We start from the raw sequence: 57671 nt of genomic DNA on the forward strand, positions 1-57671 counted from the left end.
GTGTTTCGTTCACTAGCAAAACTAGCTACTTAAAACTTTATTGATTACGTTTTGCTTGTTCAGTTTTCAAGGTTCATTTACTAGTTACACTAAGTAACTTTTTATAATTTAACATAATGTTAACTCACTGTCAACTGTTTATGTTAATATTTTTTAAGTTGTCCGTTTGTTTCGTAACAACGTGTTTAAATATATCATCTTAAATTTAAGTTTGCAAGTGTTTCATTAAAGTAAAACTATTCACATTATTTAAAACCGAGTTCCTTCTATATAACTGTTAAAATAATAACTTCTTTTATTTTGAATCAACTCAATAAAAAACACCTCTAATTGTTAGCAACTTACTAACAATTAAAGGTGTCTGTTTAACTAACGTACCCAAATGAAGTATGCAAGGAAAACAAAGAATAGACCGTACATCATTGGGTGAATTTCTTTTTTACGACCGGCTAATAACATTGTAATTGGATAGAATACAAAGCCGATTGCAATACCAGTAGCAATTGAATAACCAAGTGGCATCATTAACACTGTAAAGAATGCAGGTACTGCTATTTCGAATTTGTCCCAATCAATTAAACGTAAGGACGATACCATTAGTACCCCTACGATTACTAAAGCTGGGGCAGTAACTGCTGGTGTTACCACTGCTAGTAATGGTGAGAAGAATAATGCAACTAAGAACAGTACTGCTGTTACGACTGCTGAAAATCCTGAACGAGCGCCTGCAGCAACTCCAGAAGTTGACTCTACATACGCTGTTGTTGTTGACGTACCAAATAAAGAACCGATAGTTGTTGCTAGTGCATCTGCCATTAAGGCACGTCCTGCACGCGGTAATTTATTATCTTTTACTAAGCCTGCTTGTGTCGCAACAGCCATTAAAGTACCAGCTGTATCAAAGAAATCAACAAACAAGAATGTTAACACTACTACTAAAAACTTCACGTTAAATAATGTACCGAAGTCACCAAGTGGTTCTAGTGCTACCATGAATGTAGAATCTACACTTGGAATAGCTGATACAACTGCTGTTGGAGGATCAATGATACCTGTGATCATCCCAATAATTGCAGTAATCACCATTCCTAAGAAAATACCGATACTGCGCAATTTAATAATAAGAATAACTGAAAGAATAATTCCGAATACCGCTAATAAAGTAGCGCCTGTGAAACTTCCTAAAGTGACTAAAGTCGCTGGGCTATCGACAATGATCCCTGCTCCTTGTAAACCAACAAAAGTAATAAATAAACCAATACCTGCAGAAACTGCATACTTAAGTTGTACTGGAATAGCATTAATAACAGTTTCGCGGATACCAGTTAAAGATAAAATAATAAAGATAATCCCTGAGAAAAACACGCCTGTTAAACCAGTTTGCCACGGAATACCGTATGCTCCGACTACAGTAAATGCAAAGAATGCATTTAACCCCATCCCAGGAGCAAGTGAAATCGGAAACTTAGCGAAAATCCCCATAATCAAAGAACCGACTGCTGCTGCTAATGCTGTTGCTACGAAAACAGCACCTTTATCCATCCCTGCATTTTCTAGAATACCTGGGTTAACAGCTAGAATATATGCCATTGCAAGGAAGGTTGTAATACCGCCTATTATTTCGCGGCGATAATTAGTTCCTAATTCATCGAACATGAAATATTTTTTCATTATCAAAAAATCCTCCGTGTGGTCGTCTTCAATATCGAAAACAAAAAAGACACGCTGACTACTCTACTAGTCGCATGTCTACGATATATTTCATCACAATTAGTGTGTGAAACAAATTAGTGTTTATACGTTTATGTATAAACCTAAATCGTAGTCAAGTTATTTACGGTAACTTGGTAGAAACTCACGGGCCTTATCCCCGACATTATACGACGACGTATTTAATTTACATTCGTAATATATCATTTCGTTTTTTAGATTTCAACCCTATTTCCGAACATTTTTCTAAAAAGAAATACGAAAGTTCGTGTAAAATTCTTATTTAATGTTCAGGTTCTATTAAATACATTACTAAAGAGGCTTTGTACTGAACATTCCACCAATCAGTTTAAAGAAAAAATCCCCTAGAAATTCTAGAGGATCCTTCTTTTGAGCTTATGTTTTAACTCATCACTTTACTTTGCAAGATTTGAATTCTTTTTTCTAATTTTTCTTTCCAATCTTCTGCTAATGCATCTACTGCTTGTATTTGTTTCATAGCGATTGCATCATTGTTTTTGAAGTACACTTCATTGCAATACAAAACAAAGATACGTGCAGGATGCTTTTCTACAAGCTCAATTGTTGAATCTGCACAGATTGTCCCTTCTTCAAGTACACGCGCAAGGAAACCTGTATAGCCTGTTTCGATTAAACGTTTGAGTAATGTGTTTGCCTCGGTATATCTATCAATCGTACTACATGGAATACGTCCCTGTGTAATTTGAATGACAGCATCTCCAATTTTATAAATATCACCAATACACACATCTGCTTCTAACATATTTGTTACGGTTAAATTTTCGCCAAATGCAGCAATAGGTAACGTTTTTCCAAGTTCCTGTTCCCATTGTATGTAATGCTCCGCAGGATATAAACAAACTGCTCGATCAGGGCCACCGTGATGTTTTTTATCTGCCACATCATCCCCTTCAAAGCCTTGAGAGGACAAATAAACTTCTTGCACTCGTTGCTTTTCAATCCCTGTAATCATTGAACGTCCTTTACTATCAACCAATTCTTTTGGCATCCCAACCGTTAATGTATGAATCATTGGTTTATTTTTCTCCATTTAAATCCCCCCTAATCTGAATAGTATAATTTCTTGTGCATTCATTTAGTTTACTACATACAACACTTTACCAGCAATTTTTGCAGTTGAGATACTTCATTAAGCCATAAATTCAGAAGGAATTAAATCAAAAAGGCCCTAAAAACCTCTCAGGGCTTTTAGGGCTTTTGCTATTATTCCCACTCAATTGTTGCTGGTGGCTTAGAAGTAATATCATACAGCACGCGGTTCACGTGTTTTACTTCGTTTACAAGGCGGACAGAGATTTTCTCTAGTACATCCCAAGGAATACGTGCCCAGTCAGAGGTCATACCGTCGATAGATGTTACGGCACGGATACCTATTGCATAGTCATACGTACGAGCATCGCCCATTACACCAACTGAACGGATATCAGGTAATACCGTAAAGTACTGCCAAATGTCACGCTCAAGACCAGCTTTTGCGATTTCTTCACGTAGAATGAAATCAGATTCACGAACGATTTCTAATTTTTCTTCTGTTACTTCACCAAGCACACGGATACCTAATCCAGGACCTGGGAATGGTTGACGCCAAACGATTTTTTCGTCAAGTCCAAGCTCTAAGCCTAGCGCACGTACTTCATCTTTAAATAAAGTTTTCAGTGGCTCGATTAGTTGGAATTGCATATCTTCAGGAAGACCACCAACGTTATGGTGTGATTTGATTGTTTGTGCAGTTGAAGTACCAGATTCAATAATATCTGTGTAAAGAGTTCCTTGTGCTAAGAAATCCATACCCTCAAGCTTAGATGCCTCTTCATCAAATACATAAATGAATTCATTACCGATAATTTTACGTTTTTTCTCTGGATCAGAAACGCCAGCGAGTTTGTCCATGAATCGTTTACGTGCATCGATTTTAATAAGATTCATGTCAAAGTCTTCTGTGAATGTTTTCATTACTTGTTCAACTTCACCTTTACGGTTTAAGTTGTGGTCTACGAACATACAAGTTAATTGATCGCCAATTGCTTTATGGATTAACACCGCTACAACTGATGAGTCTACACCACCAGAAAGTGCACATAATACTTTTTTATCGCCAACGATTTCACGAATTTTTGCAATTTCAAGCTCAATGAAGTTTGCCATTGACCAATCGCCCTTCGCTTCACAGATGTCGAATACGAATTGACGTAATAGATCATTACCATATACAGAGTGACGTACTTCTGGATGGAATTGTACAGCATATAGTTTACGTTCAACGTTTGCCATTGCAGCAATCGGACAAGATGCGCTAGTTGCGATGACTTCAAATCCAGCTGGAACTTCTGTTACATGGTCACCATGGCTCATCCAAACGATTTGTTCTGTAGGTAACTCACCAAATAATTTGTTTGGTGTTGTTACTTGAATTTCGGCTTTACCATACTCACGTGTTTCAGCACCTTCAACTTTACCGCCGTTTGTATGTGCCATTAATTGCATACCATAACAAATACCTAAAATCGGTAAACCTAATTCGAAAATAGCTGGATCCACATGAAAGGCATTTTCATCATAAACAGAGTTTGGACCACCTGAGAAAATAATACCTGTTGCGTTCATATCTTTAATTTCTTCTGCAGTTACCGTATGTGGATGTAGTTCACTAAAAACACCAAATTCACGAATACGACGTGTAATTAATTGGTTAAATTGGCTACCGAAGTCTAATACAACGATTTTTTCTTGCTCTTTTAATAAAGGGCTAGCTGTCAAAATTTCCACCTCTTCTATTATTTTTAAAGGATATTTTTCATGTGTTCAAAGAAAAACGCGAAGAAAGTAAAAAAACTTTCTACGCGTCCATAAGCTCTAGAATATTGATAAAGGCGAATGCGTAGCAAAGTAAAGTGATTTACTATACTTTTCACCTAACGAAAACATCCGCCTTCATAGAGAAATCATTTAAGGTGATTTCGTAGAAACATCCGAACCCTATTATCGAACTTATATGAAAGCAATCCTTGCATTTAATTTTTTTCATTTTACTCTTTGTCTACGTTAAAATCAACTGATAGTGCGATTGATTAAATATTCCCAACTTTCTTTCAGCTTCATGAAATCAACATCTTCTTTGTCTTTTCCATAAATATGTTGCTCGTAGACTACCGTCAGCTTTTGCATTTCATCTGTTTCTAATGCTGCATCTACACGCTCTGCGAATGCACTTAACGTTTCTCCATCTTTTCTGCGCAAACCAATGCGAGATAATTGCTTCAGTAAAACATGGTAAGAAGAATCGAAATTTGACCAATCCGCTACTTTTTTACGGTATGCTCGAACATGCATCTTAGGAATCCACGTTTTACGCTGTAAGAATAAAGAAATACCCGTGATTATGAATAATACAACAATTATTACCCAAACATAGGCAAACTTTTTCATCCATAACCACATTGCATCAAAGCTAAATGTTGATTTCATCTGTTCCTTCTCGGTTACCTGTTCTTGCGGTTGTGGCTGCTCGGGTTTTGATTCTGGCTGCACCACTTCCTCCTCATCAGACGTATCTAATGGGATATCATAATCGATATTGACATTTCCAGAAAAGCCGATTGTCGGTTCAAACTCCATCCATCCCGTTCCAGGTATAAATGCTTCTACCCATGAGTGCGCATTGTCATTCGTGATGCGATATTCACGTAACCCATCTGACACAGGGCCTGCAGTTCCAGGCGCAAAACCTTTCACCCATCGAGCTGGGATCCCTACTGAGCGTAAAAGTACCACCATTGAAGTGGAGAAATTATCACAATACCCTACTTTTGTATCGAACAAAAATTGATCGACATAGTCTTGATTTTCACCAGGAATAGCAGCTTGCGTTTTATCGTATTTAAAACCATTTGTTCTAAAATAACTTTCTACAGCCTTAATTTGTTCATAAACCGTATCTTTCTTTTGCGTTATTTCAGACGCTAAGTCCCTTACACGTTGAGGAAGTTGGTTTGGTAACTGTAAAAATCGATCAAAGGAAGAATCCATTGTTTCAAGTGTTGCTGGATATGACAATTGGAGCTGCTCCATACTATAAACAGGCTCACTATAAGACAATGAATAGTTTGATAATGATTTCGATTCCCCCACCTGTTGTTCTATATTCATTCTTTCAGTCTGCTCATCTTGAATAAATAAAGTGGAATCTTGAGCCGAAACAGAAAGCATACCATATGTTTGAATTAAAAATGGCATTGGAACAGCAATGTCTAATTGAATCTGACGTTCATTTTCAGGTGGCCCGACTTGTAAAGAAGTCAGAATGGGTGTATTTGACTCATAAACATTTTTCCCAAAGTTCCCCTCTGAAACAATCCAACCTTTCGACGTATACGTATCTTTTGTTTCAATGCGCCAGTAATGGCGATCACGAGAAGAGGCAGTGAAAATTAACGTATTATCTCCTTGGAAAGGACCACCTAACTGACTATCATCTTGGCTATAACCAACTGATTTTTGACCATTTCCATTTCCATCTTGTCCAGTAACACCTTGGATAAAGGGCACAGGATCTGCCCATGTTGGTCCAGTCTTTGGTAAAAAGAATGCTACAGAACTAATGAGCAATACAGCTACTAGCATGGGAATCACAATTTTCCATTTTTCCATTGCCGTACTTGTAGTTTCCACTTGAAGCCATAGACGCTTGACAAAAAGAACACCTGTCATGATTAATCCTAAAACAACAACTTTTACAATTGCCGCTTTACCATCATAGTCACTAAATGTATCCAAAGTAGCAATAAAAAATACGGTCATGGCAAAGAAGTAGAATATATTTTTTCGCACCGAAACCCAATGGTGAATTAAATAAACTAGCATCCAAATTAACACAAGAAATAATACTGTTCTGAAAACATCTGAAACCCGTCCAAAGTCACCTGTTAGAATCGTGGTTATGTTCCCTTTCCCTTCAGCCAATAAAAAAGGCAATGTATTACCAGATAATACAGGACTAGGGCTATAGATAAAAACGATAAACCAGGTAATATAACCAAACTTCACTAACCCTGATAGCAAAGGATGTACGCGGAAAAGACTTAGCGCTAAAGACATACCGATAAAGACTAAGAAAAGATGCATCCCACCTGTATTCGTTAATTGCATAATGGGAATAAGCCATTCACGCAAAATGAAAAATACAATAACATAAGCTATGGCTAATTCTAAAAATTCTCCTAATGTTTGCTTCACGGTCTCATCACCTCCGTGAATAAATGATAGAAATCTGCTGGATTTACATAAATAACTTGAATATGTTTATACCGCATCGCCAGCTCAGATTGCACTGGTGGCTGCTTGGCCACTACAAAACAAATACAGCTTTTCACAATATTTGCAAGAGTATGTAGTAATTCATCTGAAACATCACTTGTCACATAAAGCAGTGTTGCAACTTGCTTAAAGGCTTGTTGGTCATGAAATCGAAACTTGACATTCTCCGTAGGTTTTATCGCAGCTAAATAATACATGACCTGATCTAAATGCTTGTCCCCCTGTATAGCAGGGAATACTTTCGTCATTTCTCCAGCAGAAATAAAGGATAAATCTCCTCGTTCCTGAACGATCATCTGTAGCATTGAAGCCACTAACTCCACTTTTTCTTCAAACATTGTGGATTTTGTTGCGTCTAGCACTAACATTAGTTCTGATGATTGTCGATCCTCAAATTCCTTAGACTGCAACTTTTGTGTACGTGCAAATGATTTCCAATGAATCCATGAAAAACGATCTCCAGGAACGTACTCTCTTAATCCAACAGCCATCGATGTGTCCTTCACAATAGAGTATGGTGACATCATCGGGCCAACATCATATTTTGTTTGAAGCGCAGCATATTTCATCTCTTGTATTCTTGGGTAAACTAAAATAGTTTGGTCCTTTTCTGCTACGACAACCTTTTTAGCCCAGCCAAAAAAATCGTAGAAAATAATTGTAACACCTAGGTAGCGATGTTCACCACGTGGCATATTCTCCAATTCATATTGCCAGCTAAAGTCTTTTTTAAATCCAACGAACTTAATGGCATTCGCATTTTGTATTTTAGCTTGCACTAATCCCTCACTATCCACAAGTTCCTCCATTACGATATAGGCAAACGGAAAACGTGTTTTACGTTCTATCGTAATAAGCACCTTCGCTGATTGACCGCGTTCTATATGAATCGGGTCAATCTTACGTTCGATTAGTAAAATATCCTCTCTAACGATAAAGAACATACATGCATACACTAAAAACGGACTAACCGTAAAAAATACAAACCAGCTCACAAATCCACCTTGGAACATTGCATAACAAAATGTTACGATCATCAAGAAAGCGATTAATAGGAAATGTTTACTTTTTTCTACAAAAGCTTTCCATCGCCTCATTGTTCTGCAAACCTCTTTGTCGGAACTGGTGTTTTAGCAATGATACGCTGGATAATTTCGTCTGCCGTCACATTATCATAGCGTGCATCTGGTTTTAAAACTAAACGATGACTAAAAACAAATGGCACTAAATATTGAACATCATCAGGGGTAACATAGCTTCGCCCTTTCAAAAATGCGTAAGCTTGAGAAGCTTTCATTAGTGCTATTGTGGCACGAGGACTCACACCTAAATAGACATAATTATTTTCCCTTGTTAGGGTAGCAAGCTCCACCATATAATTTTTAACAGAATCTTCTACATACACACCTTGAACAAGTTCCTGTAATTCGATTAATTGCGCTACCGATAATACCGCTTCGATTTTTTCAATGGCTTTACCATTCTCAGCTCTTCGTAAAATTTCAACTTCCTGCCCCCTAGATGGATAGCCCATTTTTATCTTTAAGAGAAATCGATCTAGTTGTGCTTCAGGTAAAGGATAGGTACCTTCATGCTCAATGGGATTTTGTGTAGCCATAACAAAAAATGGCTGATTGATTATCAACGTTTTCCCATCAATAGTAACAGAAGCCTCTTCCATTCCCTCTAACAAGGCTGATTGAGTTTTCGGAGACGTTCGGTTAATTTCATCGGCTAGTACAACATCCCCCATGATTGGACCAGGACGAAATTCAAACTCCATTGTCTTTGGATTATAAATAGAAATACCGACTACATCTGATGGCAATAGATCTGGCGTAAATTGAATACGCTTAAATTGTGCATCAAAAGATTTTGCAAGTGCTCGCACCATCATTGTCTTTCCTACTCCAGGTACATCCTCCAACAAAACATGCCCTCTTGCCAATAATGCGACAATACTGAGCTCGGCAATTTCTCTTTTACCAATCATTACTTTTTCTATATTTTCTAAAACATTCTGTATTTGAGCATTCATTAATCGAAAAGCCTCCCATTCCATCAAGCAATTGTGTGAATTGCAAGCAAACTTAATCTAAGCATAGCGAAATCTGTCCTGTAAAACAATTATCTGAAACTTCTACTTCCTATGAACATTCATAAAAAAGGCTTGTTTGATAATACCCAAACAAGCCTAACCCTTATTATATAACGTCATTAATCATTAGAATGTTACAAATTCAATCTTTTTAACCATATTTCTTCTAAAGATGTAGAATTTTCTTGTAAGAAAATTTCAGTTATCGCCCCAGAAATGATAATTTCCCCTTCATGTAAAACTAATAGATCATCCGCTATTTCTTCCGCAAAAGACAGCAAATGAGTAGAGAAGATAACGGTATTGCCTTTTTCCTTCTCCTCCAACATCATGTTTTTCAACTGTGCTATCCAAAAGGGATCTAGACCATTCGTTGGCTCATCTAAAATTAGCAATGACCCGTTACCAAGTAGGCTTTGAGCTAGGTTTAGGCGCTGGAGCATCCCTTTAGAAAAGTGTTTAGCTCTTTGCTTCCGAACATCCCACAAGGAAACACGCTTCAGAACATTCTCTTGCTCATAACTATCTACTTCTTTTAAAGATGCCAACAGCTCTAATACTTCAGATGCAGTTAGCATAGTTGGAAAGTTTACATCATCAGGCATAAAACGTATTGTTTGTGGTTGATGCCATATTATTTCACCAGATTGCGCTTTCTCTTGACCCGTTAACAAACGAATCAAAGTACTCTTTCCTGCCCCGTTTCCTCCAACCAACGCTAGAATTCGACCAGCTTGCAGCAGAAAGGAGGCTTCTTTTAATCCCCTATCATTTTCATAAACCTTGACTACATTTTTTCCCTCTAACAGAATCATCGCCGCTCCCCCTCCTTTAACAGCTTCGTAGCAAGCATTAACGGTAGTACAATCCAGAGTATTGTTATTATTCCATACACCACCTGACCAAGCGGTGATAAGTAAAACCTCGTAACATCATAAAAGGCTGGACCAAGCACACTAGCTTGATTACTAAATATAAAATAGCCGAAGCGCAGCCATTCAACTGGATTAATATGTATCGTTATGATGATAAACTTTTGTAAAAGATGCCCAGGAACAACTGCGCCTATAGCCATTAATGCATACGATATGAGCAATAAAAGTAAGGACCATACTACAAGTGATAATGCAAGTGCAAATAATCTTGTTTTTGCAAATACCCCTAGCAAGATTCCTAAAGACACAAAGATAATAATACATAATAGTGTAAGCATAACTAAAACAATTGGTAACCGTACCCCACCTAGTAACCCACCTACGGCTAATACAAAACCAAATGCCACTACTATTACTAATAAAAACGCAAGTGCTGTCGCTACATATTTGCCTGTAATATATTGCATCCGTTTCATAGGATATGTTTTTAATAACGATAACCAACCTGACTCTATGTCACCAGCTACACTCATACTACCAATGGTGAGGATAAATAGCGGCAGCAGAAATAACAACACACTTAAAAACGATGCAGTTTGCCGTGTAAAGCCTTCAATATCTGGCAAAGCCATCTGTTGAATGACGATAATGGCAACGAAAACAAACGTAAAAAGAAAGGCTACAAGTTGCATCCATCGACTTCTTAAAATCTGCTTCAGCTCTATTTTTACAAACATCACTCATGAATCCCCCAATTCAATGTCAACAAATCACGATAGACTAATAGTTGACCTTCTCCTTCATCATTCATCCATTCTCGCGCTTCGTCTTTTGTAGCAAATGCAATAACGCCATAGTTCATAGGCGTCCAATAATTTTTGTTGTATACATAAATCGCTTTATAAACATCAATCCATTCATTCGTTGCTTTATTTTTAATATAGGCTGCCCCAACTTCATCATCGCCATTTAGCTCAAGGTAATCCATCAAGCATCCAATATCATCAAAAATCTCATCGTCTCCATTTTTCAAAACAATCTGCCCTGCGTATTCATTATGAACAATACTCATATTACAAACTTTACAAACATCTGTTTCACTATTAATTTCACGTGGATGGTATGCTTTTTCACCACAGCCCACTAAAATAACGCCACATATAATTAGTATCATTATCCATCTAGTCATACTCGTCCCCCCCTTTTCCAAAGCCACAAACTTCCCATAAACACGATAAAACCAATCATTATTTGTAGGATATCTAATGAAAACTCTATCTCTTTCCTATTGCTCAGTAATTTTGGCTCATTATCTACCAGTAGATTTCGTTCTGTTTTATTAATCTGTTGATCTAGTGACGTCAGGATAACAACGCTGGGTGATGCCACAAAAAATTGATAAACTGGCTGTCTCACCATCCATTGTCCAAAACTCGACACAGCCACATATGGAACATCTCCAAAACCATCACCTGTAACATCTAGCCCTGTATAATCATCATAAAAATTATGAATTAAACGTAATCCCTGATTGTCTGACCTTGCTGTTAATATATTGCCTGTAAACTGATTATCCATAATGGTTGAACGCGCATCGACTTTTGTACCTTCTAATGCAGTTTGATTCATCTGAAAGCGATTTTCATGTATTTGAATCACTGAACTCTTCTGCAACGCTACCCCTACACGATTATGTAGAAAGCTATTTTCTCTTATCATTGCCTCCTGTGTGTCATACATCATAAGTCCATAACTATTGAAGCCATTATGAGTACTGATTGTATTACTACTTATTTCTAAATTAGTAGTCATCATCACCATAAGACCTGTAACATTGTGTGAATACGTATTGAACAACACCTTCACACCACTTGAATACATAAAATGTGTTCCATATCGACTATTTGTTACTTTATTTCGCTTTACATCCATTCGCGTCACTTCTTCAACGTATATACCATCTTGGACATGTTCGATCGTATTTTGATCGATCACAACATCCTCACTTTTAAAAACTGCAATTCCATTTCCTTTTTCAGCAAAGTGTGTTTCATTTCCAATGATCTTATTTTCCAAAACTCGAATATGCCTTGAATGTTGAAGATGTATACCAACGCGGATATCTTTTAATTCAATAGCTCTTAGCTCTAAATTCTCCACCTCATTAGCAACAATTCCTTGATTTTTTGCTGTTATTCTTATATTTTCTATCAAAACATTCGATGCAGATTCAATTTTTAATGCAGGTTCATCATTTTGAGCATAAAGCTCAGCTCCTTTTTGTCCGTACAGTTTGATCGGTTTTTTCACAATGAAATTCCCTTGGTAACGACCAGCAGGAATATGAATACTATCTCCAGCTTTTGCTTGATCGATAGCATATTGAATATCAAATTCTGCATACGCCGTTTGACTTGTAAATAGAAAAAACAAAAAGAACAACATCATTTGCTTCATCACTTTCCACCTCCTTACTCAGCAAGAAAAGACTAGAGGATTTCCCCTAGTCTATGATTTAATAACTGTGCCCTTCTTGATTCATCTCATTCGAATGCACAGAACCAGATGCATCGTTTTCATCCTCAGCCTTTTTTTGCATCATTTTCTTACGTCTCTCCAATGCATCATCTTTAATTTTTTGTAGTTCCTCCACATAAGCTTTCGAATTTTCTTGCATATATTTATCTGCTTCAGCCTTGTCCACGAAATAAATATAGCCCCAGTTCATCGGCGATTTCAGCTCCGTTTTTATAATTGTTACATCTTCAATCTTTGCCCAATCTTTCGTCACAAAATCACGTACAAATTTTTCGTTTTTTTCTTCATTAGCAACCTCTGCATTTAATAAACAGCCAATATCGTCATAAAAAGCGATTGTTCCATCTTCTTTTATTGCCTGTGCTGAAAATACACCCATCTCATGGTCTTTCATATAAACTTTCATATTACACATTTCACAAATTGTATCTTCTTCTGGCTCTTGTAACCGTGTATCTACTAGTGAAGCAACTTGCACGGTTTCTGATTCGTTTTTCGTAGTTTCTTGTTCAATTCCCTTTTCTTCTACCTGTTTTTTTTCGCTACCACAAGCTGCAAGTACAAATAATAATATTAGTGCAGGTAACCATAATTTTTTCACAACTTTATCCTCCAAGTTTAGTTTTCTGTTGCCATATCCTACATTACAGATTAGTTGTGAAATTAGTTAAAAATTGCTGTGAAGAAATGGAAAAATTACCTTGAACATTCCATGAACATCTTCACTTCAAATATTTTGAATTTAGTGCTTTTATTTACTTCTCCTCAAAAATAAAAACTCCCCACACTGATGTGGAGAGTTTGGCTTATATGGAAGAACGATAACTATTGAGTCGCTTCTTTTGTTTGTTTAAACGACTGAGCTTTAATGCCGTTTCATTTAATTCACGGCGAATCTCCAAATCACTAGCGCTATCTACATGGATAGGTGTAATCGGTTGCTGCTGTTGTGAATTTACAGAAACAGTTGTTGAATTGTACGTTTTCTCTTTATTTTTTTGTAATCTATTCCGAAATTGCTTTTGTGGATTTTGCCCAAAGTTATGGCTGAGATCACCAGCATGTAAATACTGTTGTTCCTGCCGAAAAACACTACTTGTCGTTGCACTCACTCTAGAAGTCCTCATAAAAAGTTACCCTCCCCTACATTTTATTATCCTTATAGGTAATTATATCGACATTATATGCTGACAATTAACAACATAGAACCATAATACATAAAAAAAGAGCGAAAAGAGCTATTTTTAAAAGTGAAACCACTTTCTTTATAACCCTTTTCGCTCATCTTACTTCCAAAAATCATCAAATATTGTAATTGGCATATGACGTTTATGTTGGGAACGCAAATAATACTCTTCTAATCTTTGGCGAGGTTCTTCTGGAATTTCTTTCCCCTCTAAATAATCATCTATTTGATCATACGACACACCTAGCGCCACTTCGTCTGGCAATGAGGGACGATCTTCTTCTAAGTCTGCTGTAGGCACCTTTTTATAAAGATGCTCAGGGCATTGAAGTTCTGCTAACAATCGCTTTCCTTGTCGTTTATTTAAACGAAAGATTGGCATTAAGTCTGCTCCACCATCCCCGAACTTTGTATAGAAGCCTGTAATAGCTTCCGCAGCATGATCTGTTCCTAATACAACCGCTCCATTCATTGCAGCAATTGAATATTGGACCTTCATACGCTCACGAGCCTTTTCATTCCCTTTCACAAAGTCATTCAGCTCAACCCCCGCATTTGTTAGAGCTCTCACACTAGCATCCACTGCGTCTTTTATATTTACTGTATAAACCTTCGTTGGCTTTATATAATCAATGGCATCTTGGCAATCCTGTTCATCAGCTTGTACGCCATATGGTAATCGTACAGCGAAAAACGAATACTTCATTTCTCCCTCTTCTGCATTTAATTCATCAATAGCCAACTGCGCTAGTTTTCCTGTTAATGTTGAATCTTGACCACCAGAAATACCAAGAACAAAACCTTTTACAAAACTATAGCGTTTTGCATATTCCTTTAAAAAATCAATTGATTTACGTATTTCCCTCTGTACATCAATGTTAGGCAGTACGCGTAATTCCTCAATAATTTGTTGCTGTAAAGTCATTGCACCCGTCACTCCTTTTTACATTCGTTTAACCATCGCATGCACTTCTTCAATATTACGCATCTTATTATCCCAGCATTTTTGACTGAGATCGACCGGATATTCTTCAGGATTCATCGCACGCTTATATTCATCCCACAACAGCTCTAAATTCTCCGCCGCGTAATCACGCATTTCCTCTAATGTAGGGTTTTGATAATTGATCGCTCCATTTTTAATAACATGCTGATGTAAATTTTTTGCTTCAAAATTTGTGACAAACTTTGAGACAAACGTATGAATCGGATGGAACATTTTGATACGTTCCTCAGCTTGAGGATTTTCATCGTGCATTGTGATGTAGTCTCCTTCTGCCTTCCCATTCTTTTTATCGATAATACGATAGACATTTTTCAAGCCTGGCGTTGATACCTTTTCCGCATTAGCTGAGATTTTTATTGTATCTTCAAGTTGCCCTTCGCTATTCTCGATAGCCACCATTTTATATACTGCACCTAACGCAGGCTGGTCGTAAGCTGTAATAAGCTTTGTACCAATTCCCCAAACATCCACTTTTGCTCCTTGAGCTTTTAAATTTAAGATGGTGTATTCATCTAAATCGTTTGAGACAATGATTTTGGCATCATGGAAGCCTGCAGCATCCAACATACGACGAGCTTCTTTTGATAAGAAAGCAATATCGCCGCTATCTAAGCGTATGCCAATAAAGTTAATTTTGTCTCCTAGCTCTTTAGCTACTTTAATTGCAGTTGGCACCCCTGATTTCAATGTATTATAAGTATCTACCAAAAACACACAATCGCGATGACGTTTTGCATAAGCATGGAATGCATCATAATCATTTTTATAAGCTTGTACTAATGCATGGGCATGTGTACCAGAGACAGGAATTTTAAAAAGTTTACCTGCTCGAACATTACTTGTGGAAGCAAAACCACCGATAAACGCGGCACGTGTTCCCCAAATAGCAGCATCCATCTCTTGTGCACGCCTTGTACCAAATTCCATTGCCACTTCATTTTTAATAATTTGCTTGATACGGCTAGCCTTTGTAGCAATTAATGTTTGATAGTTAACAATATTAAGTAAGGCTGTTTCAATTAGCTGCGCCTCTACTAATGGAGCTTCAATTCGGACGATTGGTTCATTAGCGAAAACCAGTTCCCCTTCTACCATGGAATACATTTCTCCAGTAAATCGGATGTTCTTTAAATACTGTATAAAGTCATCTTTATAACCTACTTCATCACGTAAATACGCAATATCCGATTCACTAAAATGAAAATCACGTAGATAATCAAGCATTCGCTCTAACCCAGCAAATATGGCATAGCCATTACCAAAAGGTAATTTTCTAAAATACAATTCAAAAACCGCTTTTTTTATTATGTATGCCATCCGCCCAGTAGGATTCTGCCATATTGATTTGATATAAGTCTGTGTGTAGCGCTAAGCTATCATCTGCATAGTTCGATCTCAAAAGAAACCCCTTCTTCCGCTTTGATAATTAGTCCTAGTATACACTATATACCCAAATTCTTGCGTATTACATTCCCACTTATAGATGTTAGGTTTTCTAACATTAATAGTCAGAAAATTTAGAACTATTCACATTTTAGACACAAATTTTAGTACCGCTTTCATTCCCTTTATAAAAAGCTTTTTTCTAAAATACTTCGGGACTAGAAATATTCTGTGTAAACTAACCTTACACAGAATTCAAAAAAACAATTGCACTGTTTTTAATACCGTTTTAACATGTAAATTAAATTTACGCAAGGAGCTGGTACACATGAAAAAAATTGAAGCAATCATTCGTCCTGAAGTTTTTGGAGCTGTTCGGGATGGTCTTGCACAGGAAGGAATTGCAGGGTTAAGCGTTTCTGAAATCGCTGGTTGTGGTCGTCAGCTAGGTCGAACAGGACTCTTCCGCGGCAATACGTATGAAATTGAATTTTTACCTAAATTAAAATTAGAAATGATTGTAGACGATGGCAAAGTTGATGCCATTGTAGAGATTTTATTGCGTGAAGCAGCAACCGGTAAAGTTGGGGACGGGAAGATTTTTATTTATCCAGTAGAACAAGCAATTCGTATCCGAACAAAAGAAGTCGGATCGATTGCAGTAGAATAAAGGGGGCGATATAGATGGATGAAGTACTATTATCTGTTAATTTAATTTGGGTGATGCTTGGCACTATTTTAGTATTCTTTATGCATGCAGGTTTTGCTATGGTTGAGGCTGGATTTACCCGCTCAAAAAATGCAGTCAATATCATCATGAAGAATTTTCTTACCATTTCTCTTGGTGGGATCGTCTATTTTTTATGTGGCTATGCCATTATGTTCGGAGACTCAGTAGGTGGCATTTTCGGCACAAGTGGCTTTGCTTTAAAAGGAGTAGATGATCTTTCTTTCTTTATCTTCCAAACGATGTTTGCTGCAACTGGAGCAACTATTTTATCGGGGGCTGTTGCAGAACGTACTAATATTTTTGCTTATGTTGGCGTTATTATACTTATGTCTTTAGTTGTTTATCCTGTAGTAGGCCACTGGGTTTGGAGTGGTCAAGGTTGGTTAACAGATTTAGGTTTTGTTGATTTTGCTGGCTCGACAGTTGTCCACTTAACAGGTGCTGTTGCAGCATTTGTCGCAGCAGTTATGGTTGGACCTCGACTAGGCAAATATGAAAATGGTCGAGTAAATGTTATTACAGGACACAGCATTCCTTTAGGTGCATTAGGCGTATTTTTACTTTGGTTTGGTTGGTTCGGCTTCAATGGCGCTTCTACATTAGCTGCTGATCCAGAGCTAGTTCCTAGTGTTATTGCTAATACGTTTTTTGCAGCTGCAGCTGGTGTCGTTGCCACTGCTTTCTATACAAAATTTCGATACGGACATATCGATGGCTCTCTTACATTAAATGGTGCATTAGCTGGGCTTGTAGGGATTACTGCTGGTGCAGCGAATGTCAGCATATTTGGCTCACTTATCATCGGCTTAATTGCTGCACCTTTACTTGTGGAAGGTGTTCGCTTCCTAGAGTGGAAGCTAAAAGTTGACGATCCTGTTGGAGCAATTGCTGTTCATGGTATTTGTGGTATTTGGGGTACACTGGCAGTTGGCCTATTTGATATTGGTGGGCAAGGCTTATTTTATGGTGGGGGTTTTGGTCTATTAGGCATTCAAGCAATCGGCGTTATTGCTACTATTGCTTGGGTTAGTGTATCTGTAGCAGCAGGTTTATTGATCATCAAAGCATTTGTCCCATTACGAGTAACGGCTGAAGAAGAAATAGCTGGATTAGATGTAATGGAACACGGAACGCCTGCCTACGAATACCAAGATATTTTCAAAAGCTCCGCTGTACGAGGCGAAACCTTCGCTCATCGTTTAACACATTTCGGTAAAGCTCAGAACAATGTTCAAGAAGAACAACATGTATAGCTAGTAGAAACATCTGCTCCTTTATCTCTGGATAATGGGGGCAGATTTCTTTTGGCGCACTCCTACATCGGAAACCTTCATTTACAGAGGAGGTAGGATACTTTGTTTGGAGTGATCAAATCTATAGAAAAAGCGCTCTTTCCACGATTTAAGAAGATACTAACATTTACAAGAAATTATTTCGCTTCAATCCATTGATTCTTTCTCTAACTCAAGTAAAAATTGTTTCATAGCTAAGCCGCTTCTGAAGCCTGTTAATTGACCATTTTTACCAATGACCCGATGACATGGAATAATCGCCAGGATTGGATTTGCTCCAATAGCAGACCCTACAGCTCGAACCGCTTTGGGATTACCAATGCGTTGAGCAATATTTCCATAAGTTGTTGTTGTACCATAGGGTAATTCTTTTAATGCATCCCACACCGCTAATTGAAATGCCGTCCCTTTCACATGGATTGGAAGATTAAATTCAATAAGCTCCTTCTTAAAATAGGCTGTTAATTGCTCTTTATATGGGAGCAACGTTTCTGAATTCTCTTCAAAACAATATCCTTTAAATGGTTTTTTAGCCCACTCCTTTACTTCATCGAATGATGCATTTGGTGTACCTATATAAACTAGTCCTTTATCTGAAGCAACAACATACATATCCCCTTGCGCATATGTTAATGTATCGAAATACAATATTTCCATTCCCAAATCCCCTTCTTTCTTTTATTTCAACACCATCTTCCAGTCATTTCATGCTACAGTTATTTTACTGACTAAAGTAAAGGAGTTTCAATAGATGAATATGTTATATGAACCTGCCATTCACTTCCAACAAGTTCATTTTTCAGTAAATGACAAAATGATATTAAAGTCAATTACTGGGTCATTTCCAAAAGGGCAAATCACCACGCTCGTTGGCCCCTCTGGCGCTGGAAAAACAACATTACTTAAGTTATGTAATGGCCTTCTCTCACCATCAAATGGGCATATACTCGTTGATAATCAACCTATCTCTACATATGATCCAACAGCTTTAAGAAGGCATGTTGGTATTGCTTTACAGGCAGCTCCTATGATAGCAGGTACAGTGTTAGAGAATCTTGCACTTCCCCGCACACTGCAAGGACAGAAACTTTTGCAGCAGGAGGCTATTCAATATTTAGAGGACGTTGGGTTAAACGAAAGCTTCCTGCATCAATCTACAAATGATCTATCAGGCGGACAACGTCAAAAGGTATCCATCGCTCGAACACTTATCAATCAATCCTCTATTTTATTATTAGACGAAATAACGTCTGCCTTGGATCGTCAATCCGTTCAGGATATTGAAAAATTGATTGTCACCATTAACAAAAAATACAATGTCACCATGATTTGGATTACCCATAATTTGCAACAAGCGCTAACGATTGGTCACTATACATGGGTGATGATGAATGGGGAGCTCGTTGAAACTGGTAAAAGTTCATTACTCAATGCACCAACAAATCCACGTGTTGCCGAGTTTGTACAGGGGGTTAACAAATGACATATACAGCCTTATCACTGACATTAATTTTTGTTTGTATCCCTTTACTATTATCCAAAATATTAAAATTAGACCTTGAAAAAGATACGCTTATTGCAACATTACGCTCCATCATTCAATTGCTTGCTGTTGGCTATATATTAAAATTTGTGTTTGATGCAAATAGTTATAGTTATATTTTCCTGATGGTAGCACTAATGATTATCGTGGCCACGTTAAATGCACGAAAAAAAGGAGCAGGTATTAAAGGAATCACCTGGAAGATAGCACTGACCCTTGTCATGATAGAAATAATTACACAAGGTGTTTTGCTAGGCTTTCATATTGTTCCAGCAACTGCTCAGTATATCATTCCCATTAGCGGGATGCTAATTGGTAATTCCATGGTGCTATCCATTTTATTCTTAAATCGTTTTACAGCTGAAATTATTAACCATAAGGATCAAATGGAACTAATACTATCCCTAGGTGGCACACCAAAACAGGCTATTCATCGCCAATTAATTCATGCCATAAAAGCTAGTATGATTCCTACGATTGAGAGTCAAAAAACAATCGGGCTAGTACAGCTACCAGGTATGATGAGTGGTCAAATTATCGGGGGAGCCGACCCTCTTCAGGCAGTCCAATTTCAACTATTAATTATCTTTGCTCTCTTAACAACTGCAACATTATCCAGCGTTATGATTGGCTTTTTAAGTTATCCTGCACTATTTAATGAACGTATGCAAATACTTGAAATGAAATAATTGTTAGGCTGAATGTAATATAGTTTAAAAAATTTATGTTATACTAAAAAGAAAATGCAGTTAGGAGAATGACCATGTTATTACGCGATTTTTTCATCCACTTATCTGAGAACCAACTATTAAATAGTGCTGCAAAGAAATATGGCCTAAAATTAGGAGCACAAAGTGTAGTAGCTGGTACAAATATCGAAGAAACAATTGCAAGCATCAAAGAACTAAATGCACATAATATTTCTTGTACAGTAGATAATCTAGGTGAATTTGTTTCAAGTAAAGAAGAAGCGACTGCTGCTAAAGAAAAAATCCTTACTGTGATCGAAGCTATTCACGAAAACGGTGTAGCTGCACATATTTCATTAAAGCCATCTCAATTAGGCTTAGATATTGATGTTGATTTTTGTTATGACAATCTGTATGAGATTGTAGAGAAAGCCGCTTCATACGATATCTTTGTTAACTTTGATATGGAAGACTATGGACGTCTACAAACTTCCTTCGATATGGTGGAAGAATTATCGAAAACATTTAATAATGTTGGTACAGTCATCCAATCATACTTTTACCGTGCAAAAGATGATATTGAAAAATTTAAGGACTACCGTTTACGTATCGTAAAAGGTGCTTATAAAGAGCCAGTTGAAGTAGCTTATCAAGACAAATTAGATATTGATTTAAACTTTATTGAGTTGATTGAATATCACCTACTAAACGGTAAATTTACATCAATCGCAACTCATGATCACAATATCATTGCGCACGTAAAACGCTTTGTAGCTGATCATAATATTCCGCTTGATAAATTTGAATTCCAAATGCTATATGGTTTCCGTACTGATATGCAAAAAGAGCTTGCAAAAGAAGGCTATAACTTCTGTGTGTACGTTCCATTCGGTGAAGATTGGTACGGCTATTTCATGCGCCGTTTAGCTGAGCGTCCTCAAAACCTTAATCTTGTCACAAAACAAGTATTTACGAAAAAAACGAATACTGTTCTTGCAGTAGCAGCAGGTGCATTCGTTCTTGGCCGTTTAACTAAACGCAATAAGTAAAAAAAATGAGAACCTTTTCGCTTATGATGCGATAAGGTTCTCATTTTATTTATTCCATCCTTTTTCTTTAAAGCGTGCAATGGCCTCAATTCGATTGCCAACGTTTAGTTTTTCTAAAATCGTCGAAATATAGTTACGAACTGTGCCAGCAGACAAAAACAGCTCAGCAGCAATTTCCTTTGTCGTTTTGCCCTCTGCTACAAGTGTCAGTACTTGACTCTCTCGCTCCGTTAAAGGATTTTCACTATCATCTTCATAGACAAAATCAACGAGCTCTGGTGCATAAATACGTTTACCGTCCATGATTGTACGGATTGCGCTCACTAACTCCTCTATAGGGCTATCCTTTAATAAATAGCCTCTGACACTCGCTTTTCTAGCACGTTCGAAATATCCAGGTCTAGCAAATGTAGTTAAAATAATGACTTTACAACCTGAGCCAGTGCTATGCATTTCTTCTGCTGCATCTAGTCCCGTTTTCACTGGCATTTCAATATCCATAATACAAATATCAGGCTGATGCTCTTCCACAAGCATCAATGCTTCCTCACCATTTTTTGCTAAGCCAACAACCTCCATATCCTCCTCCATACTAAGTAAAGAGCGAAGCGCGCCTAATAGCATCCCCTGATCTTCAGCAATCACAATTCGTATCATGTCACAATCCTCTTTTCTATATGTTCTTCAGATTGTCTTTGACATTCTGATGCGTAATAGCTACTGGGATAGTTACTGTTAATGTGGTCCCCTCAACACTTTCAATTTTGAAGGACCCATTAATAAACTCTAAACGTTCCCGCATTCCTTTCAATCCATTACCAGTTCTCCAGGCTTGTTTTTTCGTAATGCCCTGTCCGTTATCTCGCACTACTAAGTAAACTTCTTTAAAATTTTGATGGAAGGCAATTTCGCATTTTGTTGCTCCACTATGTTTGACAACATTATTAACCGCCTCTTTTAAGCACATAGATAAAACATTCTCTACAAGTGGTGGAACTTGCAGTGCGTTTTTATCCCCTTCAAAGACAAACTCCATTTCAGCTGCCTTTAGCATTTGTGAAATACGCATGATCTCATCTTCAAATTTTGCTGTGCGCATATCTGAAACTAATTCCCGAACCTCTTTTAAAGCAATACTAGCCGTCTGGCGTATATCCTTAATCTCAATCAAGGCCTGCTGGGGATCTCGTTCAATCAGCCTAGAAGCTAGATCACTCTTCAAACCAATCATGGACAATTTTTGTCCTAATGTATCATGCAAATCTCGAGCTATTCTTTGTCGTTCTTCAAAAACAATTAACTCAGCAATACGTTCATTGGCTGTTTCTAACTGTCCCTCTAAATTTTCACGTTTATTTTTGGAATAAAGCGTTAGCGGTAAAAGGACAACAGCTAAAATAGTTAATACAACGAAAGGCAACTGCGATAAAAATAGGTTGAGCTCTACAAAAAATCCAGCACCCGTTGAAATAACTGTAAATCCAATATGTAGACCATACATAATATAAAAGCCGACGGGTCTTCGGATATTGCCAATAAAAAATGCTGTGAAAATGGACAAATAGACATAGCCATACAAGATGGTCATAATAATGTTTATGACCATTTCAAAGCTAATCCACATATAAACTAAACCGCTTTTCGAATTCATGGCAAATCGATAGAAGATAAAATAGAGCATTAAAAATGTAATGCCTATCGATATTTCGATATAAGATGATTTCCTAAAAATGAAGAAAAACGGTAGGAAACAAAAAATTATCCACAAATATACACTGAGCATCGGACTATTCGGAATAATACTATGCCATTTCCTCAACATAATCTCACGCTCTTTCCTACTTTTCCCTTATTATAACAAGAATATTAAATTTATGCCTGTACATGCTTTGACCCATATTCCTCTCTTTATATAAAACAGCCATCTCCCTTGCAGAGATGGCTGTTTTCAACTAAGCGGCAATACTGCCTCTTGCTTTACGTTTTATAATTTCATTTACTTCTTTAAACGTCACAAATTTACCTTGATCTTCATCATATAACTTGTAACGTAGTGATTCTAAACTCGTACGTAAAGTAATCGTCGTTGCCATGTGTAATGGCGGTGTCTCATTGTGTGCCTTTTCAAGATTATAATTAGGTACACGAGGAGCTAAGTGATGAACATGATGGAAGCCAATATTCCCTGTTACCCATTGTAAAAGTTTTGGCAATTTATAATAGGAGCTTCCTTCAACTGCGGCTTTCACATAATCCCACTCTGAATCATGTTCAAAATAAGAATCTTCATACGTGTGCTGGATGTAAAATAACCAAATTCCTAAAGAACCTGCAATAAATAAAGTAACGCCTTGCACTAATAAAAACGCTTGCCAGCCCATGAAGAAAATTAAAGCGGCACAAATTCCCACAATGACAATATTCGTTAAAATTGTATTGAGACGTTCCTTCTTCTTCGCATCCTTACGATTAAAACGATTTAAGACAAGAACCATATAAAGTGGGCCTAATCCAAACATCACAAATGGATTGCGATAGAAGCGGTACCATAGACGTTGCCCTTTTGAGGCTTGCATATATTCTTCAACTGTCATCATATCAATATCACCGATACCACGCTTGTCTAAGTTTGAGCTTGTTGCATGGTGAATTGTATGTTCACGTTTCCATTTTTCATAAGGGAATGATGTTAGCACCCCAGTAAAAAATCCAACCCAGTCGTTTGCCTTTTTACTTTTGAAAAATGAGCCGTGTGTACAATCATGAAAAATAATAAAAGTTCGTACGACAAAACCTGCTGAAATAGCACTTAAGCCGACTGTTAGCCAAGGTGATACATCCACTAACAAGTAACCAGCCACCCATAATGCAATTAACGGTACAATTGTATTTATAATCTGAAAAACACTTTTACGCGTATCTGATTTGGCAAATGGCGCTACATCTTGGCGTAACTTTTTTGTTTTTTCTTTAATAGTTGCCATCTTTTACTCCCTCGTTTCTTTTTTTCTTATGACCTCATCATAAAACAAGAGTACAAGTCAGTAACAGACGCAAACATCACAAAAAGGATATGACATTTGTCATATCCTTTTATGATTTCGGTCCAGTCAAATGAAGTTGATAGAACACAAGGTCTAGCCATTGTTCAAATTTATAGCCTGCATTTTTAATGGTTCCTGCATATTCAAAGCCTAATTTTTCATGTGCTTTAATACTACCAATGTTTTCTCCATCAATACCAGCAACAAGCGTTTTGACACCATTTTCTTCAGCGATCTCTATCAGCTTGTTCATGAGCTTTGTCGCAATCCCTTTTTGATAATGTTCTTTGTGCACATAGACAGAGTGCTCCATTGTATATTTATAACCTGGGTAAGGACGGAATTGACTATAGGTAGCAAAGCCAGCGACAAGCCCATTATCCACAAATACAAGTAAAGGATTATCTAATGCTTGTTGCTCCCTAAACCACTGTACTTTTTCATCTAAAGTTTGTATTTCGTATCGATAGACAGCCTTGCTTGTTAAAATAATATCATTATAGATAACCAAAACCTCGGGAATATCTCTTTCTTCCATGAATCGTATCATTCTGCTCACTTCCCTTAACCAAATTGTTTTCTTCTATAAAGAAACAGAGATAGACAGTCATTGAATAGACTATCTACCTCCTCTTATTTATGCCTTAAACATTGAAGTAGCGAGCATCAGGATGAGCAAAAACGATTGCAGATACAGATGCTTCAGGCTCCATCATAAAGCCTTCTGTAAGATGGACACCAATATCCTCAGGTTTTAATAGGCCGAATAGTTTCTCTTGATCCTCCAAGTTAGGACATGCAGGATATCCGAATGAAAAGCGTTGACCCTGATATTTTGCAGCAAAACGATCTCTCATAGTGAAATCTGTTGCATCAGGGAAGCCCCATTGGTCACGAATTTCCTGATGCATACGTTCAGCAAAGCCCTCTGCTAATTCTAAAGCAGTCGATTGCAAGGCATGACTTTCAAGAAATTTCCCAGCCTCTTTTAAATGGCGTGCTTTAGCCATAACTCCTTGACCTGCTGTTACAACCATGAGTGCAATATAGTCCATTTCACCGCTCTCTACCGTTTTTAAGAAATCTGCAAGACATAAAAATGGTTCAACTTGCTGACGAGGGAAGGTAAAACGTTCAATTTCTGTCTTACTATCAGCAGGATCATACACAACGACATCATCACCATCTGCTTGAGCAGGGAAAAATTGATACAAACCAGATGGCTTTAATAGATCACTTTTTAAATAATCATCTACTAAATCCTTGAGCTCTGTTGCTCTTGAATCACCCGCATCAAGCAATTGCTGAACTTGCCCTTTCAAGCCTAAATGGTGTCCCAATAATGTACGCATATTAACATAAGGATATAAATGAGATACAGAATAGTCTTTTTTCACATGACGTCGTAAATCAGCTGGTAAAAATACTGGCGCTCCTTTTACTGTTCGTGCAGGCTTTATTGTTACCTCTTTTGCTGGACGAGCAGCTCGTTTTTCATCGGCCGCTAAACGTTTTTGACGGGATTCTTCAATTTCTGCTAAGAAATTTTCACGTGTCCCTTCACCCATTAATAGATTCGCTTGCTCTAAGCCTTGCATAGCATCCTTTGCATAAATAACAGGACCACCATATTCATCTGCAATTTTTGTTTCAGTAAAACGACGTGAAAGTGCAGCACCACCAACTAAAATAGGAACATCAATTCCCGCCTCTTTAAAATCTTGAGCAGTAATAACCATCTGTTGCGCTGATTTCACGAGTAAACCTGACAGCCCAATAAAATCAGGTTTTTCCTTACGAATCGCTTCAATCAATTGGGCAGGGGTTACTTTAATGCCCAAATCGACTACCTTATAGCCATTATTACTTAATATAATATCAACAAGGTTTTTCCCAATATCGTGAACATCGCCTTTTACCGTAGCAAGTACCATTTTTCCTTTTCCGGCACTCTCTTCATCCTTCTCCATGAATTGCTCTAAATGAGCAACTGCGGCCTTCATCACACCTGCTGATTGTAAAACCTCTGCTACAATGAGTTGATTATCATTAAATAATCGACCTACCTCAGCCATACCCTCCATTAAAGGACCATTAATTATATCAAGTGGCGCCTCGAAGATTTCCCTTGCAGCGTCTAAATCCTCAATTAGCCCTTCTTTGGTACCTTCTAATATATAGTAAGCTAAACGACCTTCAACCGTTTTCGGAATATCCGCTTCCGTTTTTTCCTTCTTTTTATCTCGATAAAAATCTGTAAACACTGCTAATGTTTCATCATTTGTATTAAAGAGCAGGTCATTTGCGAGTTTGATTTCCTCTTCAGGGATGGATGCATAACGCTCCAATTTCTCTGTATTAACAATGGCATAATCTAAGCCCGCCTGTGTACAATGATAGAGATAAACAGCATTCAGTACTTCACGGCCAACTGGTGGTAAGCCAAATGAGATATTACTTACGCCAAGTACTGTCAATGTCTGCGGCAATTTTTCTTTGATGAGACGAATGCCTTCAATCGTTTCTAACGCTGAACCAATATACTGCTCATCTCCAGTTCCTACAGGGAACATTAATGGGTCGAAAATGATATCCTCTGGTGCAATCCCCCATTTCTCTGTTAAAAGTTGATAGGAACGCTCGGCAATTTCAAGCTTTCGATGACGGTCAACCGCCATTCCCTTTTCATCTATCGTTCCAACAACTAACGATGCACCATATTTTTTCACAAGTGGTAATACTGCATCAAATCGTTCTTCACCATCCTCTAGATTAATAGAGTTAATGATGGCTTTCCCTTGTGAAAACTTTAATGCTTCCTCTATTACTTTTTCATCAGTTGAGTCAATCACAAGAGGCACCTTAACCTTTTTTACAACCTCCTGCATAAACCCACGCATATCGGCTAATTCATCGCGATCAGGATTGGCTAAACAAATATCGATAACATGTGCACCATTTTTGACTTGAGCACGTGCAATCTCTGCGGCCTCCTCAAATTTCCCATCAATGATTAAATTCTTAAATTTACGAGAGCCGATTACATTTGTTCTCTCCCCAATAAATAACGGACGCATAGAATCGTCATATAATAATGGTTCAATTCCTGATACCGCATGACCATGTGTTTTTTCTGGTAATTGACGAGGTTTTTCATCTTTTAAGACCTCACGAATGGCTGCAATATGAGCAGGTGTCGTCCCACAACATCCACCTACAATATTAAGCCAGCCCTTTTCTGCAAAACCTTTTAATTTTTGCGATAGCGATTCTGGTGATTCATGATAACACCCTTCTTCATCTGGTAAGCCAGCATTTGGGTAACAGCTAATATAGCCTGTTGAAAGCTCTGCTAATGAACGAATGTGATCCGTCATAAACTCAGGTCCTGTCGCACAGTTTAGGCCAACTGATATTGGTTTAATATGCTCAATTGAAATATAAAAGGCATCGATTGTTTGCCCTGCAAGCGTTGTACCCATCGGTTCTATTGTTCCTGAAATCATGACAGGTAGCTCTTTGCCAGTTGATGCAAAAGCGCGCTTTACGCCAAGTGTGCCTGCTTTGACATTGAGCATATCCTGACTTGTTTCTAATAACAAAACGTCAGCTCCTGCCTCAATTAATGCCTTTGCCTGTACATAAAAATTTTCCTCTAGCTCATCAAATGTAATACCACCAGTTACTGATAACGTTTTTGTTGTTGGTCCCATAGCACCTGCGACAAAACGTGGCCAATCCGATGTCGAATAACGATCCACTGCTTGGCGAGCAATTTCCACTGCACGCTTATTAATTTCTTCTGCTTTTGTGCCAAGATCATATTCATTTAACACAAGAGGCGTCCCACCAAATGTATTTGTACAAATAATATCTGCGCCTGCCTCTAAGTATTTATGGTGAATTTTTTCAATAACATCTGGTCTAGTAAGCACAAGATTTTCGTTACAGCCATCAAGTTCCTCGCCACCAAAATCCTCTGCTGATAAATTTTCATTTTGTAGCATTGTTCCCATTGCGCCATCAAGAATTAAAATACGTTTCTCTAGTTGCTCTTCAATCGAGTGCTTAGCCATGTATACTTACTCCTTTTTTCTGTTCATCCAATTGCTCTATATATTTCATCAACTCTAGTGTCACATCGTAACGTAAAAATGGTGTAATAAGGTAAATGCCATTGAAATATTGTGTAGCCACTTCTACTAATTCTTTAGCAATGGCAATCCCCTCCAATGTCGCTCTTTCCTTATCTTCTCCACATGCTTTCATTCTTGTTAAGGCATCTTCAGATAATTTGATACCTGGTACTTCATGATGTAAAAATTCAGCACTTTTATAACTCGTAACAGGCATAATACCGATGTAAATTGGAGCTTGTAAATGCTTTGTTGCCTCATAAATCTCTACAATTTTTTCTTTCGTATATACTGGTTGAGAAATGAAGTAGTCTGCCCCATGCTCAATTTTCTTCTCTAAGCGTGTCACAGCACGATCTAACACACGGACGTTTGGATTAAATGCAGCAGCAACTGAAAAATTTGCTTTTTTTCGAAGTGGCTTACCTGAGAAAGAGACCCCTCCATTTAATTGCTTAATTAATTGGATTAGCTCCATTGAAGATACATCATAAACACTTGTCGCACCTGGGAAATCTCCTACTTTCGTTGGATCACCCGTAACAGCCAACACATCATGAATACCTAAAGCATTTAACCCCATTAAATGAGATTGTAGACCAATTAAATTACGGTCGCGACATGTAATATGAGTTAGTGGACGTACACCATGTGTGCTCTTCAACAATGCTCCCATTGCAATATTGCTAATACGTGGAGAGGCCAATGAATTGTCTGCCATCATAACTACATCTGCACCTGCATCATATAATTGCTTTGCTCCTTCAAGGAACCCGTCAATCTCTAAATGTCTAGGTGTATCCAACTCTACTATGACAGAACGTTCACGTTTAACCTTTTCATGAAGAGGCTCATACTTTGTTGGCTCCGCTTCCCGAACAATCTCAATCTTTTCAGGTTTCGCATGCTTCTCCTGAACCGGTGATAACTCTTCTAAATACTTCTTTGCTGCTGCAATATGTTTGGGTGTTGTACCACAGCAGCCCCCTATTAAACGTACACCTTGATCACGCAATTCAACAGCCGCTCGACCAAAATAATCAGCTTCTGATTCATAAACGACACGCCCATCCTCTAAGTCCAGAAGTGATGCATTTGGATAGGCCGACATAAATGCCTTATTAGGAAGTTCTACACCTTCAAATGCTAGAATAGTATGGTGTGGACCTAGTCGACAATTGACACCAACAATATCAGCACCTAGGGCTTCAAGCTCATGGAGAGCATTATTTAAAGACATCCCATTTTGTAGAACACCGGGCTCATGCATAGAAACTTGTGCAATAATCGGCAATTTTGTTTTTTCTCGTAGCATCTTTAAGGTTGCTGTTAATTCTTCAAAATCATAATAAGTTTCAAGTAAAAGGCCATCTGGATTCCCTGCAAGTAAGACGCTTGCTTGTTCTTCAATAGTCGCTAATATTTCATCCAAGGTTGCATCACTTTTACGAATTCCCCGAATACCACCAATTGTTCCTAAAACAAATTGACCGCCATCAGCCGCTGCTCGTTTTGCGATGGTGATAGCAGCTTCATTAAATTGTTGGACTTTTGATTCTAATCCATAGCGAGCTAATTTAATGGCATTTGCACCGTACGTATTCGTTTGAATGATGTCAGCACCAGCTGCAATATATTCTCTATGAATCTTTTCAATTAACTCGGGTCTCTGAACATTCATTTCCTCATGGCAATACTCCAATCCATAGCCATATAGCACTGTGCCTATTGCACCGTCTGCCGTCAATACATGCGTTTTTAACCTTTCAAGCAATCCCATAAAATTAGCCTCTCTTCCTATGTCTCTATATAATAAAAAGCCTTCTTTCATAAAAAAAGAAGGCTTTAACGATTCATCATTGTTGTTCCTTCTCATCTTCGACTCAACGGTCTTCTGGATTTAGCACCTGACAATAAAGTTGGTTGCTGAAGCTTCAATGGGCCAGTCCCTCTGCTTCTCTTGATAAGAATTAAGTATGAATTTTTTAAATAATTAAAAGAATCATATCGTTTACTGACGAATGAGTCAAGACTATTTCACATAACAAAGTTTTTTTTCACTTAAAATCTTAGAAATTGGCAAGTTCATTTGCAAGCTCTTCGCCAATTTTTTTCCCGTTTTGAATACAAGCACCAATACCTACGCCAAAATATGAGCACCCTGCAATCGATAAATTAGGATAGTTCTCATGTAATTCTTGTAGTAGTCCTTGTAATGCTTCACGATGCGCTAAATCATATTTAGGCATTTGATCAATCCACTTTGTTACATTCACAACAGTTGGCTGCTCCTCTATTCCTAGGCTCTTTCTCACATCTTCTAAAGCAACTGCTGCCAATTCTTCATCAGTCATGGCACGTAGTTGCTCATAGGCTGGATTGATGCTCTTATAAAAGAGTCGCACAAGTAATTTATTTTCTTTCGATGTATGCTTCCATTTACGACTAGTCCAAGTTGCTGCATTACAAGTAACGTCTGAATTATGGGAAACAATATAGCCCGTTCCATCTGCTGGCAATTTAGCGTCTGGCACATCAAAACCTAAATAGATAGTAATTGCTGACGCTGTCGTAAATTGGTTAAAATAGCGGTTTAAAGATTCATCCTGTAGCAGATTTTGGACAGAATCATTCGGTAATGCTAAAACGACATAATCTGACTCAATAATTTCACCATTAGCTAAAGAAATTGTGTAGTTCTTATCTTGTTTTTGAACATTTAGTGTAGTAACACCCTTGATAATTTCTACATCGGATAAGGTTTGTTCAAGTCGATTAATTAAAGAAGATAAACCATTTTTAAAGGATATAAATTTTTTGTTCGCTGCTTTAACAAATTGCTCACGATTCGCATCAAAGCCTTTAATAATACTTCCAAAATCATTCTTATAATCAATTAAATACGGTAAAGTAGAGCCAATAGAAAGCTGATGTAAATCTCCTGAATAAACACCTGCAAGGACTGGTGCAATTTGGTTTTTCACCAGTTCCTCTCCTAAATAGTAAGTTAAAAATTCACCGATAGAACTTTCCTTTGTGAAGCCATTGTTTGGCAATGTTAAATCCTTCAACGCTTCTTTTTTTCCCTGCTCGGAAATAAGTGTACTTTCCTCTAAGGATGCTACACTCATCGGTATTCCGAAAGTTGAATCTGCCGGAATAGCATGTAACTCATTATTCGTATAAATATAAGAAATACCTGTTTCGTTGTAAACTAATTCCGCCTCAAAATCAAGCTCCTGCACGAGTTCCATAACGCCTTGATGACGGGCTACAATAGAATCAGCACCCGTTTCCATGATGAAACCTTGTTCATGTGCTGAATATAATTTGCCTCCTAAATATGTATTTTTTTCTATAAGCACTAGACGAACATCTAAATTATGTTCCTTCACTTGACGTTGCAAATAATGCATTGTACATAGTCCTGTAATACCGCCGCCTAAAACAACAACTGTTTTCATCATAACCGCCCCTAATATTCATTCTTTCTACAGTATAATCTTTTTTTCATTGAAAATTACGTTAAACCCTTTACAAATTTAGCAAAAATAGAGCTATTTCATCAGTGAAATAGCTCTTACTTTCTGAATCTCTATAAAATTGATCCTCTATAGCGATAACTTCACAACAAACATTTAAATAGGTACTATAGTGTTTATTACGTCTAAAAATAGAATGTAAATGTTAGTAGTCTATCCTTTTAAATTTTGCGCAAAGCTCGCTAATTTTTCAGCTGAATTTGTTACCTCAGTAAATGAAGTGCCTAATTCACTTAATATGCCTACAATTGCTTGTATTTTTGTTGCCATACACTCATTTTGATCTTTTGCTTCTGTCATGGCTCCCAATATACTCGTAAATTGGCCTTCAGTTTGTAACATATTTTCTTCACCTGCTGCAACTTCATCTTGAATGTTGGTCAAAGAATACTCTAATTTCTCTGTTCGTTCACCTGTCTTTTTCAATAACAAAGCCACCGCTGTAACAGATTCTTTTGTCTGAATTGATAATTTACGTACTTCATCGGCCACTACGCTAAAGCCCTTTCCCGCTTCCCCAGCACGTGCTGCTTCAATTGCAGCATTTAAAGCCAATAGATTCGTTTGATTCGCAATATTGGTCACAACACTCATAATTGTTTCCATTTCCTTAGACATACCTGATAATTGTTCAATATTTTCTTCTATATCATGAAGAGAATGACTAATATTGAGCATATTTTGTGATTGATTTTTTAAACGCTCGCGACCCTCAAGTGCTTGGTTTTCAGCCAGTGTAGACACATCGAGTGATTTTTTTGCCAAATGTTTAATTTCGTCAGATTGCTTACTTAAGCAGCAAAAAGAATTATTGGTTTCCTGCGAGATAGCTGCAAGTGCTTCCGAAGAATCTACAATCTGTCGTTCAATCGCTTCTTTTTCATGAACCATTTTTTCTTTCAGTTGTTCTACAGTGTTTTCAAAAGCTTCTAAAACGAGTTGTTGCTCAAAATTACAAATTTTCGATATAGCTCTGATCGTATTAAATTGATCTTGTGGAAATTCTATATTTTTTTCGACTAAATCTATAAATGATATCGATAAATCTTGGAATGCACAGATATACCACTGTGTTCTAAGCCCAATGTGGACATGCACCTTTGCAATCTTTACACGCCTTTGGTAATACATCTCATCAATGGTTCCGTTAAACATTTCAATAATATGCTGCCGTAATGTTACTTTAAGCTTTTCTACAGAACTATGATGGCTGATGATATCTACCAAATGATGCTCTGTTCCAATCATGTTGTAAAAACGGTTTACGATGTGATCTACATTATCCATAACTATTGGCTGGAAAGCTTTTAAATATTGTAAGTCGTTCTTCGTTAAGTTCAGCATTTCAATTTGCTTCGCCATCGATTGACGAGAGGACAAATCCATTTTCACTGTGTATTGCTGTAAATCCAATACCTTCGTCTTTCTCTGTCTTTGAAAAATCACACATCTTCCCTCTTTCATTCCGTTTACTTTCATCAGGCTGAGAAACATCAAATCCTTTTAACATATTGATGGATACACGAAAAAATACCGGTAAAATCAGATTAGTCAGATTTAATGGTTACATTCGATAGCGCAATTCCGTATGACAGACTTCCTCCAAAAGTATGTCGGGTACCCCTTTGCTAATTTAGCCTAAGGTCATATGCTCTCAGCAAACAGATATAGTCCTACATGACTAACAGTAAATTATTTACGTATGCTTCTTTTCAAAATCACTCATTTACATTAATCATTTTATAAATGACTGTCAATCTTATTAATACCATTATTTTACACAAAATGTATAAAAAGTCCTTGTTGTTAAATAAAGCGTAATAAACTATAAAAAAGCTACCACAATATTATTGGGTAGCTTTTTTAACCATTTTTTTGTTTATTATGCTTACTTGCTTTATATTTATTCTACTTTTTTATCGAACATCTTCAAATTTCACTATATTAATATTTTTTACCCTGAATTACCATCTATCTACATACCCATATACAGTAGTTTATTTCAGACTAAAATACCCATACTCCATAGCTTTATAAATCATTCTAAAAGCCTATGTTTTTTTAACACTAAATTTACAATCCTTTAAGTTCCTGTAATATTTTAGCCGCTTCTTCGGATCCTGCATCTGCCGCGAGTCCATACCATTTAATAGCTTCTTTTAGATTTCTATCTAACCCTGTATCTTTATTAAAAATATGCCCTAATTGTAGCTTGGCTTCTACATCTCCTTGAAGTGCAGCCTGCTTAAACCAATGAATACCTTTTTCAAGATTGCGTATTCCAGCAAGACCATTACTCCATATATAACCTAAATCATAAAAGGCATCTACATGATATTGTTCCGCAGCTCTTTCATACCAAAACAGACCACGATTGACATCTTTCGCTTGGCCTAAGCGCCCCTCTAAATAAATTCCACCAAGTCGATATTGTGCTTCCACATACCCTGCCTCAGCTGATTTTTTATAGGCGTTAAAAGCTTCTTTCTCATCTACCTCAACGCCTAACCCCTGCTCATAAATTATTCCTAACGTAAACATTGCCTCTGCCACATTCTTTTGTGCAGCATAATCAAACCATTTTTTTGCCAATGTATAATTCGTTGATACGCCCTCGCCATTAAAGTACATATCTGCTAAATTATTGGCAGCATCCGCATGTCCCTGCAAAGCTGCCTTTTCATAGTATGAAAAGGCAAGGGAATAATTCTCCTCCATACCTATGCCCCCAAAGCAAAAATTCCCAAGCATATATTGAGCATCAGCATTTCCCTGGACAGCAGCTAGCTCAAACCATTTCAATGATTTTTCAGGTTGAAAATGTTTACCCTCTCTAGAATTATAGTATTCGCCCAGTTGATATTGGGCATCTCCATCCTGCTCTTCAACCGCTTCTTTATACAAATCAATAATCAGCTCATGATCTAAGTCCTCTTCATCTAGAGCAGCAACTTGTTCATCTTGATGGCAAAAAAACCACTCTACAATATCAAGCACATCATCTACTACTTCTATACTGTTTTTTAACTTTTCTAGCGAAGAAATTTGCCAAATGAGTATATAGATAGGCTGTGGAATGGCATCGCGCAAGACATCATCATATTCTGCCAACAGCGTTAATACATTCTCCTGTATCGATTGAGATTGCACTGTATGGACAATCTGCAAATGACGTTGTTGCTGTTCTTTTAATAACCCTCGTACTACTTGATACAGTATTTTCTGCAAGGCTGTTAGGTTAACTTCAGCGAATGTAAGTAATTTTATATTTTGAGCAAACCACTGATCTTGAGTTTGTGTAAGATTTTGTAGGGAAATTATTCGTTCTTTATTTCGCTTGGCTAAAATTTGCTCGTACATTATTTTCCTCCCTTGCACACTATGTAAAAAACTGCCTTACCACTATTATATGGAAGACAGTTGAAGTTTGGTTACACATATGCTCTTAATAGTAAGCCTACGAATAGCGTAATAATTAAAAATACTGTGACATGGGTCCATTTATACATGGCTAATAAACCTATAAATTCTCGTGTGAATGCATTCGGAACATAGTAAAAAGCAGTTTTTGAGCCAATTCCCTCGGCATCTAATGCTGCTTTTCGAGCATAAATACTTGCGCGAAACACATGGAAATTATTCGTAACAAAAATGGAACGATAGTTAACTCCATGAGAATGGTGGTCCATTATTTGCTTTGAAAAGATCATATTTTGTTCTGTATTGGCTGAACAATCCTCCATTATTATCTTGTTAGTCGGAATATGATGTACTTCTATTAGGTATTGTTTCATTGCATATGCTTCTGATACCTTTTCATCATTTCCTTGACCACCAGAGACAATGATATAAGGCTTCATCTCATACTTTATATATTGCTTTACTGCTTCATCTAATCGGCTTGCTAAAAGTGGAGGTACTCTATCGCCAATTAATCCTGAACCTAATGCAATAATGTAATTTGGTTTATAACGTATTGGTGTAAGAAGATACAATATTGAATAAGCAAGGACACTAGTGTATAAGAACATTGTATAACCAAAAATCAAAAACGCATAGAAGAAAAGAATATGCCAAAATACATTTTCAATTTCAATAAAAATGACGAATACATACCATAACATCATAATAACAAAACTTAGCCCTAATATGGCTAACATTAAGTTACGGAATTTGCGTCCTTCCTTTTCCAATAATACTTTACTATTAAAAAACATGGCTATTGATAAAATAAACATAATACTTGGAAAGCTTCCTAATATAATGAATATCCCCATTTCAGAAATAATCCCCTGATCATTTGGCAGCAATAAAGGATAATGAATAATAAACGCTCTGACAATATATATCCCTATCAGGCCAAGGGCTACAACGTTGAGAAAGCGCCTTTTTTCTGTTAGGTACAAAATGATAAAAATGGTAAGGAAGATTGATAAAGTTAGTAGCATTTTTTCACTCCTTCCTATTGCATAATTTCTACAATCATTACATCTGCCACTATTTGTCCATATTTTTTGATATAGCTTAATTTTTGAAAGCGTTTGTTTTATTTTTTAATATAGTTCATGTAATATTACTATATAAGAACTAGTTTATGATTAGATTAAAAATTATATTGGAGGAATGTATGTAATGAAAAAAATTCTTGCCGCTCTTTTTGCAGCGACACTGATATTTTCGACTGTTGGTGCAACATTATTTATTTCTGATACACCAACGGCAGAAGCTAAATCCTATAAATCGGGTAAAAAGGGCTTCTCTAACAATAATAATAGCTCGAATATCCAAAAATCGGATACTACTAAAGATCAAAACAATGCAACAACAAATAAAAACAACTCAACATCTACTAATAAAGCAGATACTACTAAAAAAGGTGGCTTTTTCTCAGGTGGTCTGATGAAAGGATTAATGCTTGGCGGACTTGCTGGATTATTATTCGGTAGTCTATTTAGTGGTATGGGTATACTGGGGAATATTTTAGGTTTACTCATTAATGTGGCAGCAATTGTTGTTATTGTGATGCTTGTTGTGAAGATAATGAATATATTTAAAGATAAAAAGCGCAAAGAGGAAGCACAATGGCACAAATAATCAGTGAACAAGATATTATTAATGCTATTTGTTTATCTCAAGCCTACTATCAAAGCATTCGCCCTGAGGATGTTCTTGTTGAATTGACTTACGAGGATGATGCAGGTTTTGGTGCAGAGGTCGAAGTCAACGGTCAAATCGAGGTGCTTAATACAGCAGCCATGATTGGTGCCTTACGTGTTTGGATCAAGGATGTTCTACATGGTGATCCATTCTCGACAGGGATTGAACTTGTTTTAGATGACGAAGAAGGCATTATTGCCAAACTATCATAAAAAATAGCAGTACAATGAATCGTCCAAAAGAATTCATTGTACTGCTATTTTACTTTTTCAAACGTTTTTTAACCTCTTCTTTTTCTTCTTCATCAAGAGAAAAATCTACGATAGAGCGTCCCAACATTAATAACATGATAAACATTACTCCTGTACCAACAATTAAATAAATCATTGTAAATACTTTAGAATAAGCCGTTGTTGGATATAGTCCTGTTTCGACTCCAGTTGGAATTAAGCTCACTACAGCAAAATACATGGCATCCAACCAATACCATCCTTCTGTCCCCTTATAGAATAGAGTTCCTGATAGAATGATTAAAAATAGTGTAGTAAATAATGAAAGGAACTGTGGACGTTTAAAGGACCTCCACAAACCTTTTCCTAATCTTTTAGCAGATAATATAAATGACAACATCCCATTCTCCTTTTATCTAGTTAGACTTTAACTTCGTTTTTTACGAAAACGTCAAAAGGTAGAGGAGACAATCCCCCTACCTTTTAATGATTATTGAATGAGTATCTGACTAAGATTGGTAAATATTTTAGCTGCTTGACCTCTTGTTGTGACAGCCTCAGGTGAAAATTTGCCTCCATCCCCTGTCACGATTCCTAATTCATACAGCATTGTGATGGCTCGTTTGGTTTCTGCATTATATGAAGCAACATCTACAAATGGCACATTGCCTTTTGCAATATACGGCTGATTAGATTGCTGTTCATAGGCGCGATGAATCATTAAAGCTAATTGAGCCCGTGTCACAGGGTGTCCGGGCTTAAATTTCCCATCTGTTCCTTTAATAAGACCATGTACATATGCTGCCGCAATTTCTGATTGGGTTGCTGCATCATAATTTGTGATATCAGTAAATGGTGCTTTTTCTTCTGTAGTTAAGCCAAGACTTCTTACAAGAATTGCTGCAGCTTGGGCACGTGTTACACTACTCTCAGGCCTAAATGTTCCATCTGTATAGCCATTCATTAAACCTGTATTTGCGGCTTTTTGAATATAATCTTTTGCCCAATGATTCTGTGTATCTGTAAAGCTAACTGTTCCTTTCGTAGTGAACGTTACTGTAGGATTTTGAACACTTTCATTACCAGCAGCATCAATTGCTTTGATAGATACATTGTAGCTAGTATTTTCTATTAAATCTGTGAGCGTAATCGTAGTAGTGTCAGCATTTAATGTTGAAGTTAATTTTCCATTCACATAGACAAGGTAATTTGCTATGCCTACATTATCTGTCGCTTCTTGCCAGCTAACCTTAACAGTTGTACGATCTTTTACATCTACTCCAATAGCCTGCGTGACATCCCATAAAGAGCTTGTTTTAATGATTGGTAAAAATGCTTCATTTGCTACCGCTAAATAACCAGCTTCACTTAAATGAATATTTTCAGGGTTTGGTAGATAGTTGGCAACATCTTTTGCAACAACATCATATGTAGGAACAAAAATAGCGCCCGCTTTTTCAGTAGTTGTTTTGATTGTTGAATTCAATGTAGCTAATAACAGATTAAATTGTTTTTGTAAGTTCTCACTATAGTATGGGAAGGAATTATAATAGCCCATTACATATACTTCAGCTTGTGGATTAATCTTTTTGATTTCAGATAGAATAGTAGCAATGTTCGATACAGCTTCTTTAGTAGCTTTTATGATAGCCACCGTGTCAATTCCCGTTGCTTGGGATTCTTTTAATATTGGCAATAGATCATTTGCCCCAGCTGTTAATGTGATGATTTCAGCTTCTTTAATAGAAGCTCGTAACTTTGCCTGTTCCTCTGTATAGCCAAAACCAGTCACTGTTTTTGCCACATCATTTTGTAGATCAGCTAAAATATTTTTAGTTGTGTAGCCTGACATAGCAAAGCCCTTATTAAAGGAAGTAAGGAAGCCGTCTTGCTGTAATGCCTGTGCAATAAAATCGGTATAGCCTAATCCAATTCCACCAACTTCATTCATCCCATGTGCTAATGAATCACCAAGTGCCACATAATCAGTTTGTACAACCCAACTTGGTGCTATATGGTCACCCTGCCCTTCCTCTGCACTAGCTGCTACAGGTATAGCTAATTGCAAAGCCAATACACTTGAAGCTAAAAAACGAAATTTCTTTGATAATCGCATTTACTCTCTCCTCTACTTATAAAATAGTCGTTGTTTTCACTATTTTACTAGAGGAATGATAAAAATAGGTTAAATTACAACAATCTTTTTGAAATATTTCATTTTTTATCTAATCAACCTGTATCTTTCCATAAATCCCACCTCCACCAACTTCAATGGCTAATTGACCCGTTCTCGCTAAATCGATTAATTGGGCTAGTTTATGTGGTACAGTTTGTTCAAGCTGGTCGATTGTTACTCGATGCAAAATATTCATTTCTGTACCAAATGCTTCGATTAAACGTTCCATCATTTTAGGACCAATACCTGGAATAAAATCAAGTGGTATCTGATGAATGTAAGGTGGTCTATTTCGTTTATTGGGAAAGTCTTCAGATAGCTCCTGTATACGGGTAGCTACTCCCTTTATAATTTGATTACTCCCACATTCTGTACAAATGGTAGCTTCTTTACTTAGCTGTTGACTACATTTTGCACAAACTGTTTGATGATATTTACCAAGCAAAGGATTTAGGCCATAATTGGCTATTACTGCTCGTCCCTCTTGCTCATGCAGGGCCATTTTTAATTCTGTAAAATTTGCTTCTGCTAATCGTAACTTTTGATATTCTCGTGCCAATTTTCCAAGCGAATGTGCATCAGAATTGCTAACGAATGTATATGCTTGTAATTCTTTAATATGACTTACCATATTTGTATCAGAGCTTAAACCTAATTCAATGCCATCAATAAGCTCCGGATCAAAGACTTCAGTTAAACTTCGACGAACCCCTTTGCCAAACAAGCTTTTAAATGGTGTAAATACATGTGCAGGAATAAAAATACCTCCTAATTCATGCACCTTTTGCTGCAAGGTCTTGCCATCACAATAAATACGCTGTGAACTTAAATGGATATTCTTCATATGTTGTGACATCCATTCTGAGAACAGCTTCATGAGCTCTAGTGTAGGAAAGTAAGCAAGCACATGAATAGGACCCTGACAATGTTGATCATAAATTTCGATCTCTGATCCGGGAATTAAAGTCGTTTCCTGAAATCGCAGACCACCTTCTTTAAGTTCTTGCAGTTCTCCTTGTTCAATCATCCTCACCATTTCTTCGATTACTTCAGGTGAGTGACAGTCAATGATCCCAATGATGTCTAATCCCTTTCTTGCACTAGCCGTCTCTAAAATTCGTGCTAATGTTAACGTTTTACTGCCAGTAATTTTCACTGCCCTTCCACTAGAAGTACGTCCAATATGAATATGTAAATCAGCATAGAATTCATTCAATTCAAACACTCCTTTAAATACATTCTATAAAACGAAAATACCTTACATTACTGCAAGGCATTTCTCACTTCATTATGATGGATGATTTGTAGTAGTGCTATTATTTGACTCAAAAGCGCCAGAACCGTGTGATGGTGTGGAGGAAGCATCATAGGCAACTAATGTTACACCAATCTTTTCTTCAAGCTCATTAATTTTTTCTAGTTGCTGCGGGTCTAATTGTGCAAACTTAATTTCTTTCATGGTTATCAATCCTTTCAATTATACAATTCCCCGAAATATAGAAAATATACTCTTACGCATAATTGTGGAATGACAAACGAACATTGGATAATAAAAATGACTGATAATCAGTCATTTTTATTGACATTATTTTTCTTATTCTATAACATAATAATTAAGTAAGGCAAAAGTGAGGGATTGCATGTCAAAAGAAGAAAAAATTATTCAAGCTGCCATTGAGGTTTTTCGAGAAAAAGGTATAGAAAAAACAAAGGTTTCAGATATCGTTAAAGCTGCTGGGATCGCTCAAGGAACATTTTATCTTTATTTCCCATCACGCCTTTCTGTTATGCCTGCTATTGCAAAAAATATGGTAGAAAGAATTATTGCTACCTTAGATGAAGGTATTTCAAGTCATAAGCCCTTTGAACAGCAACTTGAAGAGGTTGTGGAAATGATTTTCTTAATCACGAAAGATTATGGAGACATCGTTGCACTTATTTATGCAGGTATTGCGCAAACTGAGCATTTAAAAGAATGGGAAAATATATATGCACCCTATTATGACTGGATGAGTCATTTCTTACTATCTGGCCAGCGACAGGGAATGATACGTGATTCAATTGACCCAACACGTTCTGCTAAACTGATGATTGGTCTAATTGAATCTGCTGCTGAACAAATTTATTTATTTGATGATAGCAAGGACGAAACAATGAAATTGCTCAAGCTTGAGCTTATAGACTTCCTATCTCACGCACTTGGCCTACGTCACCCATAAAAGTGACGTTCTCTTTTACCTCAAAAATGACTGAATGTCAGTCATTACATTGCCTAATAGAAAGGATTTTATTGATGAAAAAAGAATGGATGTACGTCGTTTTAACAAGTTTATTTGAATTGCTTTGGGTATTTGGCTTTAACGTAGCAAGCTCATGGTGGCATTGGATAATTATTGTGACAATCATTGCTATAGATTTTCATTTCTTATCGAAGGCTTGTGAGAGCTTACCTACTGGTACAGTCTACGCTATTTTCGCCGGAGCAGGTGCAATCGGTACCACATTAATGGATATTTTCATTTTCGAAGGAGAATTTAATGCCGTTAAAGGACTGTTCATGATTATTTTATTATTAGGTGTGATTGGTCTAAAATTAGCGGATAATTCCTCTAAAGAGCAGGTGCAAACGAAAGGAGAGAATGTATAATGGGTTGGGTACTTATTATCTTAGCTGCATTGTCTGAAATTATAGGTGTGGTTGGCTTACGCTTCTATAGTCAGTATAAAACATTACGAAACTTAATGTTATATATTGGTGGTTTTGGTGTGTCCTTTGCCCTTTTATATACATCCTTCAACTATTTGCAGTTAAGTATTGCCTATGTTGTTTGGGTAGGAATTGGTACTGTTGGAGCTGTACTCGTAAATATCATTTTCTTTGGCGAATCCAAAAATCTATCACGTATTATCAGTATCATAGCAATTATCATAGGTGTAGCAGGCTTAAAAGCAGTATCTTAATGGCTTTACAATATAGGACGCCACCCTTAAATCGGAGGCGTCCTGTATTCATTTATTTAAAATGGCATGACGAAGAAGGATGGGAGTAATTAAGATAAAAATTCATAAATACCATCTGCAATAAATGCTGCAGGACCACGCATCCAGATATGGTCATTGTCAGCCCATCGTATGGCTAAGTCACCACCACTAAGTTGGACTACTATTTCTTCCCCCTTCTGACAAAAACCATTTAATATAGCAGCCACTACCGCTGCACAAGCACCTGTCCCACATGCCTCTGTTATACCCGAACCTCGTTCCCAAACGCAGCATTTTAATGCCTTCTCATGAACAACCTCTACAAACTCAACATTGCAGCGATAAGGAAATCTCATATCGTTTGCTATAATACCGCCTAATGTTCTTAATGGTGCTTGCTCGATCGCATTCACAAAAACTACAGTATTCGGATTGCCCAAAAACAAAGCAGTTACCATAAGAGACTGTTGAGGTAAAGGAAATATCTCATTGATGACAAGCTCATTTGGGTTTCCTAACATCGGAATGTCTTTGCGCAATAAGAGAGGTTTGCCCATATCGACAATCACTTCTATTACACGATTGTCTTGCACCACTACCTGTGCCAGCATAATCCCGGATTTCGTTTCAATCGTAATTAGCTCTTGTCGTACAATATGACGTTCAAAAATATACTTAGCAACACAGCGAAGACCGTTACCACAATTTGTCCCCTCAGATCCATCTTTATTAAATACACGCATACCACAGTCAGCAATTTTAGAGGGTTGGATAATAATCAATCCATCTGAGCCAATACCAGTATGGACATTGGCCATTTTTTGAGCCAATACACAAAAGATATCTTCCTTGTAATCATGTTGGAAAAGATCAAGATAGATATAGCTGTTGCCAATACCATGCATTTTCGTAAAGGCTATTTGCATACAGTCACTCCTTAAAGGATGTTTTATGTATCTAATAGAAGATGACACTTTTCTATATTTGGCTAAACCCCTTCGTGAACTGTTCAGGAACATATGTAAGATACGGCTTCCCTGTCATTGGATGGATTTGAATATCCGCAAAAACACCAAATACATCTTGCAGCACTGTTGGCGTAAGTACTTCCTCTGGTGTACCATGACAAACTATTCGCCCTTGCTGTAAAACGTAAATTTGATCGCAATACATAGCAGCAATATTCAAATCATGTAAAGCTGCTACTACGGTTAAATGCAAAGTCTGAATTAAATCCATAAGTTGAAGTTGATGTTGAATATCTAAATGATTCGTCGGCTCATCTAATATTAATATCTGTGCTTGTTGAGCGAGTGCCCTTGCAACCATGACACGCTTTTTCTCGCCACCAGAAAGCGAACTAAAGCTTCGTTTCTCTAAATGCGATATGCCCGTTTGCCTAAGAGCCTCTTTAACAATTTGAAAATCTTTCTCTTGATCAAGCTCTAACAGCTTTTTATGTGGGGTTCTTCCCATACTGACTAAATCATGCACAGTGAAATCAAATAATACGGGTGTCTCTTGGCTTACAACAGCCAAATTTTTCGCAATTGCTTTACTTGATTGCTTTAATATATCTTGCTCATTTAATACTACCGATCCACTTTCAGGTTTTAGGAGACGATACATATTTTTTAACAATGTTGATTTTCCGCTCCCATTAGGACCAATTAATCCAACAAATTGTTTTTCTTTTATTTGAATGCTTACATCATGCAGTATACGCTGATCGTAAATGGAGAATGATACTTGTTTCGCTTCTAATGTCATGGAAGTTAATCTCCTTCACCGAAAGAATAGTTGTTACGACGGAGAAGCCAAATGAAAAATGGTCCTCCACAAAAAGCTGTAATAATACCAATTGGCATTTCCTGAGGAGCAATAATAATTCGAGCAAAGGCATCTGCCCACACTAAGAATATTCCACCTATTAAAGCACTGATAGGTATTACGTATTTATAGTTTGAGCCCACAATTAAACGCACAATATGGGGAATAATTAATCCCACAAATCCTATAGAACCACTAACTGCGACAAGCACACCTGTTAATAGAGATACTAGTAGTATTAACTGAATACGGAATTGCTGAAGATTAACGCCTAATGTCACTGCCGCCTCTTCTCCTAGTAATAATAAATTTAAATTGCGATAGTGTAGCCACAGTAGCCCAAATACAATAAAGAATACGAAAGCTGGAATCACAATATTATTCCATTTGGCTCCAGCTAAACTACCTAGCATCCAAAACATAACAGCCTTTAAGGCCCCTTCTTGCTTTGACATCATTAAAATAAAGTTAGAGATAGCCGTTAAGATAAAGGACACAGCCATGCCTGCCAATAGCAAGCGGAAAATAGAGACACGTCCCCCAACACGTGATAAGAAAAAGACAAGTGCAATGGCAAGTAATGAACCAAGGAATGCGGATACTGAAAGAGCGTAAATACCTAAAAATGAAAAGGCTCCTAAAATAATCACAGAAGTAGCGCCGACAGCTGCCCCTGAAGAAATCCCTAGAATATACGGGTCTGCAATAGAATTACGTACTAGTGCCTGAATGGCTGCCCCTGCAATAGCTAACCCCGCTCCTACTATCGCTGCTAGCAAAACACGAGGTGCTCTTATTTGCCAGATGATGATTTCCTGAGAGCGACTCCAATCTTGCTCGATCGAATTTTGTATAAAAGGAATTTTAGAAAGAATAACTTTCCATACATATAACGGAGTAACTGAAACTGAGCCAACCATTACAGCAAAGGTCATTGAAACAATTAATACCATGAAAAGTACGAAGGAAAATAACATAAATTTTTTATTCATCTGTTTTAAACTCCTACTGAATATATTGATGAATGAAGCAATAAAAAAAGGTATCCCATGCGAAAATGCGCATAGAAATACCCTAGATTAAACAAAGTCAGAAAAATATCCAGCTATTGTCCGTATTGCTTGCATCCTCGTGGGCATTACAGGTATTACTAAATGGCAGGTCTCCTGGCTTCGATTCACTATCCTATAATTGCCTTCCCATTCTTAAACAGTGGCAAATCATATTATAGGATTCCTCGTTACAGTTGCGGGACAGCGTCGGACTTCCACCGACTTCCCTTTTAAGTGACATTTAAAAATGTCACACCAATAGTATTTGAAGTTATAAAATGGTGACGGTTCTATCATACATTTTTATAGATAGATAGTCTACTTCAATTTAATTCAGCAATTGAGTTAACTTAAATAAACAACAAAGTTGACACAAATACATTCGTTTTTTACACTAGCAGTAATAACTTATAAAACGAGGTGAAATTCATGGCAACTGTTACACAACATAGTCACCATAAGTTAAGAACTGTTGACATTACCTACATTGGGTTATTTTCAACGCTAATGATGGTGGGTGCTAATATCACTTCCTTTGCACCTTTTATGGTAGTTGGTGGTGTACCCATTACGCTTCAAACCTTCTTTGCAATTTTAGCAGGGCTTATTCTTGGTAGTAGAAAAGGTGCGCTCGCCTGCACAATTTATATGTGCGTAGGATTGGCAGGAGCCCCTGTCTTTGCTCGTTTCGGTGGTGGAATTGGCCAAATTTTAAGCCCTACCTTTGGGTTTATTATTACATTTATATTAGCTGCATTTGTTGCAGGATTGATCGTAGAACGAAGCGGGACAAAGAAAAGTTTTATCGTAGCTGCTTTGGTAGCAACGGCTATAAATTATTTGATAGGAACAAATTGGATGTTTTTTGCCTATAAGCTTTGGGCAAGTGCGCCAGAGAATTTTTCATATAAGCTCGCTTGGCTTTGGATGATTCCTCCACTACCAAAAGATATTATTTTAGCTATTTTTGCTGGTATCTTCGCCTATAGATTACAAAAAACATTGAAGATTATGCCCATTCAATAGTATATCTCCCCCTACTTGTGCTAGATGTTTTTCATAGGTCATATCCATCATTTCTTAGCTTAGTTCAAAATAATAGAAATAACCTCTACCTTCAATTCTGGTAGAGGTTAATTTCTAGCTTTTATGTTCCATTTGCTTTCTCTTTGCAGACTTATGCCATTTATAGCCGATGCCCCAAACGGTTTGCAAGTAATCATCCGCCGGAAAACCACTTTTTCTTAATTTTTCTCGTAAATTACGTACATGTGAATCGATGGTACGATCTTCAATCGTTACATCAAATCCCCAAACGGCATGGATAAGGTGTTCTCTAGAAAATGCTCTATTTTGATAATCTAAAAATAGGGCGAGCATGGCAAATTCCTTTGGTGTTAATGGAATTGCCTTATGTTGAAAATATACTTCAAAGGACTCTCTATCTAAACAAAGCCCTTCAAAGTTAATCACTTTGTCTTCAGATATCGTTCTTCTTAATACAGCATGTATGCGTGCTAACAACTCTTCCTCATCAAAAGGCTTTAAAATGTAGTCATCTGCACCAAGGTTTAAACCTTTTACAATATCAGCGTGTTCTCCTTTTGCAGTAAGCATAATGATAGGAACATCCCAAAACTTCCTAATTTCCTGGCAAACCTGCCACCCATCCATCTCTGGCATCATAATATCCAAAAGAACTAAATCCACATGCTCTTCTTCTAAAAAATCCAATGCCTCTTGTATAGAAGACATTGCTTTACAAATAAATAGTGGTTCCAAATAAAGGGTTAATAAATCTAACATTCTTGGTTCATCATCAATGCATAAAATCGTTTTCATTCGTTTCTACTCCTTTAAATGACAATTCAAAAGTAGTCCCTTTATTTATTTCACTTCTAACCTTTATTTCTCCCCCATGTGCTTGTACAAGCTCCTTGACAATAGCAAGCCCAAGTCCAGATCCACCTAATGCACGACTACGTGATTTTTCCACTCGATAAAACCGATCAAAAATATACGGTAAATCCTTCTTTGGAATTCCTTTCCCTGTGTCTTCAACGACGATGCTTAAAATTCCACGGTCTTGTTTTACAGTAACTGTAGTCATATCTCCTGACGCACAATAGATGAATGCATTATTTAATAGATTAATCACGATTTGCTCAAGTCTTGCTTCATCTGCACATAGTGTTAAGCCATTATCACAACGTACAACCAAATAGATACCTTTATCTTGAAACGCGGGACTTAATTTTTCTTCAATGTTTGTAAAAAACGGCTCTAAATATAAGCAATGTTTTTCAATTACAAATGAATTTTCATCCATTTTCGCTAAATCAAATAAATCTTTAATTAATCTTGAAAGTCTATTTGTTTCTTCTATTATAATAGCTAAATACTTTTGACGATCTTGCCCTGTTAAATCCCGTTTAGCAAGAATGTCTGTATAGCCTTTAATAAAAGTTAGTGGTGTACGAAGCTCATGTGCAATACTCGATAAAAACTCCTTACGCTCTTGCCTTAGATGATTTAAATCATTGGATAAAAGCTGGATAGCATTTGATAAATCCCCAAGCTCATCTTTTCCATTCGTAGAAAGAGCGACTGTAAAATCACCCTTACTCATTTTCAATGTAGCCTCTTTCATTTGAATAAGTGGTTTAGCCAGCTTGCGAGATAGAACAACAATGACTGCAATACTGACAAGACCAGATACAATACCTACGATGAGAAAATGCTTATTGAGCCGTTTCATTAATGCATGGATGGAATCGGTATTTTGAAACATAAATACATAGCCAATCGTTCCTTGCTGGTTTTGAATAGGGCTTATAGTCGCAATAGCTTTAACTTCTTGCCAATTGTCTTGTAAAACCCTTCCTTCATAAGGTATTTCCCCCTCCCCCTCAATCTCACGAATCAGATCACTGATTTCTTGATGTGGTTGTGAGGATGCAAGGATTGTCCCGAAAAAGTCAGTCACCACGACATCTGTACTTGCTTCTGATTCCATAAGAACGACATGTGCTAATGTTTCATTATTGAAGTTCTGTTCTAATATCGTACGATGTGAATTTCCTCTCGCTTGTAAACGCTCTAGTTCCTCTTCCACTCTAGAATTCGTCAGGGAAACATGCAAAAAAAACATCATAAAGGTCTCAATACAAAACAATGTAATGAAAAAGATAATACCAAGCTTTAATGATAATTTTCTCATCCGTAACCACCATTTTAGAATTTCTTAAAAGTATATCGTGAAAGTGTGAAGATTTCATGCAGAAGTAGCATCTTTCTAAACAAAAATGCCCATAAGTATATTGTATACTTATGGGTTAGAATTTAATTAAACGTATTTTTTTGCCCAACTTAAGAAATTATCAATGACTACGTCAAGGAATTTCACTGTTCCTTCATCAGTTAAATTGCCTTCTTCATCAAATTTAGTGTGAACAGCACCAATATAAACGTCATTGCCGCTAAGTAATGGTGAGTTAATGCCTGGAGAGAATAAGATATCACGTAAATGTAATTGTGCTTTTACAGTACCTAAGTTCCCCATTGATGCACCCATAATGATGGATGGTTTGCCAATCATTACTTTATCTACACGAGATAGCCAATCAATAGCATTTACCATAACCCCAGGCACTGTACCATTATATTCTGGTGTAACCCAAAGTACAGCATCTGCAGCTTTTACTTTTGCTTTAAAATCAAGAACTGCTTGTGGAGCCTCATTTTCAATATCTTGATTATACATTGGTAGGTCCTTTAGGCTTAATACTTCAAGATCTAACTTTTCTGTATAACGTTTTTGAATAAATTGAGCTAATTGCATATTATAAGATTCTTTACGGATACTACCTACGATTGCTACTACCTTCATGATGTTTCCTCCTAAATGTACATTATTCATAGTATTTGTATAGCTATTGTATTTTATACCATTTCAATAATAAATGGCAAATTCTTCAACTGGCTTGCGATACCCACGTAATCGACGACTGCTTTCTTTTTCTTTCCCAATAGTAATCATTAAGGCTATTTCATGTGTTTCTGGCACATTGAAAAGCTCACGCATTTTCTGATTATCAAAGCCAATCATTGGGCAAGTGTCCCAACCACGATTTTTCGCAGCTAGCATGAATAACATTGCAGACAGAGAAGCATTACGAATGGCTTCATCTTTCATGAATCCTTCACCACGATCCTCATAAAATCTTGTATTCTCTGCTACAATATCCTCTAGTTCGCCCGCTGTAATTATGCCTAAATCCACCATGCCCTGGCTTAGCTCAGCAGTATTTTTATATGCTTCCTTGTCACCTAGTACAAGAATTACACCTGAAGCTGAATGTACTTTATATTGACCATATGCTGCCTCTCTCACCTTTTCTTTCATATCCTCATCCAGCACAACAATATAATTAGCATGCTGTAGGTTAAATGCTGAAGGGGCAAGCTTAACATCCTCCAAAATAGAGCGTATATCTTCTTCAGTCATCTTAACGTCCTTGATAAAATTATTAGCAGAGCGACGCTTATCAATCAGCTTGGAAAATTCCATTTTTTATCCCCCAATACAGTTATGTATACATCCAGTAGGGCTTTTCTTTCCCAACTGGATGAAATGGTATTACTCATATTCTTTATCGAACATAATGGAACTTCTTACAGTGTCAATCGGACGAACAAGACTTTCAATCTGTTCTCGTTTTGGTTCTAAAAACGGTGGTAATGACAGTTTTTCTCCTAATGTTTCATATGGCTCATCGCCCATAAATCCTGGACCATCTGTAGCCAATTCAAATAAAATCTGCGGAGCTACTCGTGCATACAATGATTCAAAGAAATGACGATTTACATAGCCAGAAGTGTGGAAACCAAAACTTTCAAAGCGTGCAGTCCATTCATCTAATACCGCACGATCCTCTACACGAAAGGCAGCATGGTGTACAGTACCAAAACCTTGACGAGCAACGGGTAAGACTGTATTGTGCTCGACAATAATCTGGGCGCCATTTCCTCCATCACCTACTTCAAATAAATGGAAGTCCCCTTCTTCTGCAATCTCTCTAAAGAGCATTACCTTTTCTAATACATCTTTAAAGTATTTAAAATTAGCGACACGTACAAAAACTGGCCCTAAACCTGTAATGGCATACTCAAGTGGGATGGGGCCATCCTGCCAAGGTGTACCTGCTGCCACACCAGTATTGTACTCATCAGAAATTAACTGATAGTGCTGCTCATCAAAATCTACGAAAGATAGTGTTTTCTTACCAAATTGTTCTTTCATACCTGTATGCTTCACATTTAAACGATCAAAGCGCTTTATCCAATAATCTAAAGCAGCATCCGTTGGTACACGGAAAGAGGTCTTTGAAATTTCATTAGTACCATGTACACCTTTTGGGATATTAGGGAAATCAAAGAACGTCATATCTGTACCCGCACTACCCTTATCATCTGCAAAGAATAAATGGTATGTTTGAATATCATCCTGATTCACTGTTTTCTTTATTAAGCGCATTCCTAAAACATAGGTAAAGAATTTATAATTTTCTTCAGCACTACTTGTGATAGCCGTTACATGGTGTACACCTTTTAAATGATTCATAATATGCTCCTCCTATATATCTCGATATCGAGATATATATTTAAAATTTTTTATTGGTTAGTGGCGTTCTTGCCAACTTTTTTAAGTGATAAAATCATGTTGTCCAGCTCCTGAGCTTCCAATACTTCAAATATCTCATTTATTTTCTGTTCATGCTTAGGGAATATTTCCTCCATCAAAACCTGTCCCTCAAGCGTTAGTAATACATACGTAACACGACGATCTTTTGGACATGCCTTACGGTACACATAGCCCTTTTGCTCGAGCTTATCAATCACATAGGTAATACTACTGCTTGCAATTAATATTTTTTTACCAATCATTTGAACTGGTTGTTCTCCATGATGATACAAAAATTCAAGAACCGAAAATTCAGTTGGATTTAAATCGAATTGAAGTAAATCTCTTTTAGTTGCATCTTGAATCGTTTGATATGCTCGGAACAAGACCGTAAATGCTTTTAAGTTACGATTGTTTTGCTTCATACGACTCCCTCTTTTTACTTCGAATTTAATTATCTTTAATTCGAGATAATAATAACATATACATTTTTAAACAGCAAACAATTTGTTTCTTCATGTTTGCCATCTTTTCGTTCGGGTAGAAGGTAGTTGTAACTTATAAAGGAGGATTCTAAATGAAAAAAGATGTCAATCAAAAACAACAACAGCTAGAAGCATTCCGAGTAAGTGATAAAGATCAACCTCTCACAACCAATCAAGGATTAAAAATATCGGAAGATGAGCATTCACTAAAAGCAGGTGAGCGAGGACCCACTTTACTAGAGGATTTTCATTTCCGTGAAAAAATGACTCACTTTGACCATGAACGAATTCCTGAACGAGTAGTACACGCACGTGGCTCAGCCGCTCATGGAATTTTTGAAACATATGAATGCGCAAGTGATATTACAAAGGCACAATTTTTAAATGGAAAAGGAACTAAAACCCCTGTTTTTGTCCGCTTCTCTACCGTTGCTGGATCTAAAGGCTCTGCAGATACTGTTCGTGATGCACGCGGCTTTGCTACTAAGTTTTATACGCAAGAGGGCAATTATGATTTAGTTGGAAATAACATTCCAGTGTTTTTTATTCAAGATGCTATTAAATTCCCCGATTTTGTACACGCTGTAAAGCCCGAACCAAATAACGAAATTCCACAAGCACAAAGTGCCCATGATACATTTTGGGATTTCATTGCAAATAATCAGGAGTCTGCTCATATGGTTATGTGGCATATGTCAGATAGATCGATTCCACGAAGCTATCGAATGATGGAGGGCTTTGGTGTTAATACTTATCGCTTTATCAATGCCGAAGGAAAAGCCCATTTTGTTAAATTTCATTGGAAACCTGTACTTGGGGTAAAATCATTAGTATGGGATGAAGCACAAATCATTGCTGGGAAAGATCCCGATTTTCACCGCAGAGATTTATGGGAATCGATTGAACGTGGGTATTTCCCAGAGTGGGAGCTTGGTGTGCAACTTATTCCCGTTGAAGATGAATTCAAATTTAGCTTCGATATTCTTGATGCCACGAAAATATGGCCTGAAGAAGAAATTCCAGTACACATTCTTGGGAAAATGACCTTGAATAAAAATGTGGATAATTTTTTTGCAGAAACGGAACAAGCCGCATTCCATGTCGGGCATGTTGTGCCAGGCATTGATTTTTCAAATGATCCTTTATTACAAGGTCGTTTATTCTCCTACACCGATACACAGTTAATACGACTGGGAGGACCTAATTTCCATGAGCTTCCTATTAATAAACCAATTTGTCCATTTCATAATAACCAACGAGATGGCTATGGCCGACAAACCATTAATGTGGGACAAGTTAGCTACCATAAAAATTCCTTAGCCAATAATACACCACATCCTGTTTCTGAAGAAGATGGTGGATATAAGCATTATGAAGAAAAAGTTGAAGGGCATAAAGTACGTGCACGTAGTGAGAGCTTTAAAGACCATTTTTCTCAAGCAAGATTATTCTGGCTTAGTATGACAGATATTGAGAAAAAGCATATTATCGATGCCTTTAGCTTTGAACTTGGCAAAGTAAAAAATAAAGCGATTCGAAAACAAGTTGTAGACATGTATGCTCATGTCAGTTACTCACTTGCTTCAGCTATCGCTGAACGAATTGGTATAGTTCCACCTGTAGAAGTGGAAGTACCACATATTCAACAAACTTCTCCTGCTGTTAGCCAAGTAATCAATGCAAAGGAAAGTGTCAAATCTAATAAAGTAGCTGTAATTGTTACAGAAAATAGTGGTGAAAAATTAAATGAACTTATTGCTACATTTTTAAGTGAAGATATTGTAGTTGAACTAGTAAGTAATAAACAAGGCATAGTAAGCGGCTATGAAATTCACGAAACATTTGCTACTACCTCCTCAGTTCTTTATGATGGGGTTTATGTTACAGGAGCCTTTCAGAATTCCTACGAACAAGCAAAAGCAGAACAGTTTATTGAACAAGCCTATCAGCACTGTAAAACAATAGGTTATACGGAAAATGTTTTATTTTTACAGCATATAGCCAATAAACATGGGGTTGCAACCGATCCAAAATCTTTTGTTCATGCCCTTGCTAAACATCGACATTGGGTTCGAGAATGTAAATGAAAGAAAAGCCAGCTAACTGATTAAATCAGCTAGCTGGCTTATTTTTATTATTTAATTCGTTTAAATTCCTTTTCATTGCCGTCTACAAATTCGACATCTACTTCAATGGATTGATAGTTATCTTCAATATTGAATACTTTAATTACTTGATCAATCACTTCATCATTAGATGTTGTAGAATCAAAATTCAACTGCTTAAATAACGGCTCTAATTTAGTATAAGCTTCATCGCCCTGCAGTTTTTCTTGTTTTCGATCATCTTCTAATTTTGCTTCTATTCCTGTTTTTTTATCCTCATATTCTACCTCATAAGACTCCGTTGCAGAGTAATCAACATCTAAAGAAAACTCTAAAAAATTAAATGTCACTTGGTCAGTTGGCGTCTCACCAGTCTGTTGAGTAGCATTCTGATCTGCTGGAGCGTTTGCAGGCACATCTTTTACCTCATCCTTATTACAGCCGTAAAGAATAACAGTCATTAAAGAAATCACTAAAATAAATTTCAATTTCAATTTATTCACTCCTTTCTTTACTTATTATTTCCCCATTCTTCTACAAACTAACCTAAAAAGGGCATCTCCTACAATTAAGGAGATACCCTCTTCATGAAATGCGACTTAATAATAGAAGTTACGATCCACTTTATTTTCTTGAATAGCTTTGGCTAAACGAACTGTTGAAACAGCCAAATCGGCATATGACACACTCTTGGTAGCATTAAAGTTATTTTGCTGTGTATCTATCAGACCCATCCCATTTGCTATTGCTATATAGCCTGTATATGCTGGATCAATGGACGCTGCATCCGCAAAGTTTAATTTGTAAATATCCTTATACTTTGCAACATTCTCCAATTGCATTGCTTTAACAGCCCATACCGCTAGCTCTTGACGAGTCAATGATTCATCTAAAGCGAATTGGTTTGCTGGCTGTAAAATTCCCATTCTTACAGCTTGTTCAACCACTCCATATAATGGATGATTTTTATCGATATTGCTGAAGGTTTGCTTTTCACCATCGCCACTACCAAAATAGCCATATGTTAGAGATTTTAGTAGAATCTTTAATGCTTCTCCCTTTGTCACAGCAGCATCAGCATTAAAGTTTGCTATATCTTTTACCTCTAATACATTTTGATGTAAAAGATAATTTAATTCATTGGCTGCTGTTGGGTGTGAAATAGATGGTTTTTCTTTTGAGTCATCTACCTCATACAACCATTCACCAGTAATTGCATCAATCTGATTAACTAAGCTACCGTTGTAAGTTGGAGCATAGACTAGATCATAATGTTGTTTACCTTCAGTAGCTTGTTTTATATATTGTAGTTGTAATGTAAGGGCCTTACTATATGCTTCTTTTGCTTTATCAGCAGAGATTACCTGATTAAGAGAAGGCCAATTATTAATCTTTTGTTTATTAACATTCAGTGAACGTAATGACCCATCAGAGCCAATACCTACGTTTATTTCATCTCCAACAACCGCAATCCCGTTTACGATGCGTGGGAAGGAGAAGTAATAATCTTTACTATAATCATCATGGACAGGATCATCAATTGGCATCGAATACTCATGTAAATAGGATGGAGCCCATTGCTTTAAGTATTCAACAGCCTTTGCCAATGCAGCATCCTTAGAAATAGTATTTGTTTTGTCAGTGTTTGTAAAATCTCTCTTTAAATCGTGGTACTGCACGATTTCGCCTGTTGCCTTATTCATTTCGAAAGAGGTACCAGAACCACCATTATTGTACATATACGTATAATTTACTGTATAAACTGTTTCACCATTGTCATTTTCTCTTTCATCAACCATATCAATCGTGAGCTTCGCCTTATCTTCATCAACCTTTAAGAAGTTTTTAGCAAATTCCTCCACTTCTGCTACTGTCATACCACTTTTTCTTGGTGGTAATTGCTGTGAGGATATTTTCTCAGCGCTTTTCGTCTTTGGAACTTGGGAAGAGAAGCCATTCGTTGTTTGCCATTGGCCCGTTAAAGCATGTACACCATTAAATCCTGTTGCTGGCATATAGACAAGCTTCACATTACGTTGATCGCTAAAATAGTCAACGTAATAACGAAGTTCAACCGCTAAGTTATCACTTACTTGTGCAACAATTTCTTCCTCATTTTTTTTCTGGCTTGAGTTATCAAATGTTGCTTTACCAATTGATTCTGTATTTCGATACATTCCTGTTATTTGACCATTAGCAAGAACATCTATAGTGATACTTTGATCGCCAATAAGCACTCCATTATAGGTTGGTGAATAAACAAATGAGTAAGTAATTGGTTGTGATAATGGACGATTGATGTCATTGTAATAACCGAAGCCATCTTCACGGAGTTTATAGTTTTCTATTTTCGCAAATTTTCCCAGGAAGTCTTCTGCAATTTTTTTGGCTTCATTCTCTGAATATTTTGCAGGATATACTGCTTCAGCGATATTAGCTGGCTGATAATAGAAATGTTCTAACTCTAAATCTTCACCTTTAAATGTAAAACCACCATAGACATCTTTACCATTTACAGTTTTATGGAAGTTTAAATCATAACGGACCGTTGTATCTTCTCTAAAGAAATGACCGCCACCAGAACTAAATTCATTATCAGCTACAAATTTGAACTCTTCAGGGAATAGTGCCCGTAACTTGTTAATTAGCATACCTTTTGTCACTTTTGTCTCTGTAGCAGCTAACTGTATTGCAATACGCTCCGAAGGTTCTTTCACATTTGCAGAAGCTTGTGAAACGGGTGCTAGCACTCCAACAGAAAATGCGGTAGTTGTTAAAATAATACCTAACTTTTTTAATTTACCCAAAATATCCCTCCTAAAATACTATTTAATATAATTATAGTATATTTATCCATAATTAGAAATGAAATTTACAGATTATTTCCTCTTTGAAGAAAATACATTGGGTAATCTGTCCCTTATACTTCATTATCTTATTTCTTTACCACATCAAAATTCGCACCAATTAACACCCAATTCTGAGGGAATGGTAGTCCTAATTTCCAATACCCAATACCACGAAGATTATATTGTTTTATAAGATTGAATTTAGCTTGAATAGATCTAGCATCTTCAAACCACACCATATGTGCCCTACCTTGCTCATCATAGTATTCAAAAAATGGCGCTTGGGCTCTCCAATCATACTGAATCGCTGCATTATAACGTTTAGCAATCTCAATGGCTCGCTGAGGACTAAGTGCTTCTGCAAAAGGTCCCCCCTGGACAAAAGGTAACGTCCAATCATATCCATATAAATTTTGCCCCAACAGAATTTTGCTTGCCGGTATTTCACTAATCGCATATTTTACAACAGCCTCTACCTCTGGGAGAGGTGAAACAGCCATTGGTGGGCCTGCTGAATATCCCCATTCATAGGTCATGAGTAAAACAAAGTCCACGATTTCTCCATGTGCCTTATAATCATGTGCCGCTGTCCATGGCCCTCGCTCACTATCACTGGTTTTTGGCGCTAATGCCGTAGACACTGTGTATCCTTGAGCATGGAATTTTTCAACAGCTCTTCTTAAAAAATTGTTATAGGCTTGTCGTTGATCTGCTGGCAAATTTTCGAAGTCAAAGTGGATATCTTTAACATCCCCAAGTCGCTTTGCTTCTGCAAGAATATTATCAAATAGTATATCTTGAACAGCTGTACTTTGAAAAATATCTCTCGCTAATTCACCACTAAAACTAAAATTCTCCAAATTAGAAATAACCATTGCCATTGATGCTCCCGTATCATTTGCAATTTGTGTCACACCTTGGCTTGGTGGCCTCTGTAAAGTACCAT

At 37.0% G+C, this 57671-nt stretch carries 52 protein-coding genes, 1 pseudogene and 4 riboswitches (1 of these 57 running past the window's edge); of the genes and pseudogenes, 12 read left to right on the forward strand and 41 right to left on the reverse strand.

The genetic code is table 11. From position 1 onward, the window contains the following. Window positions 1–369: 369 nt before the first annotated feature. The 14 genes and pseudogenes from EW028_RS21340 to EW028_RS21405 form a co-directional block, all read right to left on the reverse strand. Complete coding sequence (locus EW028_RS21340; RefSeq protein ID WP_131522313.1) at window positions 370–1671, reverse strand: NCS2 family permease; 1302 nt, start codon at window positions 1669–1671, stop codon at window positions 370–372. A 131-nt stretch (window positions 1672–1802) separates the two neighbouring features. Next, a riboswitch (purine riboswitch) is annotated at window positions 1803–1904 on the reverse strand. A gap of 209 nt (window positions 1905–2113) precedes the next feature. Continuing rightward, on the reverse strand, window positions 2114–2782 hold the full coding sequence (locus tag EW028_RS21345) for an MOSC domain-containing protein (protein WP_131522314.1): 669 nt from the start codon (window positions 2780–2782) through the stop codon (window positions 2114–2116). 173 nt (window positions 2783–2955) lie between these two features. Further along, a complete protein-coding gene (gene guaA, locus EW028_RS21350; protein ID WP_131522315.1) occupies window positions 2956–4509 on the reverse strand; it encodes a glutamine-hydrolyzing GMP synthase in 1554 nt (517 codons plus the stop codon). Window positions 4510–4666: 157 nt separating this feature from the next. After that, window positions 4667–4768, reverse strand: a riboswitch (purine riboswitch). 32 nt (window positions 4769–4800) lie between these two features. Next, window positions 4801–6984, reverse strand: coding sequence for a transglutaminase TgpA family protein (locus EW028_RS21355; protein ID WP_131522316.1), 2184 nt, complete (start codon window positions 6982–6984; stop codon window positions 4801–4803). Then, the gene (locus EW028_RS21360; protein ID WP_131522317.1) at window positions 6981–8162 is read right to left on the reverse strand and encodes a DUF58 domain-containing protein; all 1182 of its coding nucleotides are present in this window, start codon (window positions 8160–8162) and stop codon (window positions 6981–6983) included. The genes EW028_RS21355 and EW028_RS21360 overlap by 4 nt, the downstream gene beginning before the upstream one ends. Beyond that, window positions 8159–9103: an AAA family ATPase gene (locus EW028_RS21365; protein WP_131522318.1), complete on the reverse strand. Its 945-nt coding sequence runs from the start codon at window positions 9101–9103 to the stop codon at window positions 8159–8161. Before EW028_RS21365 ends, EW028_RS21360 begins: the two co-directional genes overlap by 4 nt. Before the next feature lie 194 nt (window positions 9104–9297). Then, window positions 9298–9978, reverse strand: a complete 681-nt coding sequence (locus EW028_RS21370) for an ABC transporter ATP-binding protein (RefSeq protein ID WP_131522319.1) — start codon at window positions 9976–9978, stop codon at window positions 9298–9300. Then, window positions 9975–10775 carry an ABC transporter permease gene (locus EW028_RS21375; protein ID WP_131522372.1) on the reverse strand — a complete coding sequence of 267 codons (801 nt, stop codon included), beginning with the start codon at window positions 10773–10775 and terminating at the stop codon, window positions 9975–9977. The genes EW028_RS21370 and EW028_RS21375 overlap by 4 nt, the downstream gene beginning before the upstream one ends. Then, a complete protein-coding gene (locus EW028_RS21380; protein ID WP_131522320.1) occupies window positions 10775–11227 on the reverse strand; it encodes a nitrous oxide reductase accessory protein NosL in 453 nt (150 codons plus the stop codon). The genes EW028_RS21375 and EW028_RS21380 overlap by 1 nt, the downstream gene beginning before the upstream one ends. After that, complete coding sequence (locus tag EW028_RS21385) at window positions 11224–12495, reverse strand: right-handed parallel beta-helix repeat-containing protein (RefSeq protein WP_131522321.1); 1272 nt, start codon at window positions 12493–12495, stop codon at window positions 11224–11226. The genes EW028_RS21380 and EW028_RS21385 overlap by 4 nt, the downstream gene beginning before the upstream one ends. A 58-nt stretch (window positions 12496–12553) precedes the next feature. Beyond that, window positions 12554–13177: a nitrous oxide reductase accessory protein NosL gene (locus tag EW028_RS21390; protein WP_131522322.1), complete on the reverse strand. Its 624-nt coding sequence runs from the start codon at window positions 13175–13177 to the stop codon at window positions 12554–12556. Between the two features lie 205 nt (window positions 13178–13382). After that, a complete protein-coding gene (locus tag EW028_RS21395; RefSeq protein WP_131522323.1) occupies window positions 13383–13703 on the reverse strand; it encodes an NAD synthetase in 321 nt (106 codons plus the stop codon). Between the two features lie 159 nt (window positions 13704–13862). Beyond that, window positions 13863–14687: an ammonia-dependent NAD(+) synthetase gene (gene nadE, locus EW028_RS21400; protein ID WP_131522324.1), complete on the reverse strand. Its 825-nt coding sequence runs from the start codon at window positions 14685–14687 to the stop codon at window positions 13863–13865. Window positions 14688–14705: 18 nt separating this feature from the next. Continuing rightward, window positions 14706–16167 (reverse strand): annotated as a pseudogene (locus tag EW028_RS21405) (nicotinate phosphoribosyltransferase). 312 nt (window positions 16168–16479) lie between these two features. Here EW028_RS21405 and EW028_RS21415 point away from each other — a divergent pair. Both EW028_RS21415 and EW028_RS21420 read left to right on the forward strand, forming a co-directional pair. Beyond that, a complete protein-coding gene (locus EW028_RS21415) occupies window positions 16480–16821 on the forward strand; it encodes a P-II family nitrogen regulator (RefSeq protein ID WP_016995352.1) in 342 nt (113 codons plus the stop codon). A gap of 14 nt (window positions 16822–16835) precedes the next feature. Then, window positions 16836–18134 carry an ammonium transporter gene (locus tag EW028_RS21420; protein WP_131522325.1) on the forward strand — a complete coding sequence of 433 codons (1299 nt, stop codon included), beginning with the start codon at window positions 16836–16838 and terminating at the stop codon, window positions 18132–18134. 186 nt (window positions 18135–18320) lie between these two features. Here the strand turns inward: EW028_RS21420 and EW028_RS21425 are convergent, their stop codons facing one another. Beyond that, complete coding sequence (locus EW028_RS21425) at window positions 18321–18830, reverse strand: methylated-DNA--[protein]-cysteine S-methyltransferase (RefSeq protein ID WP_131522326.1); 510 nt, start codon at window positions 18828–18830, stop codon at window positions 18321–18323. Window positions 18831–18924: 94 nt separating this feature from the next. Here EW028_RS21425 and EW028_RS21430 point away from each other — a divergent pair, with 94 nt between their 5' ends. The 3 genes from EW028_RS21430 to EW028_RS21440 all read left to right on the forward strand — a co-directional run bounded on the left by EW028_RS21430 (window position 18925) and on the right by EW028_RS21440 (window position 21454). After that, on the forward strand, window positions 18925–19656 hold the full coding sequence (locus tag EW028_RS21430; RefSeq protein WP_131522327.1) for an ABC transporter ATP-binding protein: 732 nt from the start codon (window positions 18925–18927) through the stop codon (window positions 19654–19656). After that, complete coding sequence (locus tag EW028_RS21435) at window positions 19653–20405, forward strand: ABC transporter permease (RefSeq protein WP_131522328.1); 753 nt, start codon at window positions 19653–19655, stop codon at window positions 20403–20405. Before EW028_RS21430 ends, EW028_RS21435 begins: the two co-directional genes overlap by 4 nt. Before the next feature lie 74 nt (window positions 20406–20479). Further along, window positions 20480–21454 carry a proline dehydrogenase family protein gene (locus tag EW028_RS21440; RefSeq protein ID WP_048394992.1) on the forward strand — a complete coding sequence of 325 codons (975 nt, stop codon included), beginning with the start codon at window positions 20480–20482 and terminating at the stop codon, window positions 21452–21454. A gap of 45 nt (window positions 21455–21499) precedes the next feature. Here the strand turns inward: EW028_RS21440 and EW028_RS21445 are convergent, their stop codons facing one another. The 10 genes from EW028_RS21445 to EW028_RS21490 all read right to left on the reverse strand — a co-directional run bounded on the left by EW028_RS21445 (window position 21500) and on the right by EW028_RS21490 (window position 36624). Continuing rightward, on the reverse strand, window positions 21500–22111 hold the full coding sequence (locus EW028_RS21445; RefSeq protein WP_048394990.1) for a response regulator transcription factor: 612 nt from the start codon (window positions 22109–22111) through the stop codon (window positions 21500–21502). A gap of 16 nt (window positions 22112–22127) precedes the next feature. Further along, the gene (locus EW028_RS21450; RefSeq protein WP_422655536.1) at window positions 22128–23276 is read right to left on the reverse strand and encodes a sensor histidine kinase; all 1149 of its coding nucleotides are present in this window, start codon (window positions 23274–23276) and stop codon (window positions 22128–22130) included. 130 nt (window positions 23277–23406) lie between these two features. Next, the gene (gene desA / locus EW028_RS21455) at window positions 23407–24438 is read right to left on the reverse strand and encodes a Delta(5) desaturase DesA (protein ID WP_054548858.1); all 1032 of its coding nucleotides are present in this window, start codon (window positions 24436–24438) and stop codon (window positions 23407–23409) included. Between the two features lie 109 nt (window positions 24439–24547). Further along, the gene (locus tag EW028_RS21460) at window positions 24548–25048 is read right to left on the reverse strand and encodes a GNAT family N-acetyltransferase (protein WP_131522329.1); all 501 of its coding nucleotides are present in this window, start codon (window positions 25046–25048) and stop codon (window positions 24548–24550) included. Window positions 25049–25142: 94 nt separating this feature from the next. Next, on the reverse strand, window positions 25143–28574 hold the full coding sequence (metH, locus tag EW028_RS21465; RefSeq protein WP_131522330.1) for a methionine synthase: 3432 nt from the start codon (window positions 28572–28574) through the stop codon (window positions 25143–25145). Continuing rightward, window positions 28567–30414 (reverse strand): bifunctional homocysteine S-methyltransferase/methylenetetrahydrofolate reductase, encoded by a 1848-nt coding sequence (locus EW028_RS21470; RefSeq protein WP_131522331.1) that lies wholly within the window; start codon window positions 30412–30414, stop codon window positions 28567–28569. The genes metH and EW028_RS21470 overlap by 8 nt, the downstream gene beginning before the upstream one ends. A gap of 89 nt (window positions 30415–30503) precedes the next feature. Continuing rightward, a riboswitch (SAM riboswitch) is annotated at window positions 30504–30604 on the reverse strand. A 99-nt stretch (window positions 30605–30703) separates the two neighbouring features. Next, window positions 30704–32098 carry a protoporphyrinogen oxidase gene (locus tag EW028_RS21475; protein WP_131522332.1) on the reverse strand — a complete coding sequence of 465 codons (1395 nt, stop codon included), beginning with the start codon at window positions 32096–32098 and terminating at the stop codon, window positions 30704–30706. 231 nt (window positions 32099–32329) lie between these two features. Then, the gene (locus tag EW028_RS21480) at window positions 32330–33622 is read right to left on the reverse strand and encodes a globin-coupled sensor protein (RefSeq protein WP_131522333.1); all 1293 of its coding nucleotides are present in this window, start codon (window positions 33620–33622) and stop codon (window positions 32330–32332) included. Window positions 33623–34249: 627 nt separating this feature from the next. Beyond that, window positions 34250–35536, reverse strand: coding sequence for a tetratricopeptide repeat protein (locus EW028_RS21485; protein WP_131522334.1), 1287 nt, complete (start codon window positions 35534–35536; stop codon window positions 34250–34252). A 71-nt stretch (window positions 35537–35607) separates the two neighbouring features. Beyond that, entirely contained in the window at window positions 35608–36624 is a 1017-nt protein-coding gene (locus EW028_RS21490) for a YdcF family protein (RefSeq protein ID WP_131522335.1), read from the reverse strand. Window positions 36625–36808: 184 nt separating this feature from the next. Here EW028_RS21490 and EW028_RS21495 point away from each other — a divergent pair, with 184 nt between their 5' ends. Both EW028_RS21495 and EW028_RS21500 read left to right on the forward strand, forming a co-directional pair. Beyond that, a complete protein-coding gene (locus EW028_RS21495) occupies window positions 36809–37270 on the forward strand; it encodes a hypothetical protein (RefSeq protein ID WP_131522336.1) in 462 nt (153 codons plus the stop codon). Then, entirely contained in the window at window positions 37258–37545 is a 288-nt protein-coding gene (locus tag EW028_RS21500) for a DUF2653 family protein (RefSeq protein WP_131522337.1), read from the forward strand. Before EW028_RS21495 ends, EW028_RS21500 begins: the two co-directional genes overlap by 13 nt. 49 nt (window positions 37546–37594) lie before the next feature. On the opposite strand, the gene EW028_RS21505 is transcribed toward EW028_RS21500, so the two are convergent. The 4 genes from EW028_RS21505 to EW028_RS21520 form a co-directional block, all read right to left on the reverse strand. Then, entirely contained in the window at window positions 37595–37963 is a 369-nt protein-coding gene (locus EW028_RS21505; protein ID WP_193767437.1) for an ion channel, read from the reverse strand. Between the two features lie 90 nt (window positions 37964–38053). Then, window positions 38054–39679 (reverse strand): S-layer homology domain-containing protein, encoded by a 1626-nt coding sequence (locus tag EW028_RS21510; RefSeq protein ID WP_131522338.1) that lies wholly within the window; start codon window positions 39677–39679, stop codon window positions 38054–38056. Window positions 39680–39788: 109 nt separating this feature from the next. Continuing rightward, entirely contained in the window at window positions 39789–40955 is a 1167-nt protein-coding gene (locus EW028_RS21515) for an endonuclease Q family protein (RefSeq protein WP_131522339.1), read from the reverse strand. Between the two features lie 72 nt (window positions 40956–41027). Then, window positions 41028–41198 carry a hypothetical protein gene (locus EW028_RS21520; protein WP_175400775.1) on the reverse strand — a complete coding sequence of 57 codons (171 nt, stop codon included), beginning with the start codon at window positions 41196–41198 and terminating at the stop codon, window positions 41028–41030. Between the two features lie 181 nt (window positions 41199–41379). Between EW028_RS21520 and EW028_RS21525 the strand changes: the two genes are divergently transcribed. The 3 genes from EW028_RS21525 to EW028_RS21535 all read left to right on the forward strand — a co-directional run bounded on the left by EW028_RS21525 (window position 41380) and on the right by EW028_RS21535 (window position 42700). Next, window positions 41380–41958 (forward strand): TetR/AcrR family transcriptional regulator, encoded by a 579-nt coding sequence (locus EW028_RS21525; protein ID WP_131522341.1) that lies wholly within the window; start codon window positions 41380–41382, stop codon window positions 41956–41958. Window positions 41959–42032: 74 nt separating this feature from the next. After that, complete coding sequence (locus EW028_RS21530) at window positions 42033–42386, forward strand: DMT family transporter (protein WP_131522342.1); 354 nt, start codon at window positions 42033–42035, stop codon at window positions 42384–42386. Then, the gene (locus tag EW028_RS21535; RefSeq protein WP_131522343.1) at window positions 42386–42700 is read left to right on the forward strand and encodes a DMT family transporter; all 315 of its coding nucleotides are present in this window, start codon (window positions 42386–42388) and stop codon (window positions 42698–42700) included. The genes EW028_RS21530 and EW028_RS21535 overlap by 1 nt, the downstream gene beginning before the upstream one ends. A gap of 89 nt (window positions 42701–42789) precedes the next feature. On the opposite strand, the gene dapF is transcribed toward EW028_RS21535, so the two are convergent. The 3 genes from dapF to EW028_RS21550 are packed head-to-tail and all read right to left on the reverse strand — an operon-like array spanning window position 42790 to window position 45543. Continuing rightward, window positions 42790–43647: a diaminopimelate epimerase gene (dapF, locus tag EW028_RS21540; RefSeq protein WP_131522344.1), complete on the reverse strand. Its 858-nt coding sequence runs from the start codon at window positions 43645–43647 to the stop codon at window positions 42790–42792. A gap of 52 nt (window positions 43648–43699) precedes the next feature. Continuing rightward, on the reverse strand, window positions 43700–44491 hold the full coding sequence (locus EW028_RS21545; protein WP_131522345.1) for a heme ABC transporter ATP-binding protein: 792 nt from the start codon (window positions 44489–44491) through the stop codon (window positions 43700–43702). A gap of 5 nt (window positions 44492–44496) precedes the next feature. Next, on the reverse strand, window positions 44497–45543 hold the full coding sequence (locus EW028_RS21550) for a FecCD family ABC transporter permease (protein ID WP_048394957.1): 1047 nt from the start codon (window positions 45541–45543) through the stop codon (window positions 44497–44499). A gap of 147 nt (window positions 45544–45690) precedes the next feature. Continuing rightward, window positions 45691–45878: riboswitch (cobalamin riboswitch) on the reverse strand. A 154-nt stretch (window positions 45879–46032) separates the two neighbouring features. On the opposite strand from EW028_RS21550, the gene EW028_RS21555 reads away from it, so the two are divergent. Next, window positions 46033–46629, forward strand: coding sequence for a biotin transporter BioY (locus tag EW028_RS21555; protein ID WP_131522346.1), 597 nt, complete (start codon window positions 46033–46035; stop codon window positions 46627–46629). A gap of 114 nt (window positions 46630–46743) precedes the next feature. Here the strand turns inward: EW028_RS21555 and EW028_RS21560 are convergent, their stop codons facing one another. The 6 genes from EW028_RS21560 to EW028_RS21585 all read right to left on the reverse strand — a co-directional run bounded on the left by EW028_RS21560 (window position 46744) and on the right by EW028_RS21585 (window position 51711). Continuing rightward, entirely contained in the window at window positions 46744–47445 is a 702-nt protein-coding gene (locus EW028_RS21560) for a response regulator transcription factor (RefSeq protein ID WP_131522347.1), read from the reverse strand. Beyond that, the gene (locus tag EW028_RS21565) at window positions 47423–48823 is read right to left on the reverse strand and encodes a sensor histidine kinase (protein WP_193767438.1); all 1401 of its coding nucleotides are present in this window, start codon (window positions 48821–48823) and stop codon (window positions 47423–47425) included. Before EW028_RS21565 ends, EW028_RS21560 begins: the two co-directional genes overlap by 23 nt. 126 nt (window positions 48824–48949) lie before the next feature. After that, on the reverse strand, window positions 48950–49492 hold the full coding sequence (locus tag EW028_RS21570; protein ID WP_048394950.1) for an NADPH-dependent FMN reductase: 543 nt from the start codon (window positions 49490–49492) through the stop codon (window positions 48950–48952). Window positions 49493–49555: 63 nt separating this feature from the next. Next, complete coding sequence (locus tag EW028_RS21575) at window positions 49556–50173, reverse strand: nitroreductase family protein (RefSeq protein WP_131522348.1); 618 nt, start codon at window positions 50171–50173, stop codon at window positions 49556–49558. Window positions 50174–50242: 69 nt separating this feature from the next. Continuing rightward, complete coding sequence (locus EW028_RS21580) at window positions 50243–51226, reverse strand: ring-cleaving dioxygenase (protein ID WP_131522349.1); 984 nt, start codon at window positions 51224–51226, stop codon at window positions 50243–50245. A 50-nt stretch (window positions 51227–51276) separates the two neighbouring features. Further along, window positions 51277–51711, reverse strand: a complete 435-nt coding sequence (locus EW028_RS21585) for a MarR family winged helix-turn-helix transcriptional regulator (RefSeq protein ID WP_131522350.1) — start codon at window positions 51709–51711, stop codon at window positions 51277–51279. Window positions 51712–51863: 152 nt separating this feature from the next. Between EW028_RS21585 and EW028_RS21590 the strand changes: the two genes are divergently transcribed. Further along, the gene (locus EW028_RS21590) at window positions 51864–53858 is read left to right on the forward strand and encodes a catalase (RefSeq protein WP_131522351.1); all 1995 of its coding nucleotides are present in this window, start codon (window positions 51864–51866) and stop codon (window positions 53856–53858) included. Between the two features lie 47 nt (window positions 53859–53905). Here EW028_RS21590 and EW028_RS21595 read toward each other — a convergent pair whose 3' ends face one another. The 3 genes from EW028_RS21595 to EW028_RS21605 form a co-directional block, all read right to left on the reverse strand. Further along, the gene (locus EW028_RS21595) at window positions 53906–54370 is read right to left on the reverse strand and encodes a YusW family protein (RefSeq protein WP_131522352.1); all 465 of its coding nucleotides are present in this window, start codon (window positions 54368–54370) and stop codon (window positions 53906–53908) included. Between the two features lie 105 nt (window positions 54371–54475). Beyond that, on the reverse strand, window positions 54476–56683 hold the full coding sequence (locus EW028_RS21600; protein WP_131522353.1) for a YcdB/YcdC domain-containing protein: 2208 nt from the start codon (window positions 56681–56683) through the stop codon (window positions 54476–54478). 128 nt (window positions 56684–56811) lie between these two features. Next, window positions 56812–57671: the 3' portion of a glycosyl hydrolase family 18 protein gene (locus tag EW028_RS21605; protein WP_483308058.1), read on the reverse strand. 313 nt of this gene lie beyond the right edge of the window; 860 of the gene's 1173 nt are visible here — the last part of the coding sequence; the start codon falls outside the window, past its right edge; it ends in the stop codon at window positions 56812–56814.

The organism is Lysinibacillus sp. OL1 (assembly GCF_004332175.1).
In the GTDB taxonomy this organism is placed as follows: domain Bacteria; phylum Bacillota; class Bacilli; order Bacillales_A; family Planococcaceae; genus Lysinibacillus; species Lysinibacillus capsici.

Excerpts from the sequence above, each read along its gene's own strand:
- EW028_RS21340 (WP_131522313.1), bottom strand. The coding sequence starts at position 1,671 with ATGAAAAAATATTTCATGTTCGATGAATTAGGAACTAATTATCGCCGC.
- EW028_RS21345 (WP_131522314.1), bottom strand. The coding sequence starts at position 2,782 with ATGGAGAAAAATAAACCAATGATTCATACATTAACGGTTGGGATGCCA.
- EW028_RS21360 (WP_131522317.1), bottom strand. The coding sequence starts at position 8,162 with ATGAGGCGATGGAAAGCTTTTGTAGAAAAAAGTAAACATTTCCTATTA.
- EW028_RS21365 (WP_131522318.1), bottom strand. The coding sequence starts at position 9,103 with ATGAATGCTCAAATACAGAATGTTTTAGAAAATATAGAAAAAGTAATG.
- EW028_RS21370 (WP_131522319.1), bottom strand. The coding sequence starts at position 9,978 with ATGATTCTGTTAGAGGGAAAAAATGTAGTCAAGGTTTATGAAAATGAT.
- EW028_RS21375 (WP_131522372.1), bottom strand. The coding sequence starts at position 10,775 with ATGTTTGTAAAAATAGAGCTGAAGCAGATTTTAAGAAGTCGATGGATG.
- EW028_RS21380 (WP_131522320.1), bottom strand. The coding sequence starts at position 11,227 with ATGACTAGATGGATAATGATACTAATTATATGTGGCGTTATTTTAGTG.
- EW028_RS21385 (WP_131522321.1), bottom strand. The coding sequence starts at position 12,495 with ATGAAGCAAATGATGTTGTTCTTTTTGTTTTTTCTATTTACAAGTCAA.
- EW028_RS21395 (WP_131522323.1), bottom strand. The coding sequence starts at position 13,703 with ATGAGGACTTCTAGAGTGAGTGCAACGACAAGTAGTGTTTTTCGGCAG.
- nadE (WP_131522324.1), bottom strand. The coding sequence starts at position 14,687 with ATGACTTTACAGCAACAAATTATTGAGGAATTACGCGTACTGCCTAAC.
- EW028_RS21415 (WP_016995352.1), top strand. The coding sequence starts at position 16,480 with ATGAAAAAAATTGAAGCAATCATTCGTCCTGAAGTTTTTGGAGCTGTT.
- EW028_RS21420 (WP_131522325.1), top strand. The coding sequence starts at position 16,836 with ATGGATGAAGTACTATTATCTGTTAATTTAATTTGGGTGATGCTTGGC.
- EW028_RS21425 (WP_131522326.1), bottom strand. The coding sequence starts at position 18,830 with ATGGAAATATTGTATTTCGATACATTAACATATGCGCAAGGGGATATG.
- EW028_RS21430 (WP_131522327.1), top strand. The coding sequence starts at position 18,925 with ATGAATATGTTATATGAACCTGCCATTCACTTCCAACAAGTTCATTTT.
- EW028_RS21435 (WP_131522328.1), top strand. The coding sequence starts at position 19,653 with ATGACATATACAGCCTTATCACTGACATTAATTTTTGTTTGTATCCCT.
- EW028_RS21440 (WP_048394992.1), top strand. The coding sequence starts at position 20,480 with ATGTTATTACGCGATTTTTTCATCCACTTATCTGAGAACCAACTATTA.
- EW028_RS21445 (WP_048394990.1), bottom strand. The coding sequence starts at position 22,111 with ATGATACGAATTGTGATTGCTGAAGATCAGGGGATGCTATTAGGCGCG.
- EW028_RS21450 (WP_422655536.1), bottom strand. The coding sequence starts at position 23,276 with ATGTTGAGGAAATGGCATAGTATTATTCCGAATAGTCCGATGCTCAGT.
- desA (WP_054548858.1), bottom strand. The coding sequence starts at position 24,438 with ATGGCAACTATTAAAGAAAAAACAAAAAAGTTACGCCAAGATGTAGCG.
- EW028_RS21460 (WP_131522329.1), bottom strand. The coding sequence starts at position 25,048 with ATGATACGATTCATGGAAGAAAGAGATATTCCCGAGGTTTTGGTTATC.
- metH (WP_131522330.1), bottom strand. The coding sequence starts at position 28,574 with ATGGCTAAGCACTCGATTGAAGAGCAACTAGAGAAACGTATTTTAATT.
- EW028_RS21470 (WP_131522331.1), bottom strand. The coding sequence starts at position 30,414 with ATGGGATTGCTTGAAAGGTTAAAAACGCATGTATTGACGGCAGACGGT.
- EW028_RS21475 (WP_131522332.1), bottom strand. The coding sequence starts at position 32,098 with ATGAAAACAGTTGTTGTTTTAGGCGGCGGTATTACAGGACTATGTACA.
- EW028_RS21485 (WP_131522334.1), bottom strand. The coding sequence starts at position 35,536 with ATGTACGAGCAAATTTTAGCCAAGCGAAATAAAGAACGAATAATTTCC.
- EW028_RS21490 (WP_131522335.1), bottom strand. The coding sequence starts at position 36,624 with ATGCTACTAACTTTATCAATCTTCCTTACCATTTTTATCATTTTGTAC.
- EW028_RS21495 (WP_131522336.1), top strand. The coding sequence starts at position 36,809 with ATGAAAAAAATTCTTGCCGCTCTTTTTGCAGCGACACTGATATTTTCG.
- EW028_RS21500 (WP_131522337.1), top strand. The coding sequence starts at position 37,258 with ATGGCACAAATAATCAGTGAACAAGATATTATTAATGCTATTTGTTTA.
- EW028_RS21505 (WP_193767437.1), bottom strand. The coding sequence starts at position 37,963 with ATGTTGTCATTTATATTATCTGCTAAAAGATTAGGAAAAGGTTTGTGG.
- EW028_RS21510 (WP_131522338.1), bottom strand. The coding sequence starts at position 39,679 with ATGCGATTATCAAAGAAATTTCGTTTTTTAGCTTCAAGTGTATTGGCT.
- EW028_RS21520 (WP_175400775.1), bottom strand. The coding sequence starts at position 41,198 with ATGAAAGAAATTAAGTTTGCACAATTAGACCCGCAGCAACTAGAAAAA.
- EW028_RS21525 (WP_131522341.1), top strand. The coding sequence starts at position 41,380 with ATGTCAAAAGAAGAAAAAATTATTCAAGCTGCCATTGAGGTTTTTCGA.
- EW028_RS21530 (WP_131522342.1), top strand. The coding sequence starts at position 42,033 with ATGAAAAAAGAATGGATGTACGTCGTTTTAACAAGTTTATTTGAATTG.
- EW028_RS21535 (WP_131522343.1), top strand. The coding sequence starts at position 42,386 with ATGGGTTGGGTACTTATTATCTTAGCTGCATTGTCTGAAATTATAGGT.
- dapF (WP_131522344.1), bottom strand. The coding sequence starts at position 43,647 with ATGCAAATAGCCTTTACGAAAATGCATGGTATTGGCAACAGCTATATC.
- EW028_RS21545 (WP_131522345.1), bottom strand. The coding sequence starts at position 44,491 with ATGACATTAGAAGCGAAACAAGTATCATTCTCCATTTACGATCAGCGT.
- EW028_RS21550 (WP_048394957.1), bottom strand. The coding sequence starts at position 45,543 with ATGAATAAAAAATTTATGTTATTTTCCTTCGTACTTTTCATGGTATTA.
- EW028_RS21555 (WP_131522346.1), top strand. The coding sequence starts at position 46,033 with ATGGCAACTGTTACACAACATAGTCACCATAAGTTAAGAACTGTTGAC.
- EW028_RS21560 (WP_131522347.1), bottom strand. The coding sequence starts at position 47,445 with ATGAAAACGATTTTATGCATTGATGATGAACCAAGAATGTTAGATTTA.
- EW028_RS21565 (WP_193767438.1), bottom strand. The coding sequence starts at position 48,823 with ATGAGAAAATTATCATTAAAGCTTGGTATTATCTTTTTCATTACATTG.
- EW028_RS21570 (WP_048394950.1), bottom strand. The coding sequence starts at position 49,492 with ATGAAGGTAGTAGCAATCGTAGGTAGTATCCGTAAAGAATCTTATAAT.
- EW028_RS21575 (WP_131522348.1), bottom strand. The coding sequence starts at position 50,173 with ATGGAATTTTCCAAGCTGATTGATAAGCGTCGCTCTGCTAATAATTTT.
- EW028_RS21580 (WP_131522349.1), bottom strand. The coding sequence starts at position 51,226 with ATGAATCATTTAAAAGGTGTACACCATGTAACGGCTATCACAAGTAGT.
- EW028_RS21585 (WP_131522350.1), bottom strand. The coding sequence starts at position 51,711 with ATGAAGCAAAACAATCGTAACTTAAAAGCATTTACGGTCTTGTTCCGA.
- EW028_RS21590 (WP_131522351.1), top strand. The coding sequence starts at position 51,864 with ATGAAAAAAGATGTCAATCAAAAACAACAACAGCTAGAAGCATTCCGA.